This is a genomic window from Streptomyces sp. NPDC050263 (genome assembly GCF_040655955.1).
Lineage (GTDB): Bacteria > Actinomycetota > Actinomycetes > Streptomycetales > Streptomycetaceae > Streptomyces.
Genome location: NZ_JBFAKW010000038.1, coordinates 17,795 through 71,798 on the forward strand (window position 1 = coordinate 17,795; position 54,004 = coordinate 71,798).

Here is a 54,004-nt window from a genome sequence, read left to right on the forward strand (position 1 = left end):
GGGGCCGGTGCCGCGCTCGGGTGAGGGGCCGAGGCGGGGGGTGTGCCGGGGTCTGAGGGCGTGGTGGGCGGTGTCGCCGCGCGTTGTACGGCGGGGGGTGACGTCCGACCGGCGTCTGCGGAGGTCGTTTCCGTGCGGGGGGCCGGTGCCGCGCTCGGGTGAGGGGCCGAGGCGGGGGGTGTGCCGGGGTCTGAGGGCGTGGTGGGCGGTGTCGCCGCGCGTTGTACGGCGGGGGACGACGTCCGACTGCTGTTGCCCGCGGGCGAGTCGGTGACAGGCGCCGGGGCCGACACCGGGGTGGAGCCGGAACTGCGGGCGGCCGACGACCCGGTGGGGGTGTCGGCGGGGGCAGGGCGTCTGCTCACGGGGTGAGGTGTGGCTGCGGCGGGGGTGGGCGGCGGGCTGCTCGGGGGCGACGGTGCCGTCCTCGTCGTCACGGCCCGCTGCACGCCGGGCGCGGCACTCGACGCAGGGGGACCGGCGGAGGCTACGGGCGCGACGGGCACGACCGGCACGCCTCTTGACGCCTGCGGAGTCGGTGAGCCTTCCGGCGCGGCCGGTGAGGCAGTCGCGGGAGGCGAGGCGGTCGTGGTCACCGGGAACGGATGGGCGGGAGCGGTGGGCACGGCGGATGCGGCGGGTGCGGCGGATATGGCGGGTGCGGCGGGTGCGGCGGGTGTGGCGGGCCTGGCACCGGTCACCGGCGAGGGGCCTGCGTCACCCGCGACGACCGGTACCGCACGCTGCACCCGGATCGGGTCCGGAGCAGCCATCGTCGGCCGGGAGTTGTCGGGCACGGCCTGCTCGGGGCGGGGTACCGCCGCCCGCTGCAGTCCGACCGGCTGACCGCCCGAAGCCGGGACCGGGGGCGCGCTCGCGGCCGGGGACGGAGAACCGCCCGCCCTCGCCGCCGGCGGTCCCGCCGGGGCGGGAGCGGGCGACGGGGCCGACGGGGCCGTCGGTCGGGGGCCCGGGGCGGGCTCCTTGGCGGGCGGGGCGCCTCCGCCGTCGGTGTCCGTGCCCCGGCCGGAAGGCTGCGCGGAACCGGTGCCGGCGGACGTCGACGCGGGTGCGGGCGTCGGCCGGGCGGGCAGCGTACGGCGCTGCACCGGCGCCGAAGCGGACCTGGTCAACGGGACGGAGGCCGGTGCCGTCGCCGGTCCCGGGCTCGCCGGGGACACCCGGATGCCGCGCGTCGGGAACGCGGCAGCCGGAGCGGGCGTCGCAGGCGCCGTCGGTCGTGCCGACACCACGGGCACCGTCGGCGCCGCCGAGGCAACCGGAGCCGGAACCGGAGCCGGAGCCGTGGGCGGAACCGGGGCGGGAGTCGGCGGGGGTGCGGGAGCCGTCCGGCCGGGCGGCTGCAGCGGTATACCGGCCGAGGGAGCTGACGGAGCTGACGGAGCTGACGGGGCTGATGGGGACGACGGGGGCGGCGGAGTCGAAGGGACCGCACGCTGGACATGCTGGAGCGGCGTTGCCCGAGGCGGCGCGGCCATCCGCTCGGGTTGTTCGACCGGTGGAGCCGTCCGCAGGCTGCTCATCAGGCCGCCCGGCCCCGCGTCCAGTACCGAGGGGGAGCCGGTGGCGGTGAAGGAGGGGTTCTGCCAGGTGGCCAGTCGGCCGCCGAAGCCGGCGTCGGCGACACCCGAGTCGCCCCCGGCCGCCGTCCGCTGGATGGGCGGCAGCGACGGCCAGGCGGCCGCGACGACGCGCGGAGCCGACGTCGGTGCCGGAGCCGGTGTGGACGCCGGCGCCGCATCCGTCGGACCGCCCACCGCTGCCGATGACGGCGTCGCCGACGGCGTACCCGAACCGTCCTCGCGACCCCCGCGACCCTCGTGACCCGCACGGGCTCCGCGTCCGCCCCGCAGCCGTTCCAGGAACCCCATGCCTCAGCCCTCCGCCCCGCCCCGGGTCACCAGGGAAGCGATCTGGTCGGCGTAACGGCGCCGGTCGTGGTGTTCCAGGTCCAGGATCTCGTCCTGGCCCCAGTGGAAGTGGTAGGCGACGTACGCGATCTCCTCGTGCAGCCGGTCGGTCGCGTACGTCACGATTCCCCCAGGCGGCTCCCGCCGAGTTCCACCTCGAAGGGCTCCGAGCAGTGGGGGCACTGCACCGAGGCGCGGGTGTGCCCCTCGGCGTTGACCTGGCGGTAGAAGTCCTGGAGGAACGCCAGGTCGGAGGCGAACATGCTCTCCACGACGCCGTCGTGGACCAGCGGCAGGCTGCCGAGCCGGGTGATGACCCGGCCCAGCAGCACCACCGAGAGGTACGCCGGGTTCTCCTGGACGCGGATGTCGCGGAGCGGGACGAGTTCGTCCCGTGCCGTCGCCAGCCGCATCACGCCGTCGCGGTGGACCGTGCCCGCCTCGTCGACGTAACCGCGGGGCAGTTCGAAGGGGAACTCCGTCTGCAGCCGGTACGCCGCCGGGGCGGGAGCCGGAGCAGGCGCGGGAGCCGCGGGCCCCGCGAAGGTGGACTCGGGCACGGCGGTCGCGGGCGGGAGCGCCTCCTGCGGCTCCCCGCTCGCCGCCGCCGCCCGGACAGCCGTACGCCGCATTACTCGATGACCAGTTCTTCGAACGTGATCGTCACGGTCTCGGTCAGCGCGGAGGCCTCGCCGGCCTTCACCGAGCTGGTGTCGATCTTGCTGCACCAGGCGTTGCGCATGTTGTACCGCTTGACCGGGTTGTTCTGGTAGTCCATCACCATGATCGTGGCGTTCTTGCGGGCGGTGCCCATCACGCCGTTGATCGACTCGGTGATCCACTGGTTGAACGCCGCGGACTGGGTCATGCCGCGCACGACCGTGCAGGTGCCCGCCTTCTTCACGCCGGGCAGCTTCTTGGTGACCGGCTTGCCCTGCGCGGAGACCTGCTGGTACTCGATGACGTCCTGTTCGAGGCTGAGGCCGCTGACCTCGGCGAGGTACTCGACCATCACGCCGTCGATCTGCAGGCCGAAATTGTGTGAAGTAAGGGCGTCACCCGGCTGGAGACTCATCTGGCTTTCCTTCTAAGTGAGCTGAGGGAGTTGAGGAAGGGGACTACGGAGTTGGAGGCGGCCTGCTCCGGCCTACTCCTCCAACTCCCCGCTTCCGCTGGAGAACTGCGCCAGCCGGAAGATCACGAACTCGGCGGGCTTGACCGGCGCGATGCCGATCTCGCAGATGACCCGGCCGAGGTCGACCGACTCCGGCGGGTTGGACTCCTCGTCACACTTGACGTAGTAAGCCTCTTCGGGGCGTGCGCCGAACAGGGCGCCCGAGCGCCACTCGTTCACGAGGAACGCCGAGACGTTGCGCCGGATCCGGGCCCACAGGGCGTGGTCGTTCGGCTCGAACACCACCCACTGGGTGCCGATCAGGATCGACTCCTCCAGGTAGTTGAAGTACCGGCGGACGTTCAGGTAGCGCCAGGCCGGGTCGGAGGACAGGGTGCGGGCGCCCCAGATGCGGATGCCGCGGCCCGGGAACGCCCGGATGCAGTTCACGCCGATCGGGTTGAGCAGGTCCTGCTCGCCGCGGGTGATCTGGATCTCCAGGTCCACCGCGCCGCGCACGACCTCGTTCGCGGGAGCCTTGTGCACGCCGCGCTCGGAGTCGTTGCGGGCCCACACGCCGGCCACGTGACCGCTCGGCGGGATCAGCCGGGCCTGGCCGGAGGCCGGGTCGAAGGACTTGATCCAGGGGTAGTACAGGGCCGCGTACTTGGAGTCGTAGCCTGCCGTCTCCTGGCGCCAGACCCGGATCTGACGGGCATTCAGGCCGGGCGGCGGGTCGATGATCGCGACGCGGTCGCCCATCAGCTCGCAGTGCGCGATCAGGCCCAGCTGGACGGCCTTGACCTGCTCCAGGTCGATCGCGCCGCGCTGGTAGGCGGCCATGAGGTCGGGCACCGCGACCATGGACACCTCGTCGACGGCCTCCAGGCCGCCGAAGCCGGTGCGGTCGGAGCTGTCGCCCAGGTACTGCGCGGGGCCGACGGAGGCGACGTCGTCGGGGGCGGAGCCGCCCGGGACGGCGGCGGCCGAGGCGGCCGGCGCGGTCAGCGCGACCGTCTGGTTCTCCGGGCGGGCCAGCTGCGCGGCCGGCGCGGCCTCGGCCACGGCGATGAGCTTCGAGCGCTCCTTGACCTGGGTGACGACGTAGGAGCGGTTGCCCTTCTTCGCCGACACGTCGAACGTCTCGACGGCCTTGTCGCCGTCCTTGACGATCAGCTTGAAGCGCTCGGCGGGGCCTTCGCCCTCCGCGTCCGCGACCTCGACGCTCAGCGGGCCGCCGCTCGCGCCGGCCGCGAGGGCCGTCACGGTGAAGGTGCCGAGCTGCTTCGGCTCGCCGGCCGGCAGCGCCGCCTGCGCGGCGGAACCGCCCACCGCCGCCGGGGACTTGGCGTCGCCGTTCGCGCCCGCCGCGGTGCCGCCGACGCGCACCACGTACGCCGCCGAGCCGCCGTTGTTGAAGAAGCCGTAGACGGAGTGCGCCAGGTAGTAGCCGTCGGTGAAGTCACCGAACGCCGCCACGTACTGGGTCCAGTTGGTCACCAGGGTCGGCTCGTTCAGGGGGCCGGTCGGGGCGAGCCCGACGAAGGCCGCCACCGAGGTGCCCACCCCCTCGATCGGGCGGGAGCCGCTGGCCACCTCCTCGACGTATACGCCGGGCGACAGGTAGGACGGCATGCTGTGCTCTCCTCGGGGTACGCGTCAGGACTTTGCCACCCTCACGCGCGAAGCGCGTCCCCCGAAACGGCCTCCGGTGCCGAACCGGGGGCAGCCTCCGTGACCGGAAGGGCAACTTCCGCCGGTCGCGCCCACCCGGCATGTCCCCCGGTCCCTTGCCCGCTCCGGCGTTCTCGACCAGTCTGATGCGCTGACGTGGCTTCTTCACCGTCGAAAGGAATGCTCGTGCGCGCGCAGGGCAAGGGCACCTCAGCGAAGGAAGGGACGCCCGGTCGCCGGCCTGCCGCTCGTCCGACCCGCGCCCCGGGGTGGGCGGCCGGGGTACTCGACCTTCAGCGGCTCGCGGGCAACGCGGCGGTCTCCCGCGCCGTCGAGACCGAGCGCCACCAGCACTCCGCCGGCTGCGGACACGAGCAGCAGCCCGCGGTGCAGCGCAGCTCCCTGGTCCACCAGGTCCTGAACTCGCCCGGCAGTTCGCTGAACGGGGCGCTGGCCGGTGAGATGTCGGCCCGGTTCGGAGGCGTCGACTTCAGTTCCGTACGGGTGCACACCGACACCGTCGCCCAGCGTTCGGCCGCCGAGATCGGCGCGACGGCGTACACCTCGCGCGACCACGTCGTGTGGGACGGCCGCGACAAGCACACCCTCGCCCATGAGCTCACCCATGTCGTCCAGCAGCGCCAGGGCCCGGTCTCCGGCGCCGACAACGGCGGCGGACTGCGGGTCAGCGACCCGGGCGACAGCTACGAGCGCGCCGCCGAGGCCAACGCGCGGCGCGTGATGGCGGGCCCGGCGCCGGTGCAGCGCGCGGTCGAGCAGCACACCGGTCACGCCGAGCACACCGGTCACGCCGGACACGACCACGCCGGTCACGCCGACCACGCGTCTTCGGCGACGGCGCCCGCGGGGGACGTCGGCGCGTTCGTCCAGCGCCGGGCGGAGACACCGGCGCGGATCGGCTTCGAGTTCCAGCAGCTGCGAAGCGAGGTCGAGGTCAAGGGGGGCACGGAGTCGAGCTCGGACGACGGCCTCTTCGCCTCGGACGAGACGAAATCGCAGTCGTCCGAGTCGGAGCCCGACGTGTACGACGCCGAGGCCAAGCACTACGGCAGGGGCCAAGACCAGTGGTACGTCGTCAAGGACGGCAAGAACCTGGAGTTCGTCACCCAGCCCTTCGCGAGCATGGAGAAACTCGTCGAGGTCATGGGCGAGATCAGTCGGGTGGCGAAGTTCCTGGAGGCGGCGACCAAGCACGAGCAGAAGGCTGACTCCGATGCGGCACCGGAGTTCGAGATCGGCGACAAGTACGTGACCGTCTTCGTCCCCGACAGCGCGGGGCAGCCGCAGGTGAACCCCGATGTGCCGCTGGACTCCCTGCCCGCCCTCTACGAGCACGCGGGCGGCGACGATCAGCACTTCCAGGACTTCTACGGCGCCGACCGGGGGACGTTCTGGAAGGCGGAGGACACCAAGCAGGAGATGGAGGACAACGCCAAGGTCGCTGCGAAGGTGCTCTCCGTCGACGCCGGTGTGCTCGCTCGTACCTTCGGCATGGAGGACACGTCTCCCGAGAAGCTCGGCAGCGTCCGCGGCCTGCTCCAGGTGCTGACCGCGGCCGCCGTGCACCAGGCGTGGTACCCCACCGCGCTTCCCAAGGACCAGCCGGTGCTGCTCAAGACCCATATGGGCAGGCTGTGGCAGGAACTGGAAACGAGCGACGTGATCGGCTCCGAGGTGGCCGCGAAGGCCGTGGTGCAGCTGATGTGCCAGGTGAGCGAGGACCTGATCGAGAAGAGGGGCGTCTGCGATGGCATCGTCAACAAGGTGATGCAGGGAGTGGACCCGGTCTGGGCCGGTCCGCTGGACTCCGTCGACATCGGGGCGCCGGCGCAGCAGGGCGGACCCGCGACGGAGGATCGCAAGCAGATCCTGGTCGAGCTGCGGCGGGTGCCGGTCCTCGCCATCGACGAGTGGCCGGCGTTCGCGGCGAAGTCCTTCGCCCACTTCATCCAGGACAGCGCCGACCGCTACCACCAGGACCTGTGACCCGCGGAGCTGCCCGAACGGGCACACCCCCGTGCCCCTGGGCCTCATGACGCTCGAACGGGGCCGGACGTAGCCTCGCTGGGGTGACTTTGTGGACCTCCCTCGAACCTGCCTCCGTCACCGTCGACCCCGGTAGCCGGGCGACCGTACGGCTGCGGGTGCGCAACACCGGTGACGTCGTCGACGAGTACCGCTTCGAGCCGGTGGGGAGTGTGGCGCCCTGGACGACGGTGGAGCCGCCCACCCTGCGGCTCTTCCCCGGTACGACGGGGACGGTCGAGCTGACGTTCGCCCCGCCCCGCACCCCGGACGCGACGGCCGGCCCCAACGCCTACGCGGTGCGCATCACGCCGACCGAGCATCCGGAGGCGGTGACGGTTCCCGAGGGGAACCTGACGATCACGCCGTTCACCGAGGTGCGGGCCGAGTTGGTGCCGCCGACGGTGAAGGGACGGTTCCGGGGCCGCCCCCGTCTCGCCGTCGACAACATCGGCAACACCAAGGTCACCGCCTCGCTCAGCGGCAGTGACAACGGGGACCGGCTTTCGTACGAGCTCCAGCCGGCCAACGTGCAGATCGAGCCCGGCCGGGCGGTGTTCGTGAACACCACCCTGCGCCCGCGCCAGATCATCTGGTTCGGGTCGAAGGAGGAGCAGCCCTACGCGCTGAACGTGCAGCGTTCGGGCGCGGTCCCGCTGTCCGTGGACGGCACGTTCGTGCAGCGCGGCTTCCTTCCCCGCTGGCTGGCGACGGCGCTCAGCCTGACCCTGGCCCTCGCGATCGCGTTCGTGATGATCTGGCTGACCTACAAGCCGCAGGTGCGGTCGCTGGCCCAGCCGAAGGTCGAGGAGGCCGGCGTCAGCACCCTGGCGCCCAGCCCCTCGGCGTCGCCCGACGCCCCGGCCCTGGTGCCCACCCCGACGGCGCCCGTCGTGGTCGAGGCGCCCGCCAGCAGCCAGGCCGCGGCCGACAGCGGCAGCGGCAGTGGCAGCGGGGACGGCGGCGGGAGCGAGTCGAAGGCCCCCGTGAAGCCCAAGCAGGAGACGGCGGCCGACGCCGTGAACAAGCTCGCGGCGCGCAGCGACGGGCGGCACATCTGCTACATGGCGTTCATCGCGGACCAGGGCTGGCAGGACCCGGTCTGCGACGGCGCGATCGCCGGCACGACCGGCAAGAACCTGCCCATCAAGGCCCTCAACATCGCCACGGCGAGGACCGGCGGGGTCACGGGCAACGCCGCCCATGTGGTCGGGGGCTGGCTGACCGGGGACAAGTGGTCGAAGGCCTCGGACGGCGTCAACATGTGGATGGGCTCCAGCAAGGCGGCGGTCTCGGTGATGGAGGGCTTCACGATCAGGACGATCGAGGGCTCCGTCTGCCAGACCGCGCACATCAAGGACCGGGGCTGGCTGGGGAAGAGCTGCACGAAGCCGGGCGACTGGATCTACGGCGGCAGCCCCATGGAGCAGAAGCTCCAACTGGAAGCGGTCCGCTTCACGGTCTGAGATCGCACCTGACTCCCGAGGACCTGGATCTCCGTCCGAAACCGCGTGCCGGGGCACGTCCGTTCGTCCCTTTCGGGCAGCGGTCGTGCCCCGCGGCCTGCTGACTGCCTCGCGGCCCGCGTCGTAACGTCGCCAGGTGACTCTGTGGACTTCTCTGGAACCGGCCGCGGCGACCGTTGATCCCGGCGGCAGCACGACCGTACGGCTGCGGGTGCGCAACACCGGTGACGTCGTCGACGAGTACCGCTTCGAGCCGGTGGGGAGTGTGGCGCCCTGGACGACGGTGGAGCCGCAGACGCTCCGCCTCTACCCGGGGACGACGGGCACGGTCGACCTGACCTTCTCCCCGCCCCGCACCCCGGACGCGACGGCGGGTCCGAATCCCTACGCGGTGCGCATCACGCCGACCGAGTATCCGGACGCGGTGACGGTCCCCGAGGGGAACCTGACGATCACCCCGTTCACCGAGGTGCGGGCCGAGTTGGTGCCGCCGACGGTGAAGGGACGGTTCCGGGGCCGCCCCCGCCTGGCCGTCGACAACCTCGGCAACACGCGCGTGACGGCGTCCGTCGCGGGCGCCGACATGGGCGACCACCTCGGCTACGAGTTCAGCCCGGGCAGCGTCCAGATCGAGCCGGGCCGGGCGGTGTTCGTCGACACGACCCTGCGCCCGCGCCAGATCATCTGGTTCGGCTCGAAGGAACAGCGCCCGTACGCGCTGAACGTGCAGCGCTCGGGCGCGGTCCCGCTCTCGGTGGACGGGACGTTCGTCCAACGCGGCTTCCTCCCCCGCTGGCTGGCGACGGCGCTCAGCCTCATGCTCGCCGTCGCGATCGCGTTCGTGATGATCTGGCTGACGTACAAGCCGCAGGTGCGGTCGCTGGCCCAGCCGAAGACCGAGGAGGCCGGCGCGACGGCACTGCCCAGCCCCTCCGTCTCCGCGCCGTCCGCGCCGCGGGTGGACGCCTCCGCCGATCCCCTGCCACCCCAGCAGACGCCCTCCGCGCCGGCCCAGGACAACGGCGGCAGCGGCTCCGGCTCCGGCTCCGGCTCGGGGTCGGGCGGTGGAAGCGGCAGCGGGAGCGGCAGCGGCAGCGGGAGCGGGGGCGGTTCGAACTCCACGAAGGCGCCGGCCGTCGTGCCCGGAGCGATCATCATCGGCACCGGTTCGAAGCGCTGCATCGACGTCACCGACGCCCAGAACGGCAAGGGCAAGGACGGCACGCCGCTCCAGCTGTGGGACTGCGCCGGGTCGGCGAACCAGAAGTGGATCTTCAAGAGCGACGGCACGGTGCGCTCGCTCGGCCTGTGCATGGACGTCGCCTGGGGCTCACGGGACGACGGCGCGGTCATCCAGCTCGCCAACTGCAGCGGCAACCCCGCCCAGCAGTGGGTCCTGAGTCAGGCCGGCGACCTGGTCAACCCCCAGGCGGACAAGTGCATCGACGCCAAGGACAAGGGCACCGCCAACGGCACCAAACTCCAACTGTGGACCTGCTCGGGCACCTCGAACCAGAAGTGGCGGGCACAGTAGGGACTCCGGTTCCCGCGTTGCGTCGCGCCGAGCGGCTCGTCGCCGTGTGGAACGGGGAGCCTCCGAGCGGCAGGGACGGTGGTACGGCGGACGCGGTGTCGGAGGCGCGGGCGGCGGGGCTGCCTGTTGACGTCGTCTGGCCGGTGGGGGCCGAGCGGCGGGGTTGACGCCTGTCTCCTGTCTCCGGGGCGTCGTCGCACCGTGAGCGGGTATCAAGGGGGCAGCGATTCGCTCCGTGGGCGCGGGCGATCGCCAGGGGGTGGGTTGTGAGCAGTCGTCGCCGGTTCCGTCTGCCTTTACCGCGTTCATCGCTGCCCGGGCGTTCCGCCGGGCGGTGGACGGTGGTCGCGCTGGGGGTGGCCGTGCTGGTGGTGGCGCTTGTCGGCGCCGCCGATCCGTATCGGCAGATCCGGGAGTTCCGCGGGGCCGTGGCGTGCGAGCGGGACGCCGGGGACTGCCTCGACAGCGAGGCGGGTTCCGTCGTCGGGCGGCGCACCTACACCACGACCACGACGCGCACCGACGCGAACGGTGTGACGTACACGGACACGACCACCCACTACGAGGTCACCTGGCAGCGGGCCGACGGCTCCCGGCAGGCCCGTGACGTGTCGTCGGGTTTCCATGACAAGGCCGAGAAGGGCAAGCCGGTCACGCTGCGGCTCTGGCACGGGGAAGTCGTCGGCGTGGAGGTGACGGGTGGCGCGCAGTGGTTCATGCCGAAGTCCGGCGGCACGCTCAACATCTGGCTGTACGGGGCCCACTTCGGCCTGGGACTGCTGCTGTGGGGGCTGCTGCTCGGCTGGTGGGACGGCTTCTTCGCGCTCGGCTTCCGCATGTTCGCCTGGATGTTCATGAGTCTGCTGCCGGTGGCCATCGCGACGCATGCCCTGGCCTACGGCCTGGACACCGGGATCGGGCTCGTCGTCGAGGTCGTCCTTGCCCTCGTGTTCGCGGGGGCCGCCGGCTTCCTGCTGATCGGCTCGCTCGACCACTGGTGAGCCGGATGGGCGGGAACTACCAGTTCGCCTCGCCCGGGACCAGGCGGCCCGCCTTGCGGTATTCGCGGCGGGCGCCTTCCAGGAGGTCGGCGTCGGCGACCTGTTCGCCCCGGCCGGCGGCCAGGTAGGCGGCCGTCACGACCGCGCTGCGGATCGAGCCGCCGGCCAGTTCGAAGTCCTTGGCCAGGGGCGTGGGGTCGATGCCGTCGACGCACGGGACGTGGGCCAGGCCGTGCCGCCAGAGGGCGACCCGTTGGCCGGGGTCGGGGAACGGGAAGTCGACGACCAGGTCGAGGCGGCGGGTGAACGCCTCGTCGATGTTGGCGCGCAGGTTGGTGGTGAGCAGCGCGATGCCGTCGAAGGACTCCAGGCGCTGGAGCAGGTAGGCGCTCTCCATGTTGGCGTACTTGTCGTGCGCGTCCTTGACCTCGGACCGTTTGCCGAAGACGGCGTCGGCCTCGTCGAAGAGCAGCACGGCGTCGGTGCGGTCGGCCTCGGTGAAGATGCGTTCCAGGTTCTTCTCGGTCTCGCCGACGTACTTGTCGACGACCGAGGAGAGCTGGACGACGTAGAGGTCCAGGCCCAGTTCGGCGGCCACGACCTCGGCCGACAGGGTCTTTCCGGTGCCGGACTCGCCGGCGAACAGGGCGAGCACCCCTCTGCCCCGGCCGCCGCCCGCGCTGAGGCGCCACTCGCCCAGCACGCGGTCGCGGTGCCGGGCGCGCAGGGCGAGTTCGTGCAGTTGGGTCAGCGGGCGGTCGGGCAGGACCAGGTCCGTCCAGCCGACGTCGGGACGGATCCGTCGCGCGTGCCGTTCCAGGCCGGACGCCGACTGCTGGCGGGCGGCCAGGCGGACGTGGTCGGCGGTGAGCGGCACGCCCTCGAAGGCGGCGAGCGCGGAGGCGGCGTGCGCGGCCCGGGCGATCCGCTCGCCGCCCAGGCGGTACGGGGCGACGGTGGTGGCGAGGTCGAATCCCGGCTCCGCCCCGCCGAGCGCCACCGCCCAGGCCGCCGTCCCGCCCGTCCTGCGGCGCGGTGCGTCCAGGACCAGCGGGTCGTGGGTGGACCAGTGCGGGTCGTAGGGGCGCGGGTCCGTGAGGAGGACGGTGACGTCCGGGGCGTCGGCCAACGCGCCGATCAGATCGCCCGGTTTGTCCGGCAGGCCGGACAGGACCACGGCCCGGTCGGTGAGCCGGGCCTCGCGCAGGAGGTCGGCGACGCGGTCGTCGGGGCCGGCGAAGCGCAGGGCGTCGAGGCCGGCGGCGCCGAGGGCCGAGGCGATCGCGGCCAGGCCGTCGCCCTCCCGGTGCTCGCGCAGATAGACGGTGCGCGGGCCGCCGTCCCGCAGCCGGTGCGCCAGCCGGTGGACGAAGTCCTCGTCGTCGGCGGGCAGCGGCGGGGGGAGTTCGTGGAGGAAGCCGTGCAGGGCCGCGTCCGGGGTGTCGTCGCCGAGGAGGTGGGCGAGCAGCCGGTCCGGGACGCGCAACGGGCGGGAGAGGAACGGGCGTTCGGGATCCTCCACGTCGAGCAGGCCGTACGCGCGCAGGGGCGCCGCGGAGTGGAAGCGGGCCCGGGCCGCGGCCAGGTGCGCGGGCGCTCCGCACAGGTCGAGGGCGAGCCCCACCGTGGCCCGCCGTCTGCTCACGTCGTCGTTGAGGTAGCCGTACAGCGGCTCGAAGGAGCGGTCGAGGTCGGGTGCGAGGGACACGAGGAGGATCGCGGCGTCGAGCCCGGTGAGACGCAGCCGCGCTGCCAGCGCGAGGAGGGCGTCGGGCGGATCGAGGGAGGGGGTGAGGTCGCCGGCGGGGGGCCGTGGGCCGGCGGACAGCAGGTGGCGCACCGCGTCCTCGGAGAGGTACAGGCCGCGGAGCGGGTCGGTGGCCGTGGGGTCGGTGGCGGCGCGGTGGTCGACCAGGGCGGCGACCCGCTCGCGCAGCGCGGCGAGGCGCGGGAGCAGCCCCGTCGGCTCGGCGACGACCGCGGACTCCCCGGTGCGGGTGTCGGTCACGGCTTGCTCGGCGGCCGGGCCGCGGCCTCACGGGCGGCGCGGGCCGCGGCCACCTGGTGGGGGCGGTGGGCGCGCTCGCCGGACTCCGGCGGGTCGCCGTCCATGCCGCGCAGCCGGACCGCCGCGCCCTCGGTGACCGGTGGCCCGGCGTCGTACTCCGGGTAGGCCGGGAAGGGGGCCGTCACGACCAGGTCCAGGGAGGGCTTGAGCTCGCCGCCCAGGGCGGACCAGATCTCGGCGAGGGAACGGGACTCGGTCTGGATGCCGGCCACGGTCAACGGCACGGCGAGGCCCAACGCGCCCAGGGAGCCGGGGAGTTCGTCGGCCGCCAGCATCTCGCGGGGCAGCAGCGTCGCCAACACGGCCGACAGCAGCCGGTGTTCGTCCTGCGGGGTCCGCGTCCAGGCGGTCACCAGGTACGACAGCCGGAACCAGCGCGGGGGTTGACGGCGTTTGACGACGATGTCGCGGTCGTCGCGTACCGCCATCTGGCCGCGCTGCCGACGGGACACGTCCTCGCGGATGTCGTACAAGTAGGTGTTGATCACAGGGGCGTTGCGCCGGGCGGCCCAGTCACGGGTGGGGGCCTCGAAGGAGACGTCGATGCCGGAGCCGGCGAGCGCGCCGCCTTCGAGCAGGCTTTTGAGGACCTCGTCCACCTCGTGGATCACCGTCGTGCTCCTCAATTGCCTTGCGATTGCCCAGCGGTCGCGTTGTCGGCGACGGCAGGTGCTTCGCCGACGACAGCGGTCGCCTGCCCATCCTGCCCGTCGCGGGCCGGTTTCCGCACGCGCGGCGGGTCCTGCCGACGGGCAGCGCGTCCTGCCCGCGTGTCCTCATTCGATTGCCCGTTCGGTCAGATGTAGCCTTCCCGGAGGGCATATGCCACCGCGTGCGCCCGGTTGCGCAGATGCAACCGCGTCGTGAGTCCGTGCATGACGTTCTTTACGGTCCGTTCGGAGTAGGACAGCTTGCTGGCGATCTCTCCGGTGTCCAGGCCCTCGGCCACCAGCCGCAGCACGTCCACCTCCCTCGGTGTGAGGCCCAGGGAGGGGACGCCGGGCCTGCCCGCCGTACCGCGATGCAGTGTGCCCACCTGGCTGATCAGCCGGCCGAGCAGGTCGGAGGGCAGGTCGCCATCACCGCGGTGGGCGGCGAGCACCGCCTGCACCAGCCGGTGCGCGGTCGCCTCGCGACGCCAGACGATGGCCCCGACCCCGCACTCGATGACGTCCAGCAGCTCGGTCTCGCGGATCGTGCCCACGACGAGCACCGCCCGCGCCCCCTCGCTGCGCACGATCCGCCGCAGCCGGGCCAGCGCCGCTTCGTCGAGGGTGTCCTCGATCAGCAGCGCCACCGTGCCGGCGGCCGCCGAGAGCTCCTCGCGGACCTCGATCTCCGGACGCCCGCGCAACTGGCTGACCGCGCCCTCGCGGGAGATCGGGTCCGGCGCCTGGACGGCCACGGGAACCCGCCGCCGGGTCCCGGGCGAGCTGCCCGCGGCAGAACCGCCCGCGACGGCCGCGCCGACAACCGTGACAGCCGTGCCGGTGGTGACGGCGGTGACGCCTGCCGTGCCTGCGGCGGCGGTCTCTGATGTCCGAGGTGTGCTGAGCAACCGTTTCCCCTATGTTCACGGGCCCGCCGTCCGGCGGGGAGCCGTGACGGATGGTTACCGTCCACACTTCTGCGACTCCTGGGACTCGCGCAATCGTGGAGCACCACGAGGCGGACCACGAGAGCAAGCCGTCCGGCACCACGGTTCGCGCACATTTCTGCAAGTCAGAGGCATGAAGATCGCCACGGACCGCGCATTCGTGAGCCTCGCCACAACGGCTGCGCGGACCCGTGCCGAATCGCACGGCCTCTACCTGTACATGCCCGACCAGATGTCCGCCGTACCCGACCGCGAATGCAGGAGACTGGGATGACCGGACCGTTGTTGCGGCAACGCGAGGAAGCAAGCGCGCTGCTCGCCGCGGAGGCCGAGCGGGCCCGGGCCGGCGCCGGTCGACTCGTGCTGCTGCGCGGGGCCACGGGCACCGGCCGGTCCGCCGTCCTGGAGGCCGCCGCCGCGCACGCGACCCACCTCGGTCTGCGTGTGCTGCGCGCCCGCTGCTCCCCCGAGGACACCGCGCTGCCGTTCTCCGCCGTCCTCCATCTCCTCGGTCCCGTACCGGAGTTCGCCGACTTCTCCCCGGGCGGCGAGGACCGCGGCAGTGCGGCCCGGCTGTGGCGACTGCTGCGTTCGTACGCGGACGAAGCACCGCTCATGGTCGCCGTCGACGACGTCCACCTCGCCGACGAGGCCTCGCGCCGCTGGTTCGTGGAGGCGGCCCGCCGGATCGACCGATTACCGGTACTGCTGGTGGCCACCGAGCGGAGTCAGTACGACATCGACCCGCGTCCCGCCGGTCTCACCCATGCCCTCTCCCCGTCCCTGCTGCGTACCCACACCCTCGCCCCCCTCACCGACGACGCCTCGGCCGCACTGGTCCGGGCCGCCCTCCCGGCGGTCTCCGACCGGGCCACCGCGGACTGCGCGCGCGCGAGCGCCGGCAGCCCGCTGCTCCTGCACGCCCTCCTCGACGACCTCGACGGCGCCCCGCGGCCGACGGTCGTCCCGAGGACGTGCGCCGCGCTGTACCCGGGCTCCTACCCGGCGGCCGTCTCCTGGTGGCTGGACAGCGCGGGCGCGGCGACCGCGGAGGTGGCCCGCACGCTCGCCGCCCTGGAAACCCCCTTGGAAACCCCCCTGGAAACCGCGGACGCCACCCAGCCGACCGACCCCACCGACCCCACTGACCCCACTGACCCCACCGACTCCACCGTCAGCCACGGCGCGCCCGGCACCTCCGGCACCTCCGGCACCTCCGGCACCCCTGACCTCACCGGCGCCCCTGCCACCCCGGACACCGCCGAAGGTCTCGCCGCTCTCGTCGCCGAGGCATCCGGCGCCGACCCCGCCCGCGTCTCCGGCTGGTTCACCGCGATGACGCGGCTCGGCGTGCTGCACCCCGACCCCGCAGGCCGCCCCCGCTACGCGCATCCGCTCCTGCGCGATGCCGTCCTCGGCGGATGGTCCACCGCCCGCCGGCAGGACGCGCACCGGGCGGTGGCCCAGGCGATGCTGCGCCGGGGCGACCATGTCGACGCGGTGGCCCGGCAGTTGCTGGGCAGCGCGCCCGCCGGCCTGCCCTGGGCGCTGCGCGTGCTGCGCGACGCCGGCACCGTCGCCGTCCGGGACGGCCGTCAGGGCGACGCCGTCCGCTATCTGCGCCGGGCCCTCCAGGAACCGCTGCCCGACGATCTGCGCCAGCGCCTTCTCACCGAGCTCGGCTCCCTGGAGTACGCCTCCACCGACGCCCCGGCCGGCATCCCGCGGCTGGCCGAGGCGCTCGACCTGCCGGCCGAACCCCGCGACCAGGTCCGCACGGCCATCGCCCTGGGCACCGCGCTCGCGGGCCGCGGGGAGGTCCGGACGGCGGTGGAGGCGCTGCGCCGGCTGGAGGCGCGGCTGGTCGGCCACCCCGACCTGGCCCGCACCCTGCAGACCGCGTCCGCGCTCCTCTCCGACCAGGACCAGGCCGTCCGCCGGGAGGCCTACCGCTGGCTCGCCGACACCGCCGAACGCACCCCGGAGCTGGTCGGCGCGTCCGGCCAGGCGCTCCTGGTCCGCTACGCGGCGACCGCGGGGGACATCGCGGCGCGGGAGGCGATGCGCCGGATGCGCACCCTGCTGACCGAGCCCGCCGACTCCCTCGCCGAGCCGTTCCTGCTGGGCACGGCCGCGGCGGTGGCCCAGTGGGCCGATGAACTCGACGAGGCCGAACGCCTGGTGGAGCGCGGCCTGGCCGGGCAGCACCCGTCCCTCCTGCACCCGATGGAACAGGCGCTGACGGACACCGAGTGGGACATCGCGGCGGCGCGCGGCGCGTACGGGACGCTGCTCGCCGCCCACCCCGGGGCCCGCGCCCGGCACACCGGCTGCGGCCCGGCCAACGTCGACGCGCACGCCCTGCTCGCCCTGGTCGAGACGGGCCGCACAGCGGAGGCGCGACGCCTCGCCGACACCTTCGACCTGCGCGCCGCCCCCGACTCCTGGGAACTCAACCGCTTCCTCTACGCGCGGGGCGTGCTGCGGTTCACCGAGGGGGACGTCGCCGGCGCACTCCACGACTTCCTGGAGTGCGGCCGGCGGCAGTCCGCCCGAGCCGTCCTCAGCCCGGTCGTCACCCCGTGGCGGACGGCGGCCGCGGAGTGCCGGCTGGCGCTGGGCAACCCGCAGGAGGCGCTGGCCCTGGCGACGGAGGAACTCCGGCTGGCCCAGGTGTGGGACACCCCGCGCACCAAGGGACGGGCCCTGCGCGTCCTGGGCCGCGCGACCCGCGGGCGGCGCGGGCTGGAGCTGGGGGAGGAGGCGGTGGCCGTCCTGCGGGACTCCCCGGCCGAGGCGGAACTCGTGGCCTCGCTCCTCGCCCACGGCTGTCAGTTGACCGACGCGGGCGAACGCAGCCGGGGGCGCGAGCATCTGCGCGAGGCCGCCGAACGCGCCGAACGCCTGGGCAGCGTCCGGCTGTTGACCCACGCCGAGCAGGTCCTGCGCACGGCCGGCGCCCGCCGGACCACCCCCGCCCACACCGGCTCCGGGTCCCTCACCGGCAGCGAACGCCGGATAGCGGAACTCGCGGCGGAGGGCCGTACCAACACGGAGATAGCCGAACTCCTGCACGTGGCCCGCCGCACCGTGGAGACCCACCTGACCAGCACCTACCGCAAGCTGGGAATCCGACGACGGGCGGAACTGCCGGGGGCGCTGGGCAAGGACTGAACCCGCTCGTGAGCCCGTCGGCCGCCCGTCGGGTCAGGACCGCTCGAACCACCACGTCAGCCGGTCACCCGACACGCGCACCACCGTCACCGGGATGTCCACCCGCGTGCCGTCGGTCCGTTTCCCCGTGCGGGCGATGCGGGCGATGCGGGCGATGCGGGCGATGCGGGCGCCTGCGACGGCCTTCAGGCCGGTGGGGCAGGTGACGTCGACGTCCGTGCCGACCCACGGGAGCGGGTCACCGCCCTGGGCGGCGGACTGCACACCGGGCCGGTGGCGGCCATGGACGGCAGGTCCGCGCGCTGGTCCCGGCCCGGTGAGCACCTGCGCGGAGTGCGGGCAGGGGCAGGTGTGACAGGCCTGTGACCGGAGGTGTGGCTTCCGTCACAGCCGAATGATCACGGTCCTGGTGCAGTGACCGGATGCGTCCCGCAATCGGCACCGCGCTCACCGCCCTGCGCGGCTACCTGCCGCCGTTCCTGGTGCACCTCCTGATCGGCCTGCCGACGGCCGTCGTCGGGCTGTGCGCGCGCTGGTACGTCGAACACGGGCACTGCCAGTACGAGGACATCGGCGTCCGAGGCATGGACAACTGCACCTACGACCAGATCGAGGACAGCGGCATGGTCCTGATCATGCTCGTCTTCTTCGGCGTGCTCGTGGCCCTGCTGCTCGTCCTCTTCGACGTCCTGCGCCCCCTGCGCACGGGCCGCTCGCTCCGGCCCCGGCTGCTGACCCTCCCCCTGATCCTGCTGCCGTACGCCGTCTACGCCGCGAACGGCGGGTGAGGCAGGGCGATGGACGTGTTCGCCGACTTCGGCACGATGGCCCTGACGATCGTCCTCGCGCCGTTCGTCGTCGCCCTGGACCTGTGGGCGCGGGCCCGCGGGCTGTCCCCGGGCCGGCGCTGGACGATCCTCGGCTCGGCGATCGCGCTGGCCGGATACGGCGCGGCGACCGTCTACGGCCTCGCTTTCCTCCATCCCATGGACGTCTGCGCCTCCCCGACCGGCGACGGCGTCTACATGGACATGATGCGCGACTACCGCCTCGACCGCGTCACCGTGGACGCGTTCCCGCCCCGGGTGACCTGCGTCTGGGGCCGTGTCATGCCGGACGGCGATCCCCGCGAGCTGCTCGCCTCGGAGTGGGGGCGGTGGCTCATGTACGCGGGTCTCGCGCTGGCGGTGACCGGCGTCGGCCGGGATCGCGTCGGCCGGGATCGTCTCGGCCGGGACGGGGGCCGGGTCGACGCCGGCGAGCAGCGGGGCCGTCGACGAGAAGTACACATGCGCCGTCCCGACGGACATGACGGCACCCTTCGTGCGGGACCGCCGGCACCGTAGCGGCTACTTGCCTGAGTCAAGCCAGGTTCCTGCGCCTGCCCGTTGCCCCGTTGTCGTCGTGGGCCAAGCACGGCGTGACCCGCTTCGCCCGCCGGGAGGCGGTACGGCTGGGGCCGGTCGACGGCCGGGTCCGCTCGCTCGCGCCGGGCGTCATCGGCACCCCGCAGGGCCGACAGGAGGCAGCTGAGCACGAGTCGATGCGGAAGCTCGTCGAGGCGACCCCCCTCGGCCGCACCGGTCGTTCGGAGGAGGTCGCCGAGGTCGCCGGACGGTGACACAGATCACGTCCGCGACCGATCACTTCTCTCCCCGCCGCCGGTCCGACAGCGAAAGGAAGCCGAAGGCAGCCGGAGACGAAGGAGAACGACCGAGATGACCGCACCGAAGCCGGCATTGAAGCCCGCACCGAAGACCGCACCCGTGAAGGGCCCTGCCAGTTACTTCCCGTCGATCGAGAAGAAGTACGGCCGCCCGATCGACGAGTGGAAGACGCTGATCCGCGCCTCGCCCCTGACCCGGCACAGGGAACTCGTCTCCTGGCTGAAGACCGAGCACGGCCTGGGCCACGGCCACGCCAACGCGCTGGTGGCCCACACGCTGGCGGAGGCCGCCGGCGCGTGAGTCGGCCTCAGCGGCCGCCGGTCGTGCCGTTGCCCTTGGCGGGGGTCCGGCGACGGCCCTGCGCGGAGGTGGCGGCGGCGGGACGGCCGCGTCGGGCGCGGGGGGCGGAGCCGTTGCGCTCGCCGCCGCCCCGTCCTGAGCCACCGCGTGCCGGACGGCTCTCGGCGGGGGCCGGCGGCGCGAGGACGACGGGCACTCCCGACGGGGCCTGCGCACCGGTGATCCGGCTCAGCTCGGCGCCGCCCGAGCGGACCCGGGTGGTCTGCGGGGTGATGCCGGCGTCGGCCATCAGACGCGTCATGTCCCGGCGCTGGTTGGGCAGGACGAGGGTGACGACCGTGCCGGACTCGCCGGCGCGTGCCGTGCGGCCGCCCCGGTGCAGGTAGTCCTTGTGGTCGGCGGGCGGGTCGACGTTGACGACGAGGTCGAGGTTGTCGACGTGGATGCCGCGGGCCGCGACGTTGGTCGCCACCAGCACCGTGACATGGCCGTCCTTGAACTGGGCCAGGGTCCGGGTGCGCTGGTTCTGCGACTTGCCGCCGTGCAGGGACGCGGCGCGCACCCCGACGGCCAGCAGCTTCTTCGCCAGCCGGTCCGCCGCGTGCTTGGTGTCCAGGAACATGATCACGCGGCCGTCGCGGGCGGCGATCTCCGTGGTCGTGGCGTGCTTGTCCTCGTCCTCCACATGCAGCACGTGGTGCTCCATCGTGGTGACCGCGCCCGCGGACGGGTCGACCGAGTGGACGACGGGGTCGTGCAGGTAGTTGCGCACCAGCCGGTCGACGTTACGGTCCAGGGTCGCCGAGAACAGCATGCGCTGGCCGTCGGGACGCACCTGGTCCAGCAGTTGCGTCACCTGCGGCATGAAGCCCATGTCGGCCATCTGGTCGGCCTCGTCGAGGACGGTGATCTCGACCCGGTCGAGACGGCAGTCGCCGCGGTCGATGAGGTCCTTGAGGCGGCCGGGCGTGGCCACGACGACCTCGGCGCCGCCGCGCAGGGCGCTCGCCTGCCGGCCGATCGACAGTCCGCCGACGACCGTGGCGATCCGCAGCCGCAGCGCGCGGGCGTAAGGAGTGAGGGCGTCGTTGACCTGCTGGGCCAGTTCCCGGGTGGGGACGAGGACCAGGGCCAGCGGCTGCCGGGGTTCGGCGCGCTGTCCTGCCGTACGGGCCAGCATGGCGAGGCCGAAGGCGAGGGTCTTGCCGGAGCCGGTGCGGCCACGGCCCAGGACGTCCCGGCCGGCGAGCGAGTTCGGCAGCGTCGCGGCCTGGATGGGAAAGGGGGTGGTGACGCCTTCGGCGCTGAGGGCGGCCAGCAGCGGCTTGGGCATGTCGAGTTCGGTGAACGCCTCGACGGCCGGCAGCCCCGGGGTGAGGGTGACGGGCAGCGCGAATTCACCGCCGGACGCGGCGGGACGACTCCCGCGTCCGCTCCGCCCTGGCTTGGCCGAACGGGCGGGGGCGCCCTGGCGCCTGTCCGAACGGGAGCGGACGGAGCTGTTGCGGTTCATTCGGAACCTTCCTCGAAAGGGCAAAAAGCCATGAGCCGGGGCCCGTACTCAGGAGTACGGGCCCCGGCCACGGGATCCGCGTGAAAAGCGCGCGGATCTCAGCGTCTCGTGGACGTCAGGCGGTTCAGGCGGGAACGATGTTCTCGGCCTGCGGGCCCTTCTGGCCCTGCGTGACGTCGAAGGTCACCTTCTGGCCTTCCTGAAGCTCGCGGAAGCCCTGGGTGGCGATGTTGGAGTAGTGGGCGAACACGTCCGGGCCGCCACCCTCCTGCTCGATGAACCCGAAGCCCTTTTCCGCGTTGAACCACTTCACGGTGCCAGATGCCATATTGAATCTCCCTTGGGGCAGTGCCCGGTGTCCGCACCTTGCGGACCCGGCGTCGCAGGATCAGAAAGCCCCGGAAACAAAAAGAGTGCTCGTCGACGGATGGTCGAAGAGCACTCACAAGCCTCTGGTAACCGAAACTGCCACTTTTATCACGGTAGCACAGGAACGCAGGAGGGGCCCGTGGAGCAGGGAGCCAACCCTGCGGGCGACCGTGCGGGAAGCCGGGCGGCGGCTTCGCGGCGGGATGCCCTGATGATGATCCAATGATGATTTATCACGTCGTACCGCTCGCGGAATGGGAAGACCGGCCCTACGCGCCCGCCTCTCTCGCACAGGAGGGGTTCGTCCACTGTTCACCCGACGAGGTGACCACGCTCGCCGTCGTCAACGCCTTCTACCGGAGCGCCGCGCGGCCGCTGCTGGCGCTGGTCCTCGACGCGGAGCGGCTCGGCGCGCGGTGCGAGTGGGAGGCGGCCGCCCCCGCCCCGCCGCCCGGGGTCGCCGAGGGCACCCTGTTCCCGCATGTCTTCGGACCGCTCGACCGCGATGCCGTGGTCCGCGTCCTGGAGGTCCGCTGGGACGCGGAGGGCCGGGCCGTCGGCCTGACGGAGTCCGGCTGACAGTCACTCAGCAGCCGAAGGGCGCGCCGCACGTGCGGCGCGCCCTTCGGCTTGATGCGAGCTCGGACTCCTCAGAGGTCGAACTCGTGCGGGGGCAGTTCGAGGGTGAAGCAGGCTTCCCGGACCACGGCCTGCTCGGTCTTGTCGAAGTCGCCGTCGGCGCCGCCTATGACGATGCCGATCTGGATGACGGCCCGCGCCTCGGCGGGCTTCTTCTTCGCCTTGGCGATCTCCTGCAACACGCTGACCTTGCCGAAGGCGAAGTCGGTGGTCAGCTTGTTCAGGTTGTCGTCGAAGCGCCGCTGAAGGTCCGTGGCGTCGAAGTTGCGCAGCACGTCGTTGGTGGCGATCAGCTGGGCCACCCGCTGCCGTTCGGCCGGGTCTATGGTGCCGTCCGCCGCGGAGACCAGGGCGCACATCGCCATGCTCGCGTCGCGGAAGGCACCGCTCTTCAGGTCGTTCTTCTTCGCCTCGAGCTGGGTCTGCATCGTCGACGCGGACTCTTTGATGCGGTCCCACAGGGCCATGAGAACTCCAGAGGTCGGTACGGATCAATCGTTCAAACTATCGATCGTCCGGATTGGTTCCCGCCGCTTCCGCTTCCCGTGACCGGAGGTCAGCTGAGGCAGATCAGACCCAGCAGACAGACCGCCGACGGCGAGGTCGCCGCGGGCGCGGGCGTGGACGTAGTCGTGGACGTGGACGTCGAACTCGACGAGTCGGCGGCGCTGTCGCTCGCGGCGGGCGTGGACGCCTGCTGCCCGGACGACGTGCCGGACGTGTCGGTGGGAGTGGTGACGGACCCCTGGTACGAGGAGGTGTCGGTGCCCTGCTGTGCGGTGGCCGGCGACGTGGTCGTACGGGGCGCGGAGGGAGCGGCGGCGGCGTCCGGGTGGGTGTTCGACGAGGTCGAGGGGGTGTACCGCTCGCCCCCGAGTTCGGTCGCCGGGGACTGCGGCTGTGTCGGTGCGGTGGGGGAGGTCGAGGGCCGGTGCGCGTCGGACCGGTCGACCGTCGGGCGGGTGTGCTCCGAGGTCGGCACCTCGCCGCCGTACGTGGTGGGGTTCTCGGGTGCGGTGGCCGCCTGGGCGCGGTCGCCGCCCTGCCGGTCCAGCGCGGCGACGGTCAGACCGCCGCCGACGAGGGCGACGGCCGTCGCGACCACGGCCCGACGCTGGTTCTTCTTCCAGCGTGCCAACTGCCGCCGCCGCGCGGCCCGCCCCGGCGGCGCGGACGCCACGGGCGGCACATACGGCTCGGCCGGCTCGGGCGGCCGGGGCGGCTCGGTCTGCGCAACGGCCGCCACGGGGGCGTACGACGTCGGCTGCGCGGGCCGGAGGGTGACCGGGGCGATGTCCGGGGCGTAGGCGCCGCACCCGGGGCACACCAGGGCGCCGTTGAGATGCCGACGACACGAGGAGCAGTAGTCCATCTGCGGCACGCTAACGAGTCGTTCGAACGACTGTGTGCAGCCTGTGTGATGCTCCTGCGCGGATCCGTCGCGGATCCGTGGCGGATCCCTCGTGGACCCCTCGCGGATCCCTTGAGGGGCGTGGGCGGATGCCGTCGCCGCACGGCTGTGCGTCCATCCATATGAATATGAATCAAGTAAATGACTATTGACGCGCTCAGGACAGTACCTCTAGCTTCCGCTAGAAAGCGCTTTCCGCACCTCTGGCAGACGACCCGCACCGTCCTGGAGATGGAGAGATCAACGATGCCAACGATGTTTCTGAGACCTGTCATCGCATGCGCCGGCCTGGTGGCAGGCGCGCTCGTCGCGCTGTCCGGCACCACGGCGCAGGCCGCCACCGTCCGCTACGAGGCGGAGACGTCCCCGGCGGTCTGCGTCGGCGCCATCGACTCGAACTGGACCGGCTACTCCGGCACCGGATTCTGCAACGGCACCAACTCGACCGGCGGATACGCCCAGTTCACGGTGACCGCGGCGACGGCCGGCACGGCGACGCTGAACGTCCGCTTCGCCAACGGCGCCACGACCGCCCGCCCGGCCTCGCTCGTCGTCAACGGCACGACGGTGCAGACGCCGTCCTTCGAGGCCACCGGCGCCTGGTCGACCTGGGTCACCAAGACGCTCACCGTGACGCTGAACGCGGGCAGCAACACCATCCGCCTCGCCCCGACCACGGCGGACGGCCTGCCCAACGTCGACTACGTGGACGCGACGACGACCGACGGCGGCACCACACCCCCCACGACCGGCGCGATCTACGTCTCGCCGAGCGGCACGGACGGCGCGGCGGGCACCCAGTCCGCCCCGACGACCCTCGCGTCGGCGATCGGCAGGGTGACGGCCGGCGGCACGATCTACCTGCGCGGCGGGACGTACGCGCAGTCGTCGACGGTCACCGTGCCGGCGACCAGCAGCGGCACGGCGAGCGCGCGGACCACCCTGTCCGCCTACCCGGGTGAGACGCCGGTCCTCAACTTCTCGGCGCAGAGCGAGAGTTCGTCGAACCGCGGGCTCCAGCTGTTCGGCTCGTACTGGCGTGTGTACGGCGTCGTCGTGGAACGGGCCGGTGACAACGGGATCTACGTCGGCGGCAGCCACAACGTCATCGAGCGCACCGTGACCCGCTACAACCACGACACGGGGCTGCAACTGGGCCGGATCTCCTCCAGCACCCCCGCCGCGCAGTGGCCGTCCGACAACCTCGTCGTCTCGGCCGAGTCGCACGACAACGCCGACTCCGACGGCGAGGACGCGGACGGCTTCGCCGCGAAGCTCACCACCGGTACGGGCAACGTCTTCCGCTACTCCGTCGCGCACAACAACATCGACGACGGCTGGGACCTCTACACGAAGACGGACACGGGCGCGATCGGCCCGGTGACGATCGAGGACTCCCTCTCCTACGACAACGGCACCCTCAGCGACGGCACCGTGAACACCAACGGCGACCGCAACGGCTACAAGCTCGGCGGGGACGACATCGCCGTCGACCACGTCGTGCGGCGCAGCATCGCGTACCACAACGGCAAGCACGGCTTCACGTACAACAGCAACCCGGGCTCGATGGCGGTGTCGAACAACCTGAGCGTCGACAACATCACCCGCAACTACTCGTGGGACGCGGGGACTTCGGTCTTCCGCACCAACACGTCGTGCCGTTTCTCGGTGACCGGCTCCAACGACAAGACGATCGGCGACGCCGACGCCACGAACCAGTTCTGGACGGGCGCCAACGGTTCGCGCTGCGCCTCGTACTCGGGCGCCCTGGCCTGGTCCTTCGCCTCGGACGGGAAGCTGGTGGTGACGTTGGGAGGCAGGGTGGTGACGCTGTAGCCGATGGGAGGTCGGACGCGACGGGGAGGAGAAGGCCCGGGTCTCGGCGTGCCGGATCGTCCGTCCGCACCCGGGAGCACCTGGCCGCCGTCGCCGCCGAACCCGACGGCCGCCCATGCAGAAAGCTCGGCCGGCAGACCCCGGCCGAGCGCCTGCGCGAACTGCTCGTGGCCTGAGTCCCGCTGTGCGACGACCGCGTGGAATCAGCTGACCGGCCAGGTGCGCTTGGCCGCCCAGCTGCCGAAGCGCTGCCAGCCGACCTCCGGAAAGTCACGCCGCAGCGCGTCCACGTCCACATCGAGGCCGACCTCGGTGAAGTAGCGGAACATCGCGGCGAGATCGGCCGAGAACGCCTCGACGTGGGCGATCGGCAGCCGCTCGAAGACGATCGGCCGGCCGCACGCGCCGGTCAGGGCCTCCGCAATCTCCGGGCAGGTCAGCTCGTCGGAGGCGATGTCGATGCGTCGGCCCGCGAATTCCTGCGGCCGCGCGAGAACATGTGCTGCGAAGGCGCCGATGTCCCGCGCGGGAATCAGCGTCAGCGGCCGGTCGGCCGGCATCGGCAGCATGAACCGGCCTTCGCGCAGGCCCTCGAGCGACCACTCGACCGTGTAGTTGTCCATGAACGCGGCCGGACCGAGGATCGTCCACGGCACACCCAGCCCTCGCAGGTGCCGCTCGATGCGGTACTTGCTGTCGAAGTGCGGGATGCCCGTGCCGCGGTCGGCGTGCGCGGCCGAGGCGAACACGATGTGCCCGACACCGCGGGCGGCCTCCAGCAGGTCGATGCCCTGCCGGACCTCGGTCTCCGGGTCGGAGCCGAACGGCGTGGACATCGCGAACAATCCGTCGGTGCCCTTCAGGGCGGCCTCCAGCGACTTGTCGTCGTCGAAGTCGGCCGCGTGCACCTCGGCGCCGAGGACCCTCAGCGCGTGGGCGGCGGCCGAGTCGGGTGTGCGGGTCAGGGCGCGGACCTGGAAGCCCTGATCGAGCAGTGAGCGGGCGGCAGCGCCGCCTTGGGCGCCGGTCGCTCCGGCGACGGCGACCACGGGCCGGTAGGATTCCTTCGTCATGCGGTTACCGTACGGCACAGTTGCTGCGTCACGCAGATATTTAGCGAGGGTGTGCATGCTGATCGATGACCTCCAGCAGGAGTCCCGCCGCTACCTGGCCTCGTACGTCATGTTCAACCAGGCAGTCGCGGACCATCTCGATCTGCACCCCACCGACGTCCAGTGCCTCAACCTGCTGACCGCAGAGCCCGGCCCGTTCACCACCGGCCGGATCGCCGAACTCACCGGTCTGACCAGCGGCTCGGCGACCCGGCTGGTCGACCGGCTCGAAAAGGCCGGCTACGTGGTCCGGCACCGCGACAAGACCGACCGCCGTCGGGTCCGGGTGGAGCCTGTCCCGGAGGCGATGCGGGAACTCATGGAACTGTGGTCCGAGCTGGGGGAGGGATGGCGGGTGATGTTCGCCGACTGCACCGAGGACGAGCGCGCCCTGCTGTACCGGCACATGCGGCGCACCGTCGAACTCTCCCGGCAACAGATCGCCCGTCTGCGCGGCAAGGAATGACGGCCGCCCACACAGAACGCTCGGCCGGCGTCAGACCGGGTTCTCCGCGTCAGACCGGGTTCTCCGCGTCAGACCGGGTTCTCCGCGTCAGGCCGGGGGACAGAACTGCGCGTACCAGCGGCGCCGGCGCCACGTTCGAGTGCGGCGAGGTTCTGGAGCGGCTGTCCGCTCGCGACGACACCTTCGACGCCGTCTGCTCGATCTTCGGCGCGGCCTGGTTCACCGACCCCGGGCGCCTCTTCCCCCTGGTGAGGGACCGGCTCGGCCCCGGCGGGGTGTTCGTGTTCTCGCAGCCGCCGGCGATCCCCGGCGCGTACGGCCCGCAGGGCATGTACGAGGGCGGCTTCGCGGGGAAGGCCATGTTCACCTACCGGTACTCCTACCGCCCCGCCGTCTGGGAGCGGCTGCTCACCCGCTCCGGGTTCGCGACCGCCGAGGCCCGCGTCATCGACGCGCCGAAGTCCGGTCACATCGGCACACTGGTCGTCCGCGCCGAGGCGTAGGGGATCGAGGCTGCGCCGCGCATACGGCGGTCGCCGCGACGAACTCTGTAGACCAGCCGCGTCCTCGGCTCGTCGAGGCGGTCGGCGTGCGGGCGTCGGTCAGTTCGGTGACTGGCCCGTCAGGGTGTTCAGCTCGGCCGTGTAGAGCAGCGCCGGGTCGAAGCCCATGTCTGTGAAGTGGCCCGCCAGTTCGAGGGAGAGGACGCCGTGGAGGCGGGTCCAGCAGGTCAGGGCCCTGTGGAGGGTGGCGGGTGGGGCGGGGTGGCCGGCGGTCCACCGGTCGCCGAGGCCTTCGAGTCGGGCGGTGAGCGGGGTCGGCGGACCGTCGGCGGGCAGGTCGGCGCAGGCGTCGAGCAGGGACGTCATGATCTCGGACGCGATCGTGGTGACGTCGTCGGGCGCGTGGTAGCCGGGGACGGGTGTGCCGTAGACGAGGAAGTAGCGGTGGGGGTCGGCCAGGGCCCAGGTGCGTAGCGCGTGCGCGAGCCCGGTCAGGTCGCCGCCCGCGGCCGAGGTGGCGCGGAAGGTGTCCGCGAGGCTTCGGTACGCGTCCCGGACCAGCTCGGTGATCAGCTCGTCGCGGCCGGCGAAGTACCGGTACAGCGCGGGCCCGCTCATGCCCATCTGTTTGGCGATCGCGTTGAGGGAGAGCGCCGAGGCCCCCGCCGTGGCGATCTGCTCCCACGCTCGTTCCTTGACCTCCGCCCGCACCTGGGCGCGGTAGCGCTCGCGCGGGGTCGTCGTGCCCGTCTCCGCCATGGCCTGCCGCCACCTCTCCGAAGGTGTGCCTATATCCCCAAGATTTAGTTAGAGGCTATCACGAAGGTTATTGACACCCTCCATTCGGTTGCGTTACAACTTCTAACGAACACAATCATGGGTAGCGCTAGCTGGAGGTCGTCATGAACGCCGAAGGATCCACCGAACTCGTCGAGGTCGTCCTGCCGGGGAAAGTCGAGCCGGAAGGGCTGCGGATCCGGCGCGGGGTGGTGCCCGTGCCGGGGCCCGGGCAGGTGCTGGTCCGGATGGAGGCGACCGGGGTCGCCTTCGCCGAGCAGCAGATGCGCCGCGGCCGGTACTACGACCAGCCGCCGTTCCCCTTCGTGCCGGGCTACGACCTGGTCGGCACGGTGCTGACGACCGGCGAGGGCGTCGACCCCGGCCTCGCCGGCGCCCGGGTGGCCGCGCTGGTCAAGGTCGGCGGCTGGGCCAGCCATGTGCTCGTCGACGCGGCCGACGCGGTGCCGGTGCCCGACGGGATCGACGCGGCGGAGGCGGAGACCCTGATCCTCAACGGCATCACCGCCTGGCAGATGCTGTACCGCAAGGCGCGGATCCGCGCGGGCCGGACCGTCGTGGTGCACGGCGCCAACGGGGGCGTCGGCTCGGTGCTCGTTCAGCTGGCACTGGCGGCCGGTGCGACGGTGATCGGCACCGCCTCCGCCCGCCACCACGACGTCCTCCGGGAGCAGGGGGTCGTCCCGGTCGACTACCGCGCCCAGGACCTCACCGCGCGGATTCGCGAACTCGCCCCGGCCGCCGGGGTGGACGCCGTCTTCGACCATGTCGGCGGGCGCGGCATCGTCGACTCCTGGAAGCTCCTCGCACCCGGCGGCACGCTCGTGTCCTACGGCACCGCCTCCACGCGGGACGACGAAGGGTCCAAGCGGTGGCCCGTGCTCAAGCTGCTCGGCCGACTGTGGCTGTGGAACGCCCTGCCGAACCGCCGCCGCGCCTACTTCTTCAACGTCTGGGCGGGCCGGGCCCTGTCCAAGAACCGGTTCCGGGCCCGGCTGCGCGCCGACCTCACGCAGGTCTTCGCCGCCCTGCAACGCGGCGACGTCACCCCCCGCATCGCCGGCCGGCTGCCGCTCGCCGAGGTCGCGGAGGCGGTACGGCTGGCCGAGTCCGGCACGGTCGTCGGGAAGGTCGTCCTCAATCCGTAGGGGTGTCAGGAGTGGTGCCGAGCCCGACGATCGTCGGGGGCGGGGCCCGATCTGCTCCTGGCCTGAACCGGCTCGTCATGCTCAGCCCTACACTGCCTGCCGCCGCCAACGGCAGCGCTTCCCACCCGGGTTTCCGCACGACTGCGACCCTACGAAGTCCCGCCGCCGCCGAACACTGCCGAAAGTCGTGTGACGCACATCACGGGAAGTCCGGGTGGGGTGCCGGACAGCTCATGGAGGTGAGCACACATATGCGTACCCGGGTACGGGCCGGGGAATCGGGCGCGTTCGCGGAGCTGTTCGACAGCTACTCCCGCGCGGTCTACAACCATGCCTTCCGGCTGACGGCGGACTGGTCGACGGCCGAGGACGTGATGGCCGCGACCTTCATGGAGGCGTGGCGGCTGCGTGACCGGGTCGAGCCCGAGGGCGGCTCGCTGCGGCCCTGGCTGCTGGGCATCGCGACCAACACCGCGCGCAACCAGTTCCGGAGCAACCGGCGTTACCGGGCCGCGGCCGGCGCCGCCGCGGCCGCCGAGTCGGCCGTGCCCGACCACGCCGACGAGGTCGCCGACCGGCTCGACGACCGGGAGCGGCTCGCGAAGGCGCTCACCGCCCTCGCCACGCTGCGCAGACCGGAGCGCGAGGTCGTCGCGCTCTGCCTCGGGGAGGGGCTCGACTACGAGGCCGCCGCCGAAGCGCTCGGGATCCCGGTCGGCACCGTCGCCTCCCGTCTCTCCCGGGCCCGCAAGAAGCTGCGCGCGCTCGCCGCGGACGAGCCCGCCCGAGACGCCGGCCGGGAAGCGGGCAGCCCATCCCGCAGGCAGTCCGGCTCGCGATCCGGACTGCGATCCGGCTCGCAGGCCGGCTCGCCATCCGGCAGAGAGTTCAAAAGAGTCGGCGGAATGTGGGAAGGCGGGCGTCCCGCCCGACAGACAAGAGGCGATCACACCAATGTGGTCCGGCCCGCGCAGGGAGGAAACCGATGAACGTGAACACGGACGACGCCGCAGAGCTCTTCGCCTCTACGGCCCGTGACCTGCCGACGGACCGTCACCAGTTCCACAAGGAGCGTCTGATGGCCCAGATCCACGACATGCGGCAGGCAGAAGAGTCCCCGGCCCCCGCCAAGGTCCGGCGGTTGCGGATGCCGCGCCTGGCGATCGCGCTGCCCGCGATGGCCGCCGCCGTGGCCGCGGCGGTCGTCGCCGGCGTGGTGACCGACGGCGGCTCCGGGGTCAGGGACGGCGGTCTCGCGACCGGCCCCGCCCTGACCACGACCCTCGGCACCCCGACCACCAAGGGCGTGCCGCAGCTGCTCGACCAGATCTCGCTCGCGGCGGCCGAGGCGCCCCACCCGACCGTCGAGCCCGGCCAGTTCGTCTACATCGAGTCGAAGACGGCCGACACCTTCGTGCGGACGGTCGACGACAAGTCCTCCCTGGCCAGCCATGAGCTGCACCGCCGTCAGGTGTGGGACTCCGCGGACGGCACCGAGGGCTGGCTGATCGACCCCGCCGTCAACGACAGCCCCGAGGGCGAGACCCTGAGCCTCCCCGACGAGCAGGGCAACACCCCCACCGCGCACCTGGGCGCGCCGTCCTACGACTACCTGACCAAGCTGCCCACCGACCCCGACGCGCTCCTCGCCAAGATCTACAAGGAGACGAAGGGGCAGGGCAACACCCCCGACCAGCAGGCGTTCAGCACCATCGGCGACCTGCTGAACGAGAGCTACCCGCCGGCGGCGCTGTACTCGGCGCTGTTCAAGACCGCCGCGAAGATTCCGGGCGTGGTGATCGTGAACGACGCGGTGGACGCGATCGGCCGGCACGGCGTGGCGGTGGCCCGGATGGACGAGACCAGCGGGCAGCGCGAGGAATGGATCTTCGACGAGAAGACCCACGTCTTCCTCGGCGACCGGTCGGTCCAGGTCAAGGGCTATACCGAAGAAGGAGTCCTGATCAAGCCCGGCACGGTCACCTCCACCAGCGCCGTCATCACCCGGGCCATCGTGGACGGCATGAAGCAGACACCGTCACAGGCCGGCTGACGTCAGCCTGCGACGTCGAAGGCGGCCGCGCGGGGCACGAACAGTGTGTCCCCGTCGTCGGCCGTGGCCAGGACCGAGAGGTGCCAGGTGCCCGGGGCCAGCTCGGCGGCGTCCTGCTGCGTGACCTTCAGCGTGTAGGTGCAGCGGGACGTCTCGTCCGAGGTGCTCCGGCACTCGGCGCTCTCGGCGTCCCGCAGCTCCGCCGCGGTCGGGTCGAGCTTCGAACTCGCGGGCCACGCGAGAACCTTGAGCTCACGGACGCCCGAGTCGTCGCTGACGTCCGCGGTGAAGGTGAGCGAGCCGGCGGCTTCGGCGGACGGCGCGACGTAACGGGCCGAGCCGTTCTCCACGGTGAGCTTCGTGGCCGCCGACGCCATCGCGAGGCTGCCGACGGCCACCCCGCCGAGGGCGACGGCGCCGACGAGCGAGGAGACGACGATGCGCTGGGACTTGGTCATGGGAATTCCCCCTGAGCTGGGTCGAGTTGATGTGATCGAGCCTAGGGTCGGGGGCCCGGCGCAGTCCTCGCGCTGAGGGACGATCGCGGCGTCTCACCGCAGGTGGAGCGTCTGCAACCAAAGTAAGAGAGGCGAATCAGCCTCCAGCGGGAATCGGGCCGCCCCGCTGCGGCCCTAGCCTGGGTCGGCCATGAAGCGAACCGACGACCGGCTGCTCCCGGTCCTGCTGATCTGCGTCCAGGCCGTGGTGTGGCCGGGGGCGTCGCTGGTGCGCGGGGACGTCCCCGCCCCGGCCGCGCTGCTCGTCGCCCTCCTGGTCGCCGGGCCGGTGACGGCCGCGCTCGCGCTGCGCCGGGCCCGCCCGGTGACGACCGTCGTCGTGGTGGCCGCCGCCTGCGCGCTGGGCGCGGGGCCGCTGCCCGTCGGGGCGACGGCGGTGCTCGGGACCGCGGGGGTGGCGCTGGCGCTGTTCACCGTGGCGACCGAACGCGACGCCTTCACCGCCGTGCTGTGCGTGGTGGCGCTCGCCGTCTGGCAGCTTCTCCAGGGCATCAGCCTGCACGGGCTCAGCGACCGCGACGGCCTCGACCTCGTCCTCACCGCGCTGCTGTACGCGGCCGCGTGCGGCGCCGGCTTCCTCGTACGGCGCACCGGGCGCGCCCGACGCGCGGCCGAGCGGCTGCTGAAGCGGGCCGAGGCCGAGCGACACCGGCTCCCGGCGGCCGAACGCCGCCGTATGGAACGGGAGTTGCACGATGTCAGCGCCCATCATCTGACGGCTGTGGTGGTCACGGCGGGCGCCGCGCTCGGGTTGCGTGAGCGTCGTCCCGAACTCGCCGCTCAGGCGCTGGAGTTCGCCGTCGGGACCGGCCGCGAGGTGACGCGGGCGCTCGGCGCGGTGCGGGCGCCGACGCCCTCGCGGGAGGAACTGCCGTCGCCGCAGGAGCGGTTGCTGGACCTCGTCGCCGGGTTCCGGCGGCTGGACCAGCGGGTGGACTGCGAGATCGACCCCCTGCCGGACGGCTCCGTCGCGGACGCGGCGTACGGCATCGTGCGCGAGGCCCTCACCAACGTGGCCCGGCACGCGCCGGGCGCGCGGACGAGCGTGCTGTGCCGGTACGGCGACAGCCGCACGGAGGTCGTGGTCACCAGCGCGGCCCCGCCGGCCGGTGCGACCGCGCACGCCGCGGGCCTCGGCGGCGGACGCGGCACCGGCTTCCTGCGGTCCCGGGCCCGGGAGGCGGGCGGCACCCTGACCAGCGGCCCCACGGCGGACGGCGGTTGGGAGGTGCGCGCGGAGCTGCCCGGCCGGACCGCCGCCGAGGTGCGGCCGACCGTGTCGCGCGGCCACCGCCTGGCACAGCTGACGGCCGCTCTCGGCCTCGTCCTGCAGCCGCTGCTCCCGGCGCTGGTCATCCGGGCGGAGCCCACGGCGGCCGGTGCGTCCACCGGCTCCCAGGTCTCCGCGGGCGTCCTCTTCGCGCTGTTGGCCGCGGCCCAGGCCGTCGCGCTGCTGTGGCTGCGCCGCGCGCCCCGCGCCGCGCACGCCGTCCTGCTCGGGCTGCCGCTGCTCTGGCCGGTCGCGATGGCCGCGGGCGACTACACCGGCCCGGTCGCCCTGCCGCCCGCCCTGAGCATGCTCGCCACCTGCGCGATGCTCGCCTCGACGGCTGCGCACCGGCCGACGTCGGCCCTCCCGCTCGTGGCGGCGGCCGTGCACGCGGCGGCCGCGACCGGCGCGGTGCTGGACCGGGGGACGACGCAGCCCCTGTGGGCGGTGGCCGGGGCGGCGACGGCCGGGGCCGGGCTGGCGGCCGGTGCGGCATGGTGGGTCGGTGTCCTGCGGGGGCGGCGCGAACGGGCCGCCCGGGGGACGCGGGAGGAACGTCTCGCCGGCTGGACCGAGGAGGCCGTCCGGGACGCGTGGGCCGAGCGCCGGCGCATCGCCGCCGGGCTGGAGACCACCGTGCTGGCGCGCACCGCCGACATGGTCGCGCAGGCGGAGGCGGGCCGGCTCGACGCGACCGCCGAACACGCCCGTGAGGCCCTCGCCGCGATGCGCGCCCTGCTCGACGCGGTCCGGGAGGGCAAGGGCAGAACCGGCCCCGAACTGCGGCCGCAGCCCACCCTCCAGGCCCTCGACCTGCTTGCCCACCAGCTCCGGGCCACCGGCCGCGAGGTCGAGATACGGCTGACCGACCGGGTGCCGAGCCGACTGCCCACCGCGGTGGACCTCGCCGCCTACCACGCCGCCGAGACGGTCCTCGCGGCCGGCGGCGAAGGGCCCGCGGTGCTCGAACTCGACGCGGACGACGATACGTTGACGCTCACGGCCACCGGCGTGCCCCGCGCCGCCGGTCCCGCCGTACAGGAACGGCTGGCGGCGCGGATCGAGGCGCTCGGCGGCATGGTGACCACCGGTCCGCAGGGCACGGTCGGCCTCCGGCTGCCGCTCGCCCCGCCCGCGCCGGCCGACGTGAACACGAAGGAGCGGGAGCGATGAGCCTCAGAGTGCTGGTCGTCGACGACCAGGGCATCGTCCGGGCGGGGTTCGCCGCCGTGATCGACGCCGAGGACGACATGACGGTCGTCGGCGAGGCGGGCGACGGCGCGGAAGCGGTGCGTCTCGCCGCCGAACTGGCCCCGGACGTCGTCCTCATGGACGTCCGGATGCCCGAACTGGACGGCATCGCCGCCACCCGGATCATCACCGGCCGGGAGAACGCGCCCCGGGTGCTGGTGCTGACCACCTTCGACCTCGACGCGTACGTCTTCGACGCGCTGCGCGCCGGGGCCTCGGGCTTCCTGCTCAAGGACGTCCGCCCCGCCGAACTGCTGGACGGCATCCGGGTGGTGGCCGTCGGCGAGAGCGTGCTCGCGCCGTCCGCGACGCGCCGGCTCATCGGCCACTACGCGAACGGGACGACGGTCGCCGGCACCGGGGACGGCAGCGGCCCCCGCGAGCTGGACAGCCTCACCGGCAGCCAGCGAGGCGTCCTCGAACTGCTTGCGACCGGACTCAACAACGCGGAGATCGCCGCGGAGTTGGGCATCACCGTCGGCACGGTGAAGTCGCATGTGAACGCGCTGCTGCGCAAGCTCGGGCTGCGCGACCGGGTGCAGGCGACGATCCTTGCCTACGACCTCGGACTCGCCCGCCCGAACCCGCCGGGCGCCCACCTCTGACCACCTCTGACCACCTCTGGCCACCACTCACATCGCGATCAAGGAGCAGTCCCGTGACCCGTCTGCGTCAGACGCTCGGCAATGTCTTCGCCCTCGGCTATCTGGCGATCTGCGCCGGTCTGCTCGGGTGGGCGCTCGTGGTGGCCGTCGTCGACGACTCGGGCGAGTCCATGGCGGGGGTCGTCCCGCTGCTCGCCACCGCCCCGGCCAGCCTTGTCGTGCTGGCGCTGCCGGACCACTACACGATGCTCGTGGTCGCCGTCGCCTTCGGGGCGCTGGTCAACGCCACGGTCATCGGCTGGTGCGCCCGTGCGCTGCGCCGCAGCGCGTGAACCCGGACTACTTGCGGGGCTCCAGCGGGCGGTCGCTCCACTCCGCCTTCTCCGTGGCGGTGTAGTTCACCAGGGTGCCCGCGGTGACGCCCGCCGCGGCGGCGGCGGCGTTCGGCTCGGTCACCGTGCGCTGCTCGGAGAGCATGGCACCGGTGTTCGGGTCGACGATCAGCTCGGAGCGTACGGCCCCGTAGTCGGGGGTGTCGGAGGCGGGCAGGGCGAAGCCGACGCCCTTGCGGCCCAGCGGGTCGGTCACCTCGCCGAGCGACACGATGCCCGGCAGGTCCGCGATCACGCGGTACGCGGCGGCCCTGACCTCGGCCGTGACCGGCAGCCCGATCAGCCCGGCCGCCTGCTGCCACATCCACTCGGTGCGGTCGGAGATCTCGCTGTCGCCGTCCTCCTTGTAGAGGCCGGCGAGGTAGGCCTTCAGCTTCGTGCTGTCGCCGGGGAGCTTCTGGAGGTCGGCGTAGGTGACGTTGTCGGCGCCGAGCGCGGCGATCTCGTCGCCTACGTTGATCCGGGTCGTCGTCGGCTGGCTCTCGGACGCCGACTCGATGCGCAGCCCGAGCTTGCCGCCCGAGATGCCGCCGCCGGCGAGGGTCAGCTCCTGCGGCGAACCGGCCGCCTGCCAGCGCTGCCGGTCGCGTGCGGTGCGGGGCTGGGTGGAGTCGTCGATCCCCGACACCCACAGGCTCTCGGTGCCTGACTTCACCCCGTAGGACCACTGCTGCGTCTCGGTGGACAGGACGGAGAAGCCGGACACGGGCTCGGCGATCACGCCGATCGAGGCCGAGCGCGTGGTCAGCTGCCAGTAAGCGCCGTCCTGCGCCGTGCTGTCCAGCTGGGCGGCGACGTTCAGCAGCGCGAGGCGGCCGTTCGCGGGGGTCTGCCCGGATCCGGTGCCGTCCGTCGAGGCCCCGGCACTCGCCCGGTAGCCGCCGGCGTCCACGCCGGTGCCCGCGCCGCCGTCGGCCAGGGTGCCGACGACCACGGCCGCGACCACCGCGGTCGCCGCGGCGGGCAGCGCCCAGCCCCAGCTGAACGGCCGCGCGGGCCGGGCCGGGCGGACCGCCCTTCGGGTCTCGGGCTCGTCCTGGGTGCTCGCCAGGATGGCGGCCAGGTCGTCCCGGGCGCGCTCGGAACCGGCCAGCCGGGCCGGGTCGAACTCCGCGGGCCGGGCCTGGGCCAGCATCTTCATGACATCGGGCCGCTTACGTGCCATGTCAGTACTCCTTCGCATTCGCATTCGCAGTCGCATTCGCAGTCGCCTTGGGGCGCCGGTCACGAGAGAGTCCGGCCGCGGCCTCGTCCACAGCTCGTTCCAGCCGCCGTCTCGCCCGGTGCAGCCGCACCTGGAAGGCAGCGGTGGAACAGCCGAGGACGCGTGCGGCCTGTCTCGGGGCGAGCCCGTTCCAGGCGACCAGCGTCAGCACCTCGCGGTCGGCGGCCGACAGTGTGGCCAGCGCCTGGAGCGCCGCCGCCCGTTCGGTCACATCGGCGGCGACGTCGTCTACCTGGGCGCCCGAGGTGATGATGCGCTGGGCCTCCTCGACGGCCACCTCGTACTGTCTGCCGTCGCGGCGCCGCAGTTCATGGGTCAGATTGCGGGCCACGCCCAGCAGCCACGGCAACGGCGGCGTCGGTATGTCCCGCATCCGCCGCCAGGCGACCGTGAAGGTCTCGCTGGCGATGTCCTCCCCGACCTGACGGCCCACCAGGCTCGACGCATAGGCGAGCACCCTCGGCTGGCACTCCTCGTACAGGTCACGGAAGCGTTGGACTTCGGTCACGCACCGTCTCCTCGTCTCGGCTCTCTCACCTGGAAATGGTCGGGAGCCGCGATTTCTTACAGGGGGAGGAGAGGAAGTTCTGAGCTCGCCCGAAGTCCGCCCCGAAGATAGGCTGAATTACGTAGTTCATGTGCTTATCGGGTATTTATCGAGCTTCCCGGGAGCCGCCGTCATGACTCAGAACCGTCATCCGGACGGGCGCGAGATACGACACCGCACCCCGCAGGAACGGGCCGCTCTCGGCAAGGCCGCGCGCAACGCGGCGCCCCGGTCCAGTCACGCGGAGTTCGCGCCAGGGCCGAAGCGGCCCGACCCGCTGGAGATCATCGAGAAGCAGTCGGCGACACGGCTGCCCGATCTCGTGCCGATCCGCTACGGGAGGATGTCCGAGTCGCCGTTCCGGTTCTACCGGGGGGCGGCCGCCATCATGGCGTCGGACCTCGCCGACACTCCGCGGTCGGGATTCAGGGCCCAACTCTGCGGCGACGCCCACATGTTGAACTTCCGACTGCTGGCGTCCCCCGAACGCAGACTGATGTTCGACATCAACGACTTCGACGAGACGCTGCCGGGCCCCTGGGAGTGGGACGTCAAGCGGCTGGCCGCCAGCCTCGTCATCGCGGGCCGGCTGAACGGCTTCAGCACCAAGGAGCGCAGGGCGATCGTCCGGGCGACCGTGCGGTCCTACCGCGAGCACATGCGCTCCTTCGCCGGCAGCGGCAACCTGGAGGTCTGGTACACCCGGTTCGACGTGGACTGGGTGCGCGAGCGGTTCGGCTCCGACCTGTCCGCGCGGGGCCGTGACCGCTGGTCGAAGGCTGCGACCAAGGCGCGTTCGCGGGACACGCTCCAGGCGTTCGGCAAACTCACCCGGGTCGTGGACGGCAGGCGCGTGATCGCCCCTGACCCGCCGCTCATCGTCCCGCTCCGCGACCTGCTGCCGGGCACCGGCTACCGCGAGGTGGAGCAGCCGCTGCGCGGGCTGCTCGAACGCTACGGCCGGACGGTGCAGTCGGACCGGCGGTTCCTGCTGGACCAGTACCGGGTCGCCGACATGGCGCGCAAGGTCGTCGGGGTCGGCAGCGTGGGCACCCGCTGCTGGATCGTGCTGCTGCTCGGCCGGGACGACGAGGATCCGCTGTTCCTCCAGGCCAAGGAGGCCGACGAGTCGGTTCTCGCACCCCATGCCGGCGCCAGCGAGTACCGGACGCAGGGCGAGCGGGTCGTCTCCGGACAGCGGCTGATGCAGGCCACCAGCGACATCTTCCTGGGCTGGGAGCGGGTCGAGGGCATCGACGGCCGACGGCGCGACTTCTATGTGCGCCAGCTGCGCGACTGGAAGGGCGTCGCCGAGGCCGAGGACATGGTGCCGCGCGGCATGGGCACCTTCGGCGAGCTCTGCGGCGCGACGCTGGCCCGGGCCCACGCGCGGTCCGGCGACCGGATCGCCATCGCCGCCTATCTCGGCGGCGGCGACTCCTTCGACCGTGCGCTGGTGACGTTCGCCGAGCTGTACGCCGACCAGAACGAGCGCGACCATCAGGCGCTCCTGGACGCGGTGAGCGCCGGCCGGCTGCCCGCGCAGGAAGCGTGAGGACCGGGCCCGGACCGGGGCGTCACACCGATCACCGCCGTACGCCGGGCGGCGGCGGTACGGCGGTGATCGGTACGGCGGTGAAGGGGTTCGTACGAGGACGAACGAAACGCGATGGGGCCAAACGGGGCGAAGCTGGGCAAGACGGGGACAGAAGTGGCGGACGGGGGGACGTCGCTGGTCGAGCTAGCTTGCCCTGAGCTGATCCTCGTCCAAGTCCGGCAGGAAGGACTCGGCCTCGATCTCTCCGAAGTCCGGGGCCTGGAAGGGGTTCGTCGTCGGAGGGGGCGACGCTGCCGTGGCGGAGCGGATCGCACCCTCCGGGGCGGAGAACAGCGAGGTCGGTTCGATGAGAGGTCTCCCTATCGTTACAGGGCCGTGAGGGCGCCTGGCGTGCCGTGACCGGGCACAGCGGTCCTACAGCTTGCTCATCTTCGAGTAAGGACTCAGGATCCGCTGTTGCGCCGAACCGAAATCCACGAGCGCCGCGATCCCCTCCTCGATACCGATGACCCGGCCGAGGCCGTACATGTCGTGTGTGACCTGGTCACCGACCTCGAAGTGCTTGGGCGGCGGCGCGACCGGAGCCTTGAACGGGCTGGAAGGCAAATAACGCTTCGGTGCAGCTGGCTTTGTCATTGCCACCAGTATGCGCCCGCTTGGGGCCGTTCGCTGCGGCCGTCCGCATCACTGTTCGGCACCGGCTCGGACGAACGATCACCGATCCGGGCCGGTTCCGGCACCGGAAGAAGGCCGATCCGGCGGCTCCCCGCCGCCCGGGCGACACCCCTGACCTGGTACGGAAGTCGGGCACACGGCCCGCTACCGCACCCGTTCGTAGACGGTGACGCTGCGTCCGCGGCGGACCGTCGTGGAGCGCTCGGTGAAGTGTTCGCGCAGGACACGTTGTTTCGCGCGGTCGCGGGTGTTGCGGGCGGGGCGTTCGGTCGCGTCGCCGACGACGATGACGATGTCCTCCCGCAGCAGGGCGCGGGCGATCGCCTCCGGGTCCGCCTCGAGGCCGTGCAGGGTGCCGGCGGCGGCCGGGGTGCGGACGAGGGCGATGTCGCGCAGTCCGCGGAAGGCGCCCGGGGAGACCGTGGCGGTGTCGCGCCGGGCCGAGGGGATGAAGACGACCGCGCCGCCCCGCCCACCCACCGCTTCCACCACGTCGGCCGCGCTCAGCACGTCGTCGACGCGGCTGTCGGCAGCGCGGATGTCCAGTTCGAGGGGGAGCAGGGCCAGGAACGCGAGCGCGGTGACGGTGGCGAGCGCGACCGCCGGGCGCAGGCCCAGTCGGAAGGACACGCGTCCGGCGAGCGCGGCCGACGCCACCCCCAGGAGGAGGGCCAGGCCGAGGTCGGCGAACAGCACGTAGCGGGCGACGTAGAGGGGCTGCACGGTGAGCGAGACGACGAGGAGCGTCACCTGCGGGACCACGCACAGCGGGACGGCGACGGCGGCCAGGCTCAGCCGCCCCGCCGGGACCAGGTGCGCACGGGCGGGTTCGCGCGCGCCGCGCAGCAGCGCACAGCCGCCGGCCGCCAGGACGATCGCCGCGACGACGGCCATCGTGCCCGGGGACACGGGCTGTATCCAGGACACCTGCCGGGACTGGCCCCGGCTGGCCAGGATCAGCGGCAGGGCGCCGAGCACGGCGGCGCCCGTGGCGAGGAGCCAGCCCGCCCGGACCGCACGGTGCGGCCGGGCGACGGCGACCGTGACGGCGTGGGCGGCCGGCGCGAGCAGCGAGAACCAGTTGAGCAGCGCCCCGAGCAAGACGGCGACGGCGTATCCGCACCAGGTCAGGGCGCGCGGGCGGCGCATCGCGGCCGCCAGCAGCCAGGTCGCGTACGCGATCGCGGCGGTCACCATCGCGTACGGGCGGCCTTCCTGCGCGAACGCCTGGCACGTGGGCAGCAGCGCGACGGCGAGCCCGGCCCCGAGCCCGCTCCAGCGGCCCGCGAGCCGGGCGCCGAGGTCGGCGGTGAGGGCCGCCGCCCCGGCCATCGCGACGACGGACGGCGCCCGCAGCGTCAGCAGGCTGTCGCCGAAGACCTCGAACAGCAGGTGCATGATCGTGTAGTACAGGCCGTGGACGACGTCCACGGTGCCGAGCATGCGCCAGATCTCGGGCAGGCTGCGGTGGGTGACCTGCCAGGTGGCGGCCTCGTCGCGCCACATGCTGTCCTGCCGGGTGATCCCCCACAGGCCCAGGACGAGCACGAGGCCCGCGGGCACGGCCGCCGTGACCGCCCGGCCCGGCCCCGGCCGCCAGGTGACGCGCGGCGGCACGGGCGGCCGCGGGACGAAACGCGGCCGGGGGCGGGGCCGGGTGCTGGTGGGCGTCGCCGTGGACGTCGTCGTGGGTGCCATGGGGGACGGCGTGCTCAGGCGGTGGTGGGCAGGGGCGAGCGGCTGACCCGTATCTTCGACTGGCCGTGCGGGCGCTTCTCCCAGTCGTCCATGAAGCGCCCGTACAGGCCGTGCTTGGCGGCCAGGGCCAGCAGGGTCTCGGTGCGGTAGTAGAAGTCCTCGCGCAGCACCTGGTGTTCGGTGCCCTCGGTGCGGTCGAAGGTGAAGTCGAAGAACCCGGTGTCGGTCAGCACCCGGCCGACGTGCGCGAGGCACTCGTCGATGACGTCCAGCGGCGAGTGGGAGAAGACGCTGTGCGCGTGGATGACGTCGAAGTGGTCGTCGGGCAGGAAGTCCAGGGTGAGGTCGCCGCTGATGGTGAGGTGCGGCAGCTTGTCCTGGAGCCCGCGCTCGGTGAGCGTCTTCTTGGCGGCGATCAGGATGTCGGGCGAGATGTCGATGCCGTAGTAGTTGCCGGCGTCGAGGTGGCCGATGAAGCGCCAGCCGCCGCGCAGGTTGCCGCAGCCGATGTCGAGCATGCGGTGCTCGGGGGACAGCCCGTGCTCGATGAGGTAGTCGAACTGCATCTCCCCGAGCGCCAGCCAGCGGTCGTGGGTCTGGCTGCCGACCGCGGCCTCGGGGTTGCGGCGGGTGTCCGAGGCCATCACGGCCCGGTAGTAGCCGACGTGGTCGGGGTGCTTCAGCCGCAGCCAGGCGTCCCGCCCGGCCCGGCGCAGATACGGGGAGACGCGGCCCGGGTTGCGCAGCGCGTACCCGATCTTGTGGGTGAGGGCGGCGCGGTTGTTGCGCAGCTTCTTCGGCGACTTGGCGTCTGAAGGCATGACGAATCGACCTCCGTGCATGGCGGGACCCCGGACATGGGGGGACCCCGGATGAAGGGATGAAGGGATGAAGGAAACGAAGGGAGGGAGAAGAGCGAAGGGAGGGAGGGGGTGAGGGAGGGGGCGGGTCAGACGCGGCGGCGCAGGATCAGCACGGTGGCGATCGTGAGCAGGACGGCGAGCCCGCCGAGGACGGCGGTGTCGGTCCACTGGAAGGCCCAGTAGTCGCCGGCCGGGTTGGCCTCGTAGAAGCGGGCCACGTACCCGTGCCGGTCCATGCAGGCGTCGAGCCGGGCCCCCGACGGGTAGGGGCAGTTCATGACGTCCTCACGGCGGCCGGAGGCGGTGATCAGGCCGTAGTCGCCGGCCGACCACTTGTCCCCCATGGGCTCCTTGGGGACGCCGCCGGCGCTGATGTAGCGGTGCGGCGGGACCAGCAGACGGGTTCGGTGCGCCCACTCCAGGAAGAGCGTCGTCGCCCCGGTCACCAGCAGGGCCAGGCCCATCGCCGACAGGACGCGGCGGGCCAGCAGCCCCAGCAGCGTGCCGGCCGCCAGGCCGAACAGGGCGGCCGCGACGACCCGCGGGCCGGAGCCGCTCAGGGCCGCGTCCTCGTACCAGAACACGCCGTAGCTGCGGTCGGCGGCCGGTCGCCACCACCACGCGAAGACTCCCGCGAGGAGACCGGAGAGGACGGTCGTGGCCGCCGCGGCGAGCGCGAACCGGGACGTGAACCACTGGCCGCGGCTCACGCCCTGCGCGAGGACCGTCCGGTGGGTGCCCAGCTCCCGGTCGCGGCCGAGCAGCGGGGCGCCCCAGAAGACGCCGATCAGGACGGGCAGGACGAGGTTCAGCGTGCCGAGGTACTGGAGCGGCTCGATGTCCAGCATCAGGAGCGGGCCGGTGTCGCCCTGCGTACAGGACAGCGGACCGGGGTCGCAGTGGTCGAACCGCCCGCTGTGCAGGGCGTCCAGCATGTCCGAGCGGTAGTACGCGGCGATCGCCGCGGCGGCGACGAGTACGGCCGCGCCGACGCCGACCAGCAGCCGCTGCTGCCGCCACGCGAGCCAGAGGGAGCCCTTCACGCGGCCACCTCCGTCGGCTCGGCGGAGGCGTCGGAGGCCTCGGAGGACTCGGCGGCCGGGGTCTGGAGGCGGCCGATCAGGATGGTCTCCAGGCTGGGCCGCTCGACATGCCAGTCGCCGCGCACCGGACCGCGCCGGCGGACCAGGGCGGTCAGTTGTCTGCCGCTGACCCGGCTGTGCACGACCTCGTGCTGCCCGGCCAGGGTGTCGGCCTGGTCGGCGTGGCCGGTCAGCACGGCGTGGCTGTCGCGCAGCGCCTCGGCGTCCTCGCTCAGCTCGACCCGGCCCTGGCGCAGCAGCAGCACCCAGTCGCAGGTCTGCTCCAGCTCGGGCAGGACGTGCGAGGACAGGACGATGCTCGTGCCGCGCTCGGCGGCGTCGGTCATCAGCGCCGCCATGATCTCGCCGCGGGCGACGGGGTCGAGGTCGGCCATCGGCTCGTCGAGCAGCAGCAGGTCGGGCCGCTTGCCGAGGGCCAGGGCGAGGGCGACGCGGGTGCGCTGGCCGGGGGACAGCTCGCCGACCCGGGCGGTGAGCGCTATGCCGCCCTCGTCGACGGTCTGCTCGGCGGTCGCCCGGTCCCACGAGGAGTTCAGCTTCTCGCCCATCAGCAGGGTGTCCGCCACGGTGAAGCGGGGGTAGAGCGGCTTGTCCTGGGTGAGCAGGGCGACCCGGGCGCGGGCTTCTGCCGCGCCCGGTACGGCGCCCAGCACGTGCAGTTCCCCGCTGCGGGGCCGCAGCAGGCCGCCGGCCAGGTGCAGCAGGGTGCTCTTGCCGGCCCCGTTGCGCCCGACGACGGCGGTGACCCGGCCGCCGGGCACCGTGAACTCGCAGTCCCGCAGGGCCCAGCCGCCCCGTGCCCGGTACCGGAATCCGAGTCCCGTGGCGCGCAGTGCGGCGGCCGGGGCGTCAGGCCCGGTCATGCGTCCTCCTCTGTGTGGTTGTCGTAGCTGTCCAGTGAGGCTGTGACCAGCGCGAGGATGTCGGCCCGTTCCAGGCCTGCCGCCCGTGCGCGGGCCGTCCACTCGGCGAGGTCGGCGCGCAGGGGGGAGTCGTCCTCCGCGCCGGGCCGGGCGAGCGACCGCGTCACGAACGTCCCGAGCCCGCGGCGCAGTTCGACCAGGCCGGCCTGCTCCATGTCGCGGTAGGCCCGGAGCACGGTGTTGGGGTTGATGGCGGTGGCCGCCACCACTTCCTTGGCCGTGGGCAGCTTGTCCCCGACCTGCAACGTGCCCATCCGGAGCGCCCGCTCGGTCTGCTCGACGATCTGCACGTAGGCGGGTACGCCGCTGCCCCGGTCGATCCGGTACTCGACCACGTCACCTTCCAGGTTCAAGCATGCTTCCATTAATGAATTAGTACAAGCATGGTGGAGGCCTCCCGGGGATGTCAAACAAGGGGGTGTCACGCCAGAGGGATGTCGAACACGGGTGCAACCTCGGACGCCTGTTCGTCATCAAGGAAGATGAACGGACTCAGGCAAACGGGCTCAGGCACAGGGGCGGCGCGAGTTGAACATACGGACCAGGAGGGCGGCCCTGGCCTGTCTTCTTCTCTTGACGAGCCTTGCGACGGGTTGCGCGACCGAATCCTCCGCGGACTCCTCGGACTCCGCCGACTCGGCCGGCTCCGCGAAGTCCCCGTCCGCCACGCCGACCTCCTCCGCGCCGGGGGCGCGGGTTCCGCGTGGTGACGCCGGAGCGCAGGTCGGCACCGCGGCCGCCTACCGCAAGTGGGGGCTGGAGCCGCTGGCCGCCCCGCCCGCCCCGCCCGCGACCAAGCCGGTGAAGCTCCCGGCGGCCGACGGCACGGTGCCGGTGATCAGCGACATACCGACCAAGGAGAAGATCGTCTTCCTCACGATCGACGACGGGGCCGAGAAGGACCCGGAGTTCGTGACGATGATGAAGGAACTGAAGATCCCCTTCACGATGTTCCTGACGGACGCCGCCATACGCTCCGACTACGGCTACTTCAAGGAACTCCAGGGACTCGGGAACGGCGTCGCGAACCACACGCTGAGCCACCCGAACCTGCGCACCCTGGGCGCGGCGGCGCAGAAGGAGGAGATCTGCGGCCAGCAGACCAAGCTGAAGGCCGAGTACGGCACCGCGCCCCGGCTGATGCGTCCGCCCTACGGCAACTGGGACGAGAACACCCGGGCCGCCGCGGCGTCCTGCGGCGCCGAGGCGATCGTCCTGTGGCGCGAGTCCATGCAGATCAAGAACATGCAGTACCAGCGCGGGGACAAGAAACTGCACCCGGGTGACATCATCCTGGCCCACTTCCGCGGACCGTCCGAGCTCAAGGGCACGACGATGACGGAGATGACGGCGAACATGCTCCGTCACATCCAGGAGCAGGGCTTCACGATCGCCCGCCTGGAGGACTACCTGTAGTCCGTGACCCGCGGCTCAGCCGCGGGGACGCTCGAAGGTCAGCAGCAGTCCCGCGACGGCTCCGGGGCCGATGCGGCCCTTGACGTCGGCGGAGGTGATGGCCTTGAGGGCCCAGCCGTCCTCGGCGTGCTTGTTGAGGACCTTCTCCAGCTTGTCGCTGTCGAGCGCGTCGCCGATCAGCGACTCCCGGAAGGTGACGACCTTGTACTCGTACGCGTAGGCATGGCTCATGGCGGCCAGCCAATCATCCTCCGGTTGTTTTCGGTGAGACGCGGATCACATTCCGGGGCCGGATCGCGCTGCTGCGGCAACCTCCGCGGGGTCCCGGCCCTCGTGCGGCACGGAGTCGAGGAGCAGCCGGGTGCACGGGTGCTCGGGCGCGGTCAGCACCTGTCCGGTCGGGCCCTGTTCGACCGCCGTGCCCCGGCGCATCACCAGGGTCTCGTCGGTGATGTGCTGCACGACGGACAGGTCATGGCTGACGAAGACGAGGGCGACGCCGGTCTCCTGTCTGATCTCGCCGAGGAGTTGGAGGATCTGCGCCTGGATCGACGCGTCGAGCGCGGCCACCGCCTCGTCGAGGACCAGGATCCGGGTTTCGCCGCCAAGGCCGGCTCGGTCACGGACGGTGGTCTCGGACGGTCTCAGGCGGCCCCCGCCGTTCGCGTACGACGTCGGGATCGACATCGGGGCGCCCCCGAAGTCGTCCTGGTACCCGTCGGCCCGACTCGCGCCGGGGTGTCGCTGAGGTCCCGGGGGATCAGTGCCCTGGGGTGCGGATGGGGACCGCGGCCGGCGCCATGGGGCCCGCCGCGCGCAGATGCCGCGCCAGACGCGCCGGATCGGCGTCCTCACGCCCCGCCAGTTCGCGGGCGAGTGCCGCGTGCCGAAGCTGTCGGGAGGACGGAGTCTGTGTGCTCAGCACCACATCGCGAGCCAGCTCGGGCAACCGGTAGCGGCCGCCCCCGCCGAGGTCCCCGCCCGTGTCCGCGCTTGTGTCCGGGTCCCAGACGAGGATCCGGGCCGTCACGGCGGCGTCGACCGACGGCAGCAGCTCGTCCGGCGCGAGGCCCTGCACAGCGGCGAGCAGACCGACGTCCAGCCACTCGCCGTCGGCCGCGGCGTAGGTGAGCATGGAGCGCGCCGCGCTGGGCAACTCGACGAGTCTCGCCTGCAGGACGTTGCGCACCGCGGCGGGCACCTGCGCCTCCGGGCCGGTGCGCCGGCCCGGAGGCAGCTTGAGCGACTCGGCCAAGGCGAACGGATGCCCCTCGGTGCGCCGGTGCAGCGCCGCCGCCTCCTCGGCCGCCGCTTTCTCGGCCGCCGCGTCCTCGGAAGCGCCGCCCGCGAGCAGTTCGGCCACGTCGTCGACGGTCAGCGGCTCCAGGGTCAGCCAGGTCGCGCCGAGCAGGGCCAGCTCCGCGAGCAGCATGCTGGACGTCGGGCTGCTGCCGTCGCGCAGGGCGCACACGAACAGGACCGGGCCCTCCCGCAGCACCTTGGCGAGCCGTCTCAGCAGCCGGTGGAAGCCCTGCGGCGCCTGGTCGAGGTCGTCGACGACGCACAGCGTGGGCCCCTGCGTGAGCTCATGGACGACCGTGCCGAGCGGATCCCTCTGCGCCACGTCGTCCTGGGCGGAGTCCGAGCCGTCCTGCCGTAGCGCGTCCAGGAGTTGGACGGTGGGGCAGGTCTCGACGATCCCGCGGTTCCCGCTGAGCGCCTGACCCGCCCGGGTGCGGGCGACGGTGAACCCGGCGGCCGCGGCCCGCTCGGCCAGCTCCTGAAGCAGCCGGGTCTTGCCCGACCCCTGCTCCCCGCCCACCACGGCCCACCCGGGCCGCCCCGCGGCCGCGGCGGACAGCAGGGCCGCCAACTGCGCGCTTTCCTCGCTCCGGCCCACGAAGGGGGCGACGGCGGGCCGAGGGCCGAGGTCCGGGTGCACACACGCGGTGGTGAAGCCCGGTCCGGGGGGCAGCGAGGAGAGGGGCCTGCCGGACGCGGACGCGACGGCGCCGCCGAGGACGACGACGTCGTGCCGCAGGATCGCGGTGTGCAGATCCCTCAGCTGGGGGCTGGGGTCCAGGCCCAGTTCCGTGGCGAGCATGCCGCGGAACCGCTCGTACTGCCGAAGCGCCTCGACCGGCCGGCCGGCCGCGTACAGCGCACGCATCAGCAGCGCCCAGGACGTCTCCCGCAGCGGGGCCTTGAGGACGAGGCCCTCGGCGACGTCGATCGCCGGCTCCGTCTCGCCCTGCTGGACGAGGATCGTGGCCTGGAGCTCCTTGGCGTCCTGGAGGGCGCCGTCGAGCCGGGTGCGCTCGCGCATCGCGAAGGCGTGCTCGGCCGCCTCTGCCAGCGCCTCGCCGCGCCACAGTCCGAGCGCCGTCTCGATCTCCGCCCGCGCGGCCGCCAGTTGACGTTGCCTCAGCGCTTCCCGGGCCCGGCCCACGGACTCCTCGAAGAGCGCCGTGTCCCGTGCCTCGCGGGGCACCTTGAGGGCGTAGCCGGTCGGGCCGCTGACCAGGGTGGTGGACCGGCCCTGCCGGACCGGGTCGAGGACCGCGCGCAGCCGGCTGATGTGGGCGCGCACGGAGGACGCGGCGCCCGTCGGCCGGTCGGTCGGCCACAGGTCACGGCAGAGCGTGTCCTGCGAGACGGGCCGGCCGTCCTCGATGAGCAGCCGCACGAGCAGCAACCGGCGCTGCCGAGGGCCCAGATCGAGGGAGGCGCTGCCCTTCAGGACTTCGACGGGGCCGAGCACGCCGAACCGCATCGCGTGTGCGTGTCGTGAATCCGGAGTGGCCATGTGCGTAGTTCCTTACGTGGCGAGCTCGTCGAGAGTCAACCAACGGTTGGTTGCCCGGCTGTTGTCCGCGTGTTGTCCGCGTGTTGTCCGCCGGTCGGTACGGTTCAATTCTCGAATGTGCGGGCGGGGCGGCGCATCGGCGCAGGAAATGATCTCAGCGCCGCGGAACTGCAACCGCAGTTATAGGGCGGGACTACGACCTCGGGCTGACAAGGCCGCCCAGGCCCGCCTCCCTGAAGGAGAGTCGATTACGGGCAACGGGCCGACAATTGCTGGGCAACGAGCCGCGGCTACCTTCGGGATCCCGCGACACGGAATCTGTTGAAGGAACTCATGCGTAAATTGAAGTCTGCCGTCGTCAGCACTTTGATGGCATTCGCCGGAATTGCGGCAATGTCCGGAGCCCCCGCCCACGCGGCGGGAGAACTGGAATATGTGGCTCTGGGGGATTCGTACTCGTCCGGGGTCGGCGCCGGTCATTACGACAGCGCCAGCGGCGCCTGCAAGCGCAGCGAACTCGGCTACCCGGCCCTGTGGGCGGGCGTGCACGACGAGTACGCGCTCAAGGACGTCTCGTGCAGCGGCGCGACCATCGCGGACGTGCGCGCCGACCAACTGTCCGCCCTGAGCACGGGCACCGACTTCGTCACCCTCACGGTGGGCGGCAACGACGCCCAGTTCACCAGCGTCGTCCAGGCGTGCCTCACCAACACCGACGCCTACTGCAAGACGGCCACGGACTGGATGTCGCACTACGCCAGGAACCAACTGGTCGACGAACTCGCCGCGCTGTACAAGGACATCAAGGCCAAGGCGCCGAACGCCACCGTCAGCGTCCTCGGCTACCCGCAGGCGCTCGCCACGTCCGGGGTCTGCCCCGTCATCGACCTCAGCGCCGCCAAGCGCACCTACATGAACGCCTTCGCCGACGCCCTGGCCGAGGGCACGAAGGCCGCTGCGGCCAAGGAGCCGGTCCACTTCCTGGACGTGCGCGCCGAGTTCAAGAACCACGGGGCGTGCGGCTCCGACCCGTGGATCAACGATCTGTCCGACCCGGCCTCGGTCTTCCACCCCACCCTGGCGGGCTACGTCGCCGGTTACTACGCCAAGCTCGAGGCGACCTGGGGATGACCCCTCGACTGCCCGGGACGGCGTCGTCCCGGGCAGTGTCGGCGGGGGGGTGGCTCCGGCCCCTGACCCTGCTCCGGCTCCAGCCGTGGCCAGTTCCCAGATCCGGGCCGCGGTGTTCTCCGCGGTGTCGGTCGGCGCCGGCTTGTTCGGCAGTTGGGCGGGCACGGTCGTGTTCTTCTTCTTGCCGGGCCGGTCCGCGAAGAGCACGACCGTCAGGGCGAGCCGGGAGTCCAGCCCGGTGGACCACACGGTCCGGCGGGTGATCCCGCCGCCCGCCCCGGCCGTGAACAGGGGCGACCCGTCGGCCTGGACGGCCTCGTCGGACGGCCGCTTGTACATCGCCGTGCTCACCGCGAGCGCCTCCTCCTCGTCCAGGCCGCGCCGGGTCTCGGGGTGCGCGGTGTAGACCGTCCGGCCGTCCTGGGTGATCTTCGTGACCGTGTACGGGGTCGCGTACACCCCGTTCGCCGCCACGGTCGCGTACGCCGAGGCCAGCTTCAGCGGGGTGGGCGCCGCCGTCGTGCCCAGTCCGGCCAGCGGGGCGTCGAACCGGACCTCGGCGAAGGGCTTCAGCGCGTCCCCCGCCTCCACCGCGCCGTTCACCGCGTCGTTGAACGGCTGCCGGGCGTAGTCCGACCCCCCGTACAGCAGCCGCAGCGCGCCGTCGGCGGGCTCGATCGCCACGACGGCGGTGTGCAGCGTGGTGCCCTTCGCGCCCTTGAGGTCCTTCACCAGCTCGGTGGTGGCGTCCTGGAGGGCCAGGTCGAAGGTGGTCTGCACGGTGTAGCCGCCGCGGGCCAACTGGTCCTCGGTGATGCCGAGCCGGTCGGCGGCCTCCTTCCCGGCGACGTCGATCATGTACTGCCGCTGCCCCTCGGTGGTGCCCGGCGGATAGAACCGGAACGCCGGGAAGGCGGCGTCGGCGCGCTGCTTCGCCGTGATGCTGCCGCCCGCCTCCATCGCGTCGAGCACCCACTCCCAGCGGTCCCGCAGCTTCGCGGTCACCTTCGGGTCGGAGCCCGCCTTCTCGTAGTACGAGGGGATGTTGAGGATCGACGCCAGCGCGGCCGCCTGCGAGACGGTCATGTCCTCGGTGTCCACGCCGAAGTAGTTGCGCGCGGCCGCCTGGACGCCGGCGGCGCCCCGGCCCAGGTACACGGTGTTGAGATAGCCCTCCAGGATCTCATCCTTGGAGCGGGTGCGGTCCAGCTTGATCGCGATCAGCGCCTCGCGCGCCTTGCGCGACAGCGACTGCTCCGGGCTCAGCAGCGCGTTCTTCACGTACTGCTGGGTGATGGTCGACCCGCCCTGCCGCTCGCCCCCGGTCAGCGAGGCCAGCACCGCGCGGGCGATGGCGCGCGGGGAGACCCCGCTGTCCGAGCGGAAGGAGCGGTTCTCGGCCGCGATCACCGCGTCCTGGAGATACCGCGGTATCTGCGAGAGAGGCACTTCCTGGCGGTCGACGGGACCACGTCGGCCCAGGTAGGAACCCTTGGCGTCGGTGAACACCGTGCTCTGGGTGACGGTCTCCGGGTGCGGCTTCGGGATGTCCGTCAGCCGGTAGGCGACGACCGCCGCCGTGCACAGCCCGGCGATCAGCACGAAGAAGGCGATGAGCAGCCGGCGCAGCCGACGGCCCCGGGTACGGCGCAGCCGGAGGCGGAGCGGGACACGGAGGCGGAGCCGGTGCGAGGTCGCCGCCCGCTTCAGCCGCCGCGCCCGGCTCTTCATGAACGGAAGGCCCTTCACCTGACGTCGTCCGTCCGCGCGACGGCCCTGGCGTCCGCGTCGTACACGGTGACGACGGCCGGACGGTCCTCGACGCCCGCGGGGCTCTCGCCGCGCCGGGCGCTGTCGGCGGTCTCGACGAAGAGCGACTTGAGCTCCGTTGCCGTCAGGAGGGTGCTCGAGTACCAGACGCCCCAGCCCGGGCCGCCCGCCAGGGTGAGGACCGCGCCGGTGACCGTGGTGTCCCCGACGGCGACCGCGACGCGGCCCGGGTCCGCGGCGAGGCCGTGGTACAGCCCCGAGAGGAAGTACTTGCCGTTCACCGGCTCCGCCTGGGCCGAGACTTGCGGCTTCGCAGTGTCGGCGCCGTCGTCGCCCGGCCCGCGGAACTGGTTGGACCTGGTCGGCGTCGACCAGTGCTCGCCGTCGGCGGTCAGCCAGACCTGCATCCCCTTCACGACCTGCACCCGCTCACCGGGCGCGACGATCCGTACCGGGCTCACCGTCCCCTGCGCGCCCGCGGGCCCGGACGGCTCCGTGTCGCCGAAGACCCCGACCCGCTCGGCGGCGAACACCGTCGTCGGCGCGAGCACCGCCGCGCAGACGGCCAGGACGGCGCCGGTACGACGTCGGCGGCGGGCCCGCCCCTGCCGCTCGATGGCAGCGAGCGGCAGCGTGAACGGAACGCTGTCGTCCGCGACTTCGAAGGCTTCCCCGACTTCGAAGGCTTCCCCGACTTCGGGGGCTTTGCCGGTTTCGCGAACTCGGACGGTTTCGAGGGCCTCGATGACTTCGACGATCTCTGCGGCCTCGACGGCCGCCGCGAACAGCTCGCGCAACCGGTCGGCGCCGCGCCCGCCCCCGCTTGCGCCCCCTGCCCCGCACACCGCCAGCCCGCGCTGGGCGAGGCTTTTGACCGTGCCGGCCGAGCAGCCGAGCAACTGCGCGATCTCGACCTCGCCCAGGCCCTCCCCGTGCAGCATCACGAGCACGACCCGCTGCCGGGCGGACAGCGCGGACAGCGCGGACAGCGCCGATGCGACCCCCAACACCCCCCGGGGCACGGTTTTTCGGCGGCGCGCCCGGCGCAGATGACGCTTGACCAGGGAACGCCGGGCATAGAAGTCCACGTCGTCCCGAGGTATCCGCCGCCAGCGTGCGCACACCACCACCAGGGTGTGCCGCACCAGCTCTCTCGCCTCGTCCAGGTCGCCGGTGAGCAGGTACGCGGTGGTGACCAGCCGAGGCCAGCTCGTCCGCGCGTACGAGGCGAAGTCGTGGTGCCGCCGAGGGTTCGAGGCGAGTCGATGGATCCTGAGACTCGTGTTCATCGTCTTCCCCATGGGTCGTGTTGTGTTCCGCTGGGCGCGACCTACGGGATCTGTACGCACGGCGGGGCGGCGAGGTTGCACGGGAATTCCGAGACTCCGGCGGGGGCATGACCGAAGACGAGTTCGACGCCTTCTACACGGCCGCGTTCCCCCGTCTGACCGGGCAGCTCGCCGCGTTCACCGGGGATCACGGAGAGGCGCAGGACGTCGTCCAGGAGGCGTTCGTCCGGGCCTGGGACCGGCGGGCGAACTTCCTGGCCGACGAGGCGCCCGAGGCGTGGATACGCACGGTGGCCACCCGGCTGGCGGTCAGCCGCTGGCGGCGGGCCAAGCGCTGGCTGGAACTGGTGCGCCGGATCCCGCCGCCCGAGTACACGCCGGGGCCCGGCCCCGATCACACCGCGCTCGTCGCCGCGCTGCGCCAATTGCCCAAGGCACAGCGGTTGGCGATCGTCCTGCACCATCTGTGCGATTTGAGTGTCGAGCAGGTAGCCTCCGAGACCGGCGCGCCCGTGGGGACGGTCAAGGCCCGGCTGGCCCGAGGCCGCTTGGCGCTGGCGAAACATCTGACGGTGGACGAGACGGGCGCTGCGGTCGAGGCGGCCGACCCGGTGCGGAAGGAGGGCGGCCTTGTCGGATGAACTCCCCACCGGGCTCCCCACCGGGCTCCCCACCGGGCTCCCCACCGGGCTCCCTACCGGGCGCCCCGCCGAACTCTCCACCGCGCTCCGCGAGTTGGCCGCGCAGGCCGAGACCCCGCCGGTCCTCTCCGGCGCCGAGGTCCGCGCCCGTGCCGTACGCCGGGCCCGCCGCCGCATGGCATGCACGCTGGGCGCGACCGCCACGGCCGTGGCACTGGTGGCCTTCGCCCTGACCGCGGACTTCACGGCGGACGAACACGGCAAGGGGACAGAGATCGGGACCGGGGCCGGACCCGGACCCGGAAGGCAGAGCCCGCTCCCGGCCACCACCACCCCCGCCGACCCGTCCCCGTCCCCGTCCCTGTCCCCGTCCTCATCCTCGCCCCCGTCCGGTGACGCACCCGAGGCCGTGCCCGTCACCGGCACGCTGGACCTCGACCGACGCGTGGTGACCGTCGGGGAAAAGGTCATGCCGATGTCCTCGGAGTACATCGACGGCGCCAAGCTCACAGGCCCGCTGACCGTGTATCAGACATACGAGACCAAGGCGCTGACCGTCACCGACCTGACCGACGGGACCCGCCACGTTCTGGAGCTGGTGTACGCGGTCGAGCTGCGCGACGCCAGGAACCAGCGGGTCTACATCGGCTACCGCTCCTCCTACGACGTGAAGGAGTCCGACGCCGACGACAACCACAGCTGGATCGGCCTGAAAGCGGCCGACGCCAAGTGGTTCCACGAGGAAGCGGTCACCGGCACGGCCTTCGCACTCACCACTCTGCCGACGGCCACAGCGGCGACCGACGAAGGCTAGTGCCGCGGCAGGCAACGTTCGCCCCGTCGCGACGCCCGGCACGCACTCTCGCCGCACCGGCCGAAAGCCCAAGTACGTCCAGTACGAGG

At 72.5% G+C, this 54,004-nt stretch carries 53 protein-coding genes and 2 pseudogenes; 27 read left to right on the forward strand and 28 right to left on the reverse strand.

Annotated elements, in window-relative coordinates; translation table 11 throughout:
• The first annotated feature begins 180 nt into the window (after positions 1-180).
• From AB0J04_RS19085 to AB0J04_RS19095, 3 genes are all read left to right on the forward strand, one after another.
• Positions 181-372: a hypothetical protein gene (locus AB0J04_RS19085; RefSeq protein WP_363169644.1), complete on the forward strand. Its 192-nt coding sequence runs from the start codon at positions 181-183 to the stop codon at positions 370-372.
• A gap of 3 nt (positions 373-375) precedes the next feature.
• A complete protein-coding gene (locus AB0J04_RS19090; RefSeq protein WP_363169645.1) occupies positions 376-846 on the forward strand; it encodes a hypothetical protein in 471 nt (156 codons plus the stop codon).
• Positions 847-1,584: 738 nt separating this feature from the next.
• Positions 1,585-1,845, forward strand: a complete 261-nt coding sequence (locus tag AB0J04_RS19095) for a hypothetical protein (RefSeq protein ID WP_363169646.1) — start codon at positions 1,585-1,587, stop codon at positions 1,843-1,845.
• Between the two features lie 50 nt (positions 1,846-1,895).
• Here AB0J04_RS19095 and AB0J04_RS19100 read toward each other — a convergent pair whose 3' ends face one another.
• The 4 genes from AB0J04_RS19100 to AB0J04_RS19115 all read right to left on the reverse strand — a co-directional run bounded on the left by AB0J04_RS19100 (position 1,896) and on the right by AB0J04_RS19115 (position 4,680).
• The gene (locus AB0J04_RS19100; protein WP_020132885.1) at positions 1,896-2,054 is read right to left on the reverse strand and encodes a DUF6760 family protein; all 159 of its coding nucleotides are present in this window, start codon (positions 2,052-2,054) and stop codon (positions 1,896-1,898) included.
• Entirely contained in the window at positions 2,051-2,563 is a 513-nt protein-coding gene (locus AB0J04_RS19105; protein WP_363169647.1) for a hypothetical protein, read from the reverse strand. Before AB0J04_RS19105 ends, AB0J04_RS19100 begins: the two co-directional genes overlap by 4 nt.
• A complete protein-coding gene (locus tag AB0J04_RS19110; protein ID WP_020132887.1) occupies positions 2,563-3,006 on the reverse strand; it encodes a phage tail protein in 444 nt (147 codons plus the stop codon). The genes AB0J04_RS19105 and AB0J04_RS19110 overlap by 1 nt, the downstream gene beginning before the upstream one ends.
• Before the next feature lie 72 nt (positions 3,007-3,078).
• Positions 3,079-4,680, reverse strand: coding sequence for a phage tail sheath subtilisin-like domain-containing protein (locus AB0J04_RS19115; protein ID WP_363169648.1), 1,602 nt, complete (start codon positions 4,678-4,680; stop codon positions 3,079-3,081).
• Positions 4,681-4,905: 225 nt separating this feature from the next.
• Here AB0J04_RS19115 and AB0J04_RS19120 point away from each other — a divergent pair, with 225 nt between their 5' ends.
• The 4 genes from AB0J04_RS19120 to AB0J04_RS19135 all read left to right on the forward strand — a co-directional run bounded on the left by AB0J04_RS19120 (position 4,906) and on the right by AB0J04_RS19135 (position 10,766).
• Positions 4,906-6,726, forward strand: coding sequence for a DUF4157 domain-containing protein (locus AB0J04_RS19120; protein WP_363169649.1), 1,821 nt, complete (start codon positions 4,906-4,908; stop codon positions 6,724-6,726).
• An 83-nt stretch (positions 6,727-6,809) separates the two neighbouring features.
• Positions 6,810-8,231, forward strand: a complete 1,422-nt coding sequence (locus tag AB0J04_RS19125; protein WP_363169650.1) for a hydrolase — start codon at positions 6,810-6,812, stop codon at positions 8,229-8,231.
• Between the two features lie 136 nt (positions 8,232-8,367).
• Positions 8,368-9,765, forward strand: a complete 1,398-nt coding sequence (locus AB0J04_RS19130) for a ricin-type beta-trefoil lectin domain protein (protein ID WP_363169651.1) — start codon at positions 8,368-8,370, stop codon at positions 9,763-9,765.
• A gap of 341 nt (positions 9,766-10,106) precedes the next feature.
• On the forward strand, positions 10,107-10,766 hold the full coding sequence (locus AB0J04_RS19135) for a hypothetical protein (protein ID WP_363169652.1): 660 nt from the start codon (positions 10,107-10,109) through the stop codon (positions 10,764-10,766).
• 16 nt (positions 10,767-10,782) lie between these two features.
• On the opposite strand, the gene AB0J04_RS19140 is transcribed toward AB0J04_RS19135, so the two are convergent.
• The 3 genes from AB0J04_RS19140 to AB0J04_RS19150 form a co-directional block, all read right to left on the reverse strand.
• Positions 10,783-12,774 (reverse strand): ATP-binding protein, encoded by a 1,992-nt coding sequence (locus AB0J04_RS19140; protein ID WP_363169653.1) that lies wholly within the window; start codon positions 12,772-12,774, stop codon positions 10,783-10,785.
• Positions 12,771-13,445 (reverse strand): DUF4255 domain-containing protein, encoded by a 675-nt coding sequence (locus AB0J04_RS19145; RefSeq protein ID WP_363169654.1) that lies wholly within the window; start codon positions 13,443-13,445, stop codon positions 12,771-12,773. The genes AB0J04_RS19140 and AB0J04_RS19145 overlap by 4 nt, the downstream gene beginning before the upstream one ends.
• A 185-nt stretch (positions 13,446-13,630) precedes the next feature.
• Complete coding sequence (locus tag AB0J04_RS19150; protein ID WP_363169655.1) at positions 13,631-14,392, reverse strand: response regulator transcription factor; 762 nt, start codon at positions 14,390-14,392, stop codon at positions 13,631-13,633.
• Positions 14,393-14,701: 309 nt separating this feature from the next.
• Here AB0J04_RS19150 and AB0J04_RS19155 point away from each other — a divergent pair, with 309 nt between their 5' ends.
• Entirely contained in the window at positions 14,702-17,605 is a 2,904-nt protein-coding gene (locus AB0J04_RS19155) for an AAA family ATPase (RefSeq protein WP_363169656.1), read from the forward strand.
• Positions 17,606-17,638: 33 nt separating this feature from the next.
• Here the strand turns inward: AB0J04_RS19155 and AB0J04_RS19160 are convergent, their stop codons facing one another.
• On the reverse strand, positions 17,639-17,869 hold the full coding sequence (locus AB0J04_RS19160) for a hypothetical protein (protein WP_363169657.1): 231 nt from the start codon (positions 17,867-17,869) through the stop codon (positions 17,639-17,641).
• Positions 17,870-18,027: 158 nt separating this feature from the next.
• Here AB0J04_RS19160 and AB0J04_RS19165 point away from each other — a divergent pair, with 158 nt between their 5' ends.
• From AB0J04_RS19165 to AB0J04_RS19180, 4 genes are all read left to right on the forward strand, one after another.
• A complete protein-coding gene (locus tag AB0J04_RS19165) occupies positions 18,028-18,393 on the forward strand; it encodes a hypothetical protein (protein ID WP_363169658.1) in 366 nt (121 codons plus the stop codon).
• A gap of 9 nt (positions 18,394-18,402) precedes the next feature.
• A complete protein-coding gene (locus tag AB0J04_RS19170) occupies positions 18,403-18,951 on the forward strand; it encodes a hypothetical protein (protein ID WP_363169659.1) in 549 nt (182 codons plus the stop codon).
• A gap of 50 nt (positions 18,952-19,001) precedes the next feature.
• Positions 19,002-19,226, forward strand: a complete 225-nt coding sequence (locus AB0J04_RS19175) for an SDR family oxidoreductase (RefSeq protein WP_363169660.1) — start codon at positions 19,002-19,004, stop codon at positions 19,224-19,226.
• Between the two features lie 97 nt (positions 19,227-19,323).
• Positions 19,324-19,572 carry a DUF4287 domain-containing protein gene (locus AB0J04_RS19180; RefSeq protein ID WP_363169661.1) on the forward strand — a complete coding sequence of 83 codons (249 nt, stop codon included), beginning with the start codon at positions 19,324-19,326 and terminating at the stop codon, positions 19,570-19,572.
• Positions 19,573-19,579: 7 nt separating this feature from the next.
• On the opposite strand, the gene AB0J04_RS19185 is transcribed toward AB0J04_RS19180, so the two are convergent.
• Positions 19,580-21,085 carry a DEAD/DEAH box helicase gene (locus tag AB0J04_RS19185; protein ID WP_363169662.1) on the reverse strand — a complete coding sequence of 502 codons (1,506 nt, stop codon included), beginning with the start codon at positions 21,083-21,085 and terminating at the stop codon, positions 19,580-19,582.
• A 124-nt stretch (positions 21,086-21,209) separates the two neighbouring features.
• A complete protein-coding gene (locus tag AB0J04_RS19190) occupies positions 21,210-21,413 on the reverse strand; it encodes a cold-shock protein (protein WP_031482971.1) in 204 nt (67 codons plus the stop codon).
• 266 nt (positions 21,414-21,679) lie between these two features.
• Here AB0J04_RS19190 and AB0J04_RS19195 point away from each other — a divergent pair, with 266 nt between their 5' ends.
• Entirely contained in the window at positions 21,680-22,033 is a 354-nt protein-coding gene (locus AB0J04_RS19195) for a DUF952 domain-containing protein (RefSeq protein ID WP_363169691.1), read from the forward strand.
• A 71-nt stretch (positions 22,034-22,104) separates the two neighbouring features.
• On the opposite strand, the gene AB0J04_RS19200 is transcribed toward AB0J04_RS19195, so the two are convergent.
• Positions 22,105-22,560 (reverse strand): TerB family tellurite resistance protein, encoded by a 456-nt coding sequence (locus tag AB0J04_RS19200; protein WP_363169663.1) that lies wholly within the window; start codon positions 22,558-22,560, stop codon positions 22,105-22,107.
• Between the two features lie 89 nt (positions 22,561-22,649).
• Positions 22,650-23,465 (reverse strand): hypothetical protein, encoded by an 816-nt coding sequence (locus AB0J04_RS19205; RefSeq protein ID WP_363169664.1) that lies wholly within the window; start codon positions 23,463-23,465, stop codon positions 22,650-22,652.
• A 294-nt stretch (positions 23,466-23,759) separates the two neighbouring features.
• Between AB0J04_RS19205 and AB0J04_RS19210 the strand changes: the two genes are divergently transcribed.
• The gene (locus AB0J04_RS19210; RefSeq protein WP_363169665.1) at positions 23,760-25,340 is read left to right on the forward strand and encodes a CBM35 domain-containing protein; all 1,581 of its coding nucleotides are present in this window, start codon (positions 23,760-23,762) and stop codon (positions 25,338-25,340) included.
• Positions 25,341-25,543: 203 nt separating this feature from the next.
• Here the strand turns inward: AB0J04_RS19210 and AB0J04_RS19215 are convergent, their stop codons facing one another.
• A complete protein-coding gene (locus AB0J04_RS19215) occupies positions 25,544-26,413 on the reverse strand; it encodes an NmrA/HSCARG family protein (RefSeq protein WP_363169666.1) in 870 nt (289 codons plus the stop codon).
• 55 nt (positions 26,414-26,468) lie between these two features.
• Here AB0J04_RS19215 and AB0J04_RS19220 point away from each other — a divergent pair, with 55 nt between their 5' ends.
• Entirely contained in the window at positions 26,469-26,918 is a 450-nt protein-coding gene (locus tag AB0J04_RS19220; protein WP_363169667.1) for a MarR family transcriptional regulator, read from the forward strand.
• Complete coding sequence (locus tag AB0J04_RS19225) at positions 26,915-27,421, forward strand: class I SAM-dependent methyltransferase (RefSeq protein WP_363169668.1); 507 nt, start codon at positions 26,915-26,917, stop codon at positions 27,419-27,421. The genes AB0J04_RS19220 and AB0J04_RS19225 overlap by 4 nt, the downstream gene beginning before the upstream one ends.
• A gap of 99 nt (positions 27,422-27,520) precedes the next feature.
• On the opposite strand, the gene AB0J04_RS19230 is transcribed toward AB0J04_RS19225, so the two are convergent.
• A complete protein-coding gene (locus AB0J04_RS19230; protein ID WP_363169670.1) occupies positions 27,521-28,180 on the reverse strand; it encodes a TetR/AcrR family transcriptional regulator in 660 nt (219 codons plus the stop codon).
• A gap of 143 nt (positions 28,181-28,323) precedes the next feature.
• Here AB0J04_RS19230 and AB0J04_RS19235 point away from each other — a divergent pair, with 143 nt between their 5' ends.
• The 3 genes from AB0J04_RS19235 to AB0J04_RS19245 all read left to right on the forward strand — a co-directional run bounded on the left by AB0J04_RS19235 (position 28,324) and on the right by AB0J04_RS19245 (position 31,420).
• Positions 28,324-29,367, forward strand: a complete 1,044-nt coding sequence (locus AB0J04_RS19235; protein WP_363169671.1) for a medium chain dehydrogenase/reductase family protein — start codon at positions 28,324-28,326, stop codon at positions 29,365-29,367.
• Positions 29,368-29,618: 251 nt separating this feature from the next.
• Complete coding sequence (locus AB0J04_RS19240) at positions 29,619-30,356, forward strand: sigma-70 family RNA polymerase sigma factor (RefSeq protein WP_363169672.1); 738 nt, start codon at positions 29,619-29,621, stop codon at positions 30,354-30,356.
• Positions 30,353-31,420: a CU044_5270 family protein gene (locus tag AB0J04_RS19245; RefSeq protein WP_363169673.1), complete on the forward strand. Its 1,068-nt coding sequence runs from the start codon at positions 30,353-30,355 to the stop codon at positions 31,418-31,420. Before AB0J04_RS19240 ends, AB0J04_RS19245 begins: the two co-directional genes overlap by 4 nt.
• Positions 31,421-31,422: 2 nt before the next feature.
• On the opposite strand, the gene AB0J04_RS19250 is transcribed toward AB0J04_RS19245, so the two are convergent.
• Complete coding sequence (locus tag AB0J04_RS19250) at positions 31,423-31,878, reverse strand: DUF5707 domain-containing protein (RefSeq protein WP_363169674.1); 456 nt, start codon at positions 31,876-31,878, stop codon at positions 31,423-31,425.
• Positions 31,879-32,068: 190 nt separating this feature from the next.
• On the opposite strand from AB0J04_RS19250, the gene AB0J04_RS19255 reads away from it, so the two are divergent.
• Genes AB0J04_RS19255 through AB0J04_RS19265 form a run of 3 tightly spaced genes read left to right on the forward strand, consistent with a single transcriptional unit; the run spans position 32,069 to position 35,396 of the window.
• Positions 32,069-34,381 (forward strand): histidine kinase, encoded by a 2,313-nt coding sequence (locus AB0J04_RS19255; protein ID WP_363169675.1) that lies wholly within the window; start codon positions 32,069-32,071, stop codon positions 34,379-34,381.
• Positions 34,378-35,064: a response regulator transcription factor gene (locus AB0J04_RS19260; RefSeq protein ID WP_363169676.1), complete on the forward strand. Its 687-nt coding sequence runs from the start codon at positions 34,378-34,380 to the stop codon at positions 35,062-35,064. Before AB0J04_RS19255 ends, AB0J04_RS19260 begins: the two co-directional genes overlap by 4 nt.
• 53 nt (positions 35,065-35,117) lie before the next feature.
• Complete coding sequence (locus AB0J04_RS19265) at positions 35,118-35,396, forward strand: hypothetical protein (RefSeq protein WP_363169677.1); 279 nt, start codon at positions 35,118-35,120, stop codon at positions 35,394-35,396.
• A 7-nt stretch (positions 35,397-35,403) separates the two neighbouring features.
• Here AB0J04_RS19265 and AB0J04_RS19270 read toward each other — a convergent pair whose 3' ends face one another.
• Both AB0J04_RS19270 and AB0J04_RS19275 read right to left on the reverse strand, forming a co-directional pair.
• Positions 35,404-36,621: a CU044_5270 family protein gene (locus AB0J04_RS19270; protein WP_363169678.1), complete on the reverse strand. Its 1,218-nt coding sequence runs from the start codon at positions 36,619-36,621 to the stop codon at positions 35,404-35,406.
• A gap of 1 nt (position 36,622) precedes the next feature.
• A complete protein-coding gene (locus AB0J04_RS19275; protein ID WP_363169679.1) occupies positions 36,623-37,189 on the reverse strand; it encodes an RNA polymerase sigma factor in 567 nt (188 codons plus the stop codon).
• Positions 37,190-37,361: 172 nt separating this feature from the next.
• Between AB0J04_RS19275 and AB0J04_RS19280 the strand changes: the two genes are divergently transcribed.
• Entirely contained in the window at positions 37,362-38,783 is a 1,422-nt protein-coding gene (locus tag AB0J04_RS19280; RefSeq protein WP_363169680.1) for a DUF2252 domain-containing protein, read from the forward strand.
• A gap of 417 nt (positions 38,784-39,200) precedes the next feature.
• Here the strand turns inward: AB0J04_RS19280 and AB0J04_RS19285 are convergent, their stop codons facing one another.
• The 6 genes from AB0J04_RS19285 to AB0J04_RS19310 form a co-directional block, all read right to left on the reverse strand.
• A complete protein-coding gene (locus tag AB0J04_RS19285) occupies positions 39,201-39,422 on the reverse strand; it encodes a CarD family transcriptional regulator (RefSeq protein ID WP_351906099.1) in 222 nt (73 codons plus the stop codon).
• Positions 39,423-39,605: 183 nt separating this feature from the next.
• On the reverse strand, positions 39,606-41,159 hold the full coding sequence (locus AB0J04_RS19290; protein ID WP_363169681.1) for a glycosyltransferase family 39 protein: 1,554 nt from the start codon (positions 41,157-41,159) through the stop codon (positions 39,606-39,608).
• 14 nt (positions 41,160-41,173) lie between these two features.
• Positions 41,174-41,980, reverse strand: coding sequence for a class I SAM-dependent methyltransferase (locus AB0J04_RS19295; RefSeq protein WP_363169682.1), 807 nt, complete (start codon positions 41,978-41,980; stop codon positions 41,174-41,176).
• A 128-nt stretch (positions 41,981-42,108) separates the two neighbouring features.
• Entirely contained in the window at positions 42,109-43,065 is a 957-nt protein-coding gene (locus tag AB0J04_RS19300; protein WP_363169683.1) for a transporter, read from the reverse strand.
• Positions 43,062-43,988: an ABC transporter ATP-binding protein gene (locus AB0J04_RS19305; protein ID WP_363169684.1), complete on the reverse strand. Its 927-nt coding sequence runs from the start codon at positions 43,986-43,988 to the stop codon at positions 43,062-43,064. The genes AB0J04_RS19300 and AB0J04_RS19305 overlap by 4 nt, the downstream gene beginning before the upstream one ends.
• On the reverse strand, positions 43,985-44,395 hold the full coding sequence (locus AB0J04_RS19310; protein ID WP_363169692.1) for a GntR family transcriptional regulator: 411 nt from the start codon (positions 44,393-44,395) through the stop codon (positions 43,985-43,987). The genes AB0J04_RS19305 and AB0J04_RS19310 overlap by 4 nt, the downstream gene beginning before the upstream one ends.
• A 226-nt stretch (positions 44,396-44,621) precedes the next feature.
• Between AB0J04_RS19310 and AB0J04_RS19315 the strand changes: the two genes are divergently transcribed.
• Complete coding sequence (locus AB0J04_RS19315) at positions 44,622-45,464, forward strand: polysaccharide deacetylase family protein (RefSeq protein ID WP_363169685.1); 843 nt, start codon at positions 44,622-44,624, stop codon at positions 45,462-45,464.
• A gap of 15 nt (positions 45,465-45,479) precedes the next feature.
• Here the strand turns inward: AB0J04_RS19315 and AB0J04_RS19320 are convergent, their stop codons facing one another.
• The 3 genes and pseudogenes from AB0J04_RS19320 to AB0J04_RS19330 all read right to left on the reverse strand — a co-directional run bounded on the left by AB0J04_RS19320 (position 45,480) and on the right by AB0J04_RS19330 (position 48,270).
• On the reverse strand, positions 45,480-45,695 hold the full coding sequence (locus tag AB0J04_RS19320) for a DUF4177 domain-containing protein (RefSeq protein ID WP_363169686.1): 216 nt from the start codon (positions 45,693-45,695) through the stop codon (positions 45,480-45,482).
• 45 nt (positions 45,696-45,740) lie between these two features.
• Positions 45,741-46,058 (reverse strand): annotated as a pseudogene (locus AB0J04_RS19325) (ABC transporter ATP-binding protein); the annotation flags it as partial.
• 166 nt (positions 46,059-46,224) lie between these two features.
• The gene (locus AB0J04_RS19330) at positions 46,225-48,270 is read right to left on the reverse strand and encodes a BTAD domain-containing putative transcriptional regulator (RefSeq protein ID WP_363169687.1); all 2,046 of its coding nucleotides are present in this window, start codon (positions 48,268-48,270) and stop codon (positions 46,225-46,227) included.
• 393 nt (positions 48,271-48,663) lie between these two features.
• Here AB0J04_RS19330 and AB0J04_RS19335 point away from each other — a divergent pair, with 393 nt between their 5' ends.
• Positions 48,664-49,401: an SGNH/GDSL hydrolase family protein gene (locus AB0J04_RS19335; RefSeq protein WP_363169693.1), complete on the forward strand. Its 738-nt coding sequence runs from the start codon at positions 48,664-48,666 to the stop codon at positions 49,399-49,401.
• A 969-nt stretch (positions 49,402-50,370) separates the two neighbouring features.
• Here the strand turns inward: AB0J04_RS19335 and AB0J04_RS19340 are convergent.
• Positions 50,371-51,132 (reverse strand): annotated as a pseudogene (locus tag AB0J04_RS19340) (biosynthetic peptidoglycan transglycosylase); the annotation flags it as partial.
• Positions 51,133-51,146: 14 nt separating this feature from the next.
• Positions 51,147-52,472 (reverse strand): sigma factor-like helix-turn-helix DNA-binding protein, encoded by a 1,326-nt coding sequence (locus tag AB0J04_RS19345; RefSeq protein ID WP_363169688.1) that lies wholly within the window; start codon positions 52,470-52,472, stop codon positions 51,147-51,149.
• Between the two features lie 95 nt (positions 52,473-52,567).
• Between AB0J04_RS19345 and AB0J04_RS19350 the strand changes: the two genes are divergently transcribed.
• Positions 52,568-53,101 (forward strand): SigE family RNA polymerase sigma factor, encoded by a 534-nt coding sequence (locus AB0J04_RS19350; RefSeq protein ID WP_363169689.1) that lies wholly within the window; start codon positions 52,568-52,570, stop codon positions 53,099-53,101.
• The gene (locus AB0J04_RS19355) at positions 53,091-53,915 is read left to right on the forward strand and encodes a hypothetical protein (protein WP_363169690.1); all 825 of its coding nucleotides are present in this window, start codon (positions 53,091-53,093) and stop codon (positions 53,913-53,915) included. Before AB0J04_RS19350 ends, AB0J04_RS19355 begins: the two co-directional genes overlap by 11 nt.
• Positions 53,916-54,004: the final 89 nt, after the last annotated feature.

Excerpts from the sequence above, each read along its gene's own strand:
- AB0J04_RS19105 (WP_363169647.1), bottom strand. The coding sequence starts at position 2,563 with ATGCGGCGTACGGCTGTCCGGGCGGCGGCGGCGAGCGGGGAGCCGCAG.
- AB0J04_RS19110 (WP_020132887.1), bottom strand. The coding sequence starts at position 3,006 with ATGAGTCTCCAGCCGGGTGACGCCCTTACTTCACACAATTTCGGCCTG.
- AB0J04_RS19115 (WP_363169648.1), bottom strand. The coding sequence starts at position 4,680 with ATGCCGTCCTACCTGTCGCCCGGCGTATACGTCGAGGAGGTGGCCAGC.
- AB0J04_RS19155 (WP_363169656.1), top strand. The coding sequence starts at position 14,702 with ATGACCGGACCGTTGTTGCGGCAACGCGAGGAAGCAAGCGCGCTGCTC.
- AB0J04_RS19165 (WP_363169658.1), top strand. The coding sequence starts at position 18,028 with ATGCGTCCCGCAATCGGCACCGCGCTCACCGCCCTGCGCGGCTACCTG.
- AB0J04_RS19170 (WP_363169659.1), top strand. The coding sequence starts at position 18,403 with ATGGACGTGTTCGCCGACTTCGGCACGATGGCCCTGACGATCGTCCTC.
- AB0J04_RS19180 (WP_363169661.1), top strand. The coding sequence starts at position 19,324 with ATGACCGCACCGAAGCCGGCATTGAAGCCCGCACCGAAGACCGCACCC.
- AB0J04_RS19185 (WP_363169662.1), bottom strand. The coding sequence starts at position 21,085 with ATGAACCGCAACAGCTCCGTCCGCTCCCGTTCGGACAGGCGCCAGGGC.
- AB0J04_RS19190 (WP_031482971.1), bottom strand. The coding sequence starts at position 21,413 with ATGGCATCTGGCACCGTGAAGTGGTTCAACGCGGAAAAGGGCTTCGGG.
- AB0J04_RS19195 (WP_363169691.1), top strand. The coding sequence starts at position 21,680 with ATGATTTATCACGTCGTACCGCTCGCGGAATGGGAAGACCGGCCCTAC.
- AB0J04_RS19200 (WP_363169663.1), bottom strand. The coding sequence starts at position 22,560 with ATGGCCCTGTGGGACCGCATCAAAGAGTCCGCGTCGACGATGCAGACC.
- AB0J04_RS19205 (WP_363169664.1), bottom strand. The coding sequence starts at position 23,465 with ATGGACTACTGCTCCTCGTGTCGTCGGCATCTCAACGGCGCCCTGGTG.
- AB0J04_RS19210 (WP_363169665.1), top strand. The coding sequence starts at position 23,760 with ATGTTTCTGAGACCTGTCATCGCATGCGCCGGCCTGGTGGCAGGCGCG.
- AB0J04_RS19215 (WP_363169666.1), bottom strand. The coding sequence starts at position 26,413 with ATGACGAAGGAATCCTACCGGCCCGTGGTCGCCGTCGCCGGAGCGACC.
- AB0J04_RS19220 (WP_363169667.1), top strand. The coding sequence starts at position 26,469 with ATGCTGATCGATGACCTCCAGCAGGAGTCCCGCCGCTACCTGGCCTCG.
- AB0J04_RS19225 (WP_363169668.1), top strand. The coding sequence starts at position 26,915 with ATGACGGCCGCCCACACAGAACGCTCGGCCGGCGTCAGACCGGGTTCT.
- AB0J04_RS19230 (WP_363169670.1), bottom strand. The coding sequence starts at position 28,180 with ATGGCGGAGACGGGCACGACGACCCCGCGCGAGCGCTACCGCGCCCAG.
- AB0J04_RS19235 (WP_363169671.1), top strand. The coding sequence starts at position 28,324 with ATGAACGCCGAAGGATCCACCGAACTCGTCGAGGTCGTCCTGCCGGGG.
- AB0J04_RS19240 (WP_363169672.1), top strand. The coding sequence starts at position 29,619 with ATGCGTACCCGGGTACGGGCCGGGGAATCGGGCGCGTTCGCGGAGCTG.
- AB0J04_RS19245 (WP_363169673.1), top strand. The coding sequence starts at position 30,353 with ATGAACGTGAACACGGACGACGCCGCAGAGCTCTTCGCCTCTACGGCC.
- AB0J04_RS19250 (WP_363169674.1), bottom strand. The coding sequence starts at position 31,878 with ATGACCAAGTCCCAGCGCATCGTCGTCTCCTCGCTCGTCGGCGCCGTC.
- AB0J04_RS19255 (WP_363169675.1), top strand. The coding sequence starts at position 32,069 with ATGAAGCGAACCGACGACCGGCTGCTCCCGGTCCTGCTGATCTGCGTC.
- AB0J04_RS19260 (WP_363169676.1), top strand. The coding sequence starts at position 34,378 with ATGAGCCTCAGAGTGCTGGTCGTCGACGACCAGGGCATCGTCCGGGCG.
- AB0J04_RS19270 (WP_363169678.1), bottom strand. The coding sequence starts at position 36,621 with ATGGCACGTAAGCGGCCCGATGTCATGAAGATGCTGGCCCAGGCCCGG.
- AB0J04_RS19280 (WP_363169680.1), top strand. The coding sequence starts at position 37,362 with ATGACTCAGAACCGTCATCCGGACGGGCGCGAGATACGACACCGCACC.
- AB0J04_RS19285 (WP_351906099.1), bottom strand. The coding sequence starts at position 39,422 with ATGACAAAGCCAGCTGCACCGAAGCGTTATTTGCCTTCCAGCCCGTTC.
- AB0J04_RS19290 (WP_363169681.1), bottom strand. The coding sequence starts at position 41,159 with ATGGCACCCACGACGACGTCCACGGCGACGCCCACCAGCACCCGGCCC.
- AB0J04_RS19295 (WP_363169682.1), bottom strand. The coding sequence starts at position 41,980 with ATGCCTTCAGACGCCAAGTCGCCGAAGAAGCTGCGCAACAACCGCGCC.
- AB0J04_RS19305 (WP_363169684.1), bottom strand. The coding sequence starts at position 43,988 with ATGACCGGGCCTGACGCCCCGGCCGCCGCACTGCGCGCCACGGGACTC.
- AB0J04_RS19320 (WP_363169686.1), bottom strand. The coding sequence starts at position 45,695 with ATGAGCCATGCCTACGCGTACGAGTACAAGGTCGTCACCTTCCGGGAG.
- AB0J04_RS19330 (WP_363169687.1), bottom strand. The coding sequence starts at position 48,270 with ATGGCCACTCCGGATTCACGACACGCACACGCGATGCGGTTCGGCGTG.
- AB0J04_RS19335 (WP_363169693.1), top strand. The coding sequence starts at position 48,664 with ATGTCCGGAGCCCCCGCCCACGCGGCGGGAGAACTGGAATATGTGGCT.
- AB0J04_RS19345 (WP_363169688.1), bottom strand. The coding sequence starts at position 52,472 with ATGGGGAAGACGATGAACACGAGTCTCAGGATCCATCGACTCGCCTCG.
- AB0J04_RS19350 (WP_363169689.1), top strand. The coding sequence starts at position 52,568 with ATGACCGAAGACGAGTTCGACGCCTTCTACACGGCCGCGTTCCCCCGT.